46 protein-coding genes, 1 tRNA gene and 2 pseudogenes (1 of these 49 running past the window's edge) are annotated in these 57,671 nt (G+C 61.3%); 29 read left to right on the forward strand and 20 right to left on the reverse strand.

Annotation, left to right across the window (positions count from 1 at the left end; genetic code table 11):
- Positions 1–421: 421 nt before the first annotated feature.
- From imuA to PQQ51_RS29595, 3 genes are read left to right on the forward strand one after another with little or no spacing between them, the layout of a single operon-like run.
- Entirely contained in the window at positions 422–1,261 is an 840-nt protein-coding gene (imuA, locus tag PQQ51_RS29585) for a translesion DNA synthesis-associated protein ImuA (protein ID WP_408500746.1), read from the forward strand.
- Positions 1,161–2,942 (forward strand): Y-family DNA polymerase, encoded by a 1,782-nt coding sequence (locus PQQ51_RS29590; RefSeq protein ID WP_408500747.1) that lies wholly within the window; start codon positions 1,161–1,163, stop codon positions 2,940–2,942. The genes imuA and PQQ51_RS29590 overlap by 101 nt, the downstream gene beginning before the upstream one ends.
- A 5-nt stretch (positions 2,943–2,947) precedes the next feature.
- Entirely contained in the window at positions 2,948–6,400 is a 3,453-nt protein-coding gene (locus PQQ51_RS29595) for an error-prone DNA polymerase (RefSeq protein WP_408500748.1), read from the forward strand.
- Between the two features lie 32 nt (positions 6,401–6,432).
- Here PQQ51_RS29595 and PQQ51_RS29600 read toward each other — a convergent pair whose 3' ends face one another.
- Complete coding sequence (locus PQQ51_RS29600; RefSeq protein WP_408500749.1) at positions 6,433–7,353, reverse strand: dTDP-4-dehydrorhamnose reductase family protein; 921 nt, start codon at positions 7,351–7,353, stop codon at positions 6,433–6,435.
- A gap of 13 nt (positions 7,354–7,366) precedes the next feature.
- Entirely contained in the window at positions 7,367–7,597 is a 231-nt protein-coding gene (locus tag PQQ51_RS29605; protein ID WP_408500750.1) for a heavy-metal-associated domain-containing protein, read from the reverse strand.
- Positions 7,598–7,719: 122 nt separating this feature from the next.
- Between PQQ51_RS29605 and cueR the strand changes: the two genes are divergently transcribed.
- The 4 genes from cueR to PQQ51_RS29625 all read left to right on the forward strand — a co-directional run bounded on the left by cueR (position 7,720) and on the right by PQQ51_RS29625 (position 10,426).
- On the forward strand, positions 7,720–8,142 hold the full coding sequence (gene cueR, locus PQQ51_RS29610; protein WP_408500751.1) for a Cu(I)-responsive transcriptional regulator: 423 nt from the start codon (positions 7,720–7,722) through the stop codon (positions 8,140–8,142).
- A gap of 292 nt (positions 8,143–8,434) precedes the next feature.
- The gene (locus PQQ51_RS29615; protein ID WP_408500752.1) at positions 8,435–8,581 is read left to right on the forward strand and encodes a DUF3563 family protein; all 147 of its coding nucleotides are present in this window, start codon (positions 8,435–8,437) and stop codon (positions 8,579–8,581) included.
- Positions 8,582–8,818: 237 nt separating this feature from the next.
- Positions 8,819–9,166, forward strand: a complete 348-nt coding sequence (locus PQQ51_RS29620) for a hypothetical protein (protein WP_408500753.1) — start codon at positions 8,819–8,821, stop codon at positions 9,164–9,166.
- Between the two features lie 219 nt (positions 9,167–9,385).
- Entirely contained in the window at positions 9,386–10,426 is a 1,041-nt protein-coding gene (locus tag PQQ51_RS29625) for an ABC transporter substrate-binding protein (protein WP_408500754.1), read from the forward strand.
- Between the two features lie 96 nt (positions 10,427–10,522).
- Here the strand turns inward: PQQ51_RS29625 and PQQ51_RS29630 are convergent, their stop codons facing one another.
- Positions 10,523–11,368, reverse strand: a complete 846-nt coding sequence (locus PQQ51_RS29630) for a 23S rRNA (adenine(2030)-N(6))-methyltransferase RlmJ (RefSeq protein WP_408500755.1) — start codon at positions 11,366–11,368, stop codon at positions 10,523–10,525.
- Positions 11,369–11,630: 262 nt separating this feature from the next.
- Entirely contained in the window at positions 11,631–12,602 is a 972-nt protein-coding gene (locus tag PQQ51_RS29635) for a potassium channel beta subunit family protein (RefSeq protein WP_408500756.1), read from the reverse strand.
- A 231-nt stretch (positions 12,603–12,833) separates the two neighbouring features.
- Here PQQ51_RS29635 and PQQ51_RS29640 point away from each other — a divergent pair, with 231 nt between their 5' ends.
- Both PQQ51_RS29640 and PQQ51_RS29645 read left to right on the forward strand, forming a co-directional pair.
- Positions 12,834–13,631, forward strand: coding sequence for a 3-hydroxybutyrate dehydrogenase (locus tag PQQ51_RS29640; RefSeq protein ID WP_408500757.1), 798 nt, complete (start codon positions 12,834–12,836; stop codon positions 13,629–13,631).
- A 10-nt stretch (positions 13,632–13,641) separates the two neighbouring features.
- Positions 13,642–14,874 carry a DUF3734 domain-containing protein gene (locus PQQ51_RS29645; RefSeq protein WP_408500758.1) on the forward strand — a complete coding sequence of 411 codons (1,233 nt, stop codon included), beginning with the start codon at positions 13,642–13,644 and terminating at the stop codon, positions 14,872–14,874.
- Between the two features lie 225 nt (positions 14,875–15,099).
- On the opposite strand, the gene PQQ51_RS29650 is transcribed toward PQQ51_RS29645, so the two are convergent.
- Positions 15,100–16,299, reverse strand: a complete 1,200-nt coding sequence (locus tag PQQ51_RS29650; protein WP_408500759.1) for an amino acid aminotransferase — start codon at positions 16,297–16,299, stop codon at positions 15,100–15,102.
- Positions 16,300–16,702: 403 nt separating this feature from the next.
- On the opposite strand from PQQ51_RS29650, the gene uvrB reads away from it, so the two are divergent.
- The 5 genes from uvrB (at position 16,703) to PQQ51_RS29675 (ending at position 22,380) form a co-directional block, all read left to right on the forward strand.
- The gene (gene uvrB, locus PQQ51_RS29655; RefSeq protein WP_408500760.1) at positions 16,703–18,796 is read left to right on the forward strand and encodes an excinuclease ABC subunit UvrB; all 2,094 of its coding nucleotides are present in this window, start codon (positions 16,703–16,705) and stop codon (positions 18,794–18,796) included.
- 229 nt (positions 18,797–19,025) lie between these two features.
- Positions 19,026–19,574, forward strand: coding sequence for an iron transporter (locus tag PQQ51_RS29660; RefSeq protein ID WP_408500761.1), 549 nt, complete (start codon positions 19,026–19,028; stop codon positions 19,572–19,574).
- A gap of 159 nt (positions 19,575–19,733) precedes the next feature.
- Positions 19,734–20,066: a cupredoxin domain-containing protein gene (locus PQQ51_RS29665; protein WP_408500762.1), complete on the forward strand. Its 333-nt coding sequence runs from the start codon at positions 19,734–19,736 to the stop codon at positions 20,064–20,066.
- Between the two features lie 65 nt (positions 20,067–20,131).
- Positions 20,132–20,977, forward strand: coding sequence for an FTR1 family iron permease (locus PQQ51_RS29670; protein ID WP_408500763.1), 846 nt, complete (start codon positions 20,132–20,134; stop codon positions 20,975–20,977).
- Positions 20,974–22,380 (forward strand): 4Fe-4S binding protein, encoded by a 1,407-nt coding sequence (locus tag PQQ51_RS29675; RefSeq protein ID WP_408500764.1) that lies wholly within the window; start codon positions 20,974–20,976, stop codon positions 22,378–22,380. Before PQQ51_RS29670 ends, PQQ51_RS29675 begins: the two co-directional genes overlap by 4 nt.
- Before the next feature lie 283 nt (positions 22,381–22,663).
- Here PQQ51_RS29675 and hemP read toward each other — a convergent pair whose 3' ends face one another.
- The 4 genes from hemP to PQQ51_RS29695 all read right to left on the reverse strand — a co-directional run bounded on the left by hemP (position 22,664) and on the right by PQQ51_RS29695 (position 25,169).
- The gene (gene hemP / locus PQQ51_RS29680) at positions 22,664–22,927 is read right to left on the reverse strand and encodes a hemin uptake protein HemP (protein WP_408500765.1); all 264 of its coding nucleotides are present in this window, start codon (positions 22,925–22,927) and stop codon (positions 22,664–22,666) included.
- A 202-nt stretch (positions 22,928–23,129) separates the two neighbouring features.
- Positions 23,130–23,612 carry an SRPBCC family protein gene (locus PQQ51_RS29685; RefSeq protein WP_408500766.1) on the reverse strand — a complete coding sequence of 161 codons (483 nt, stop codon included), beginning with the start codon at positions 23,610–23,612 and terminating at the stop codon, positions 23,130–23,132.
- 65 nt (positions 23,613–23,677) lie between these two features.
- Positions 23,678–24,076 carry an OsmC family protein gene (locus PQQ51_RS29690; RefSeq protein ID WP_408500767.1) on the reverse strand — a complete coding sequence of 133 codons (399 nt, stop codon included), beginning with the start codon at positions 24,074–24,076 and terminating at the stop codon, positions 23,678–23,680.
- Positions 24,077–24,290: 214 nt separating this feature from the next.
- Positions 24,291–25,169 (reverse strand): pirin family protein, encoded by an 879-nt coding sequence (locus tag PQQ51_RS29695; protein ID WP_408500768.1) that lies wholly within the window; start codon positions 25,167–25,169, stop codon positions 24,291–24,293.
- A 122-nt stretch (positions 25,170–25,291) separates the two neighbouring features.
- Here PQQ51_RS29695 and PQQ51_RS29700 point away from each other — a divergent pair, with 122 nt between their 5' ends.
- Positions 25,292–26,281 (forward strand): LysR family transcriptional regulator, encoded by a 990-nt coding sequence (locus PQQ51_RS29700; protein ID WP_408500769.1) that lies wholly within the window; start codon positions 25,292–25,294, stop codon positions 26,279–26,281.
- Between the two features lie 371 nt (positions 26,282–26,652).
- Here the strand turns inward: PQQ51_RS29700 and PQQ51_RS29705 are convergent, their stop codons facing one another.
- The 8 genes from PQQ51_RS29705 to PQQ51_RS29740 form a co-directional block, all read right to left on the reverse strand.
- Positions 26,653–27,072: an ExbD/TolR family protein gene (locus PQQ51_RS29705; protein WP_408500770.1), complete on the reverse strand. Its 420-nt coding sequence runs from the start codon at positions 27,070–27,072 to the stop codon at positions 26,653–26,655.
- A 16-nt stretch (positions 27,073–27,088) separates the two neighbouring features.
- Positions 27,089–27,820, reverse strand: coding sequence for a MotA/TolQ/ExbB proton channel family protein (locus tag PQQ51_RS29710; RefSeq protein ID WP_408500771.1), 732 nt, complete (start codon positions 27,818–27,820; stop codon positions 27,089–27,091).
- A 26-nt stretch (positions 27,821–27,846) separates the two neighbouring features.
- Positions 27,847–28,572: an energy transducer TonB gene (locus PQQ51_RS29715; RefSeq protein ID WP_408500772.1), complete on the reverse strand. Its 726-nt coding sequence runs from the start codon at positions 28,570–28,572 to the stop codon at positions 27,847–27,849.
- Positions 28,573–28,837: 265 nt separating this feature from the next.
- Positions 28,838–29,074: a (2Fe-2S)-binding protein gene (locus PQQ51_RS29720; protein ID WP_408500773.1), complete on the reverse strand. Its 237-nt coding sequence runs from the start codon at positions 29,072–29,074 to the stop codon at positions 28,838–28,840.
- A 216-nt stretch (positions 29,075–29,290) separates the two neighbouring features.
- The gene (gene murI / locus PQQ51_RS29725; protein WP_408500774.1) at positions 29,291–30,148 is read right to left on the reverse strand and encodes a glutamate racemase; all 858 of its coding nucleotides are present in this window, start codon (positions 30,146–30,148) and stop codon (positions 29,291–29,293) included.
- A 177-nt stretch (positions 30,149–30,325) separates the two neighbouring features.
- A complete protein-coding gene (bfr, locus tag PQQ51_RS29730; protein WP_408500775.1) occupies positions 30,326–30,805 on the reverse strand; it encodes a bacterioferritin in 480 nt (159 codons plus the stop codon).
- A 214-nt stretch (positions 30,806–31,019) separates the two neighbouring features.
- The gene (locus PQQ51_RS29735; RefSeq protein ID WP_408500776.1) at positions 31,020–32,543 is read right to left on the reverse strand and encodes a fumarate hydratase; all 1,524 of its coding nucleotides are present in this window, start codon (positions 32,541–32,543) and stop codon (positions 31,020–31,022) included.
- Between the two features lie 49 nt (positions 32,544–32,592).
- Positions 32,593–33,207, reverse strand: coding sequence for a TIGR00645 family protein (locus PQQ51_RS29740; protein ID WP_408500777.1), 615 nt, complete (start codon positions 33,205–33,207; stop codon positions 32,593–32,595).
- Between the two features lie 647 nt (positions 33,208–33,854).
- On the opposite strand from PQQ51_RS29740, the gene acs reads away from it, so the two are divergent.
- From acs to PQQ51_RS29780, 8 genes are all read left to right on the forward strand, one after another.
- Positions 33,855–35,837, forward strand: coding sequence for an acetate--CoA ligase (acs, locus tag PQQ51_RS29745; protein ID WP_408500778.1), 1,983 nt, complete (start codon positions 33,855–33,857; stop codon positions 35,835–35,837).
- 111 nt (positions 35,838–35,948) lie between these two features.
- Positions 35,949–36,338 (forward strand): DUF4212 domain-containing protein, encoded by a 390-nt coding sequence (locus tag PQQ51_RS29750; RefSeq protein WP_408500779.1) that lies wholly within the window; start codon positions 35,949–35,951, stop codon positions 36,336–36,338.
- A gap of 4 nt (positions 36,339–36,342) precedes the next feature.
- A complete protein-coding gene (locus tag PQQ51_RS29755; RefSeq protein WP_408500780.1) occupies positions 36,343–38,361 on the forward strand; it encodes a sodium:solute symporter family protein in 2,019 nt (672 codons plus the stop codon).
- Between the two features lie 71 nt (positions 38,362–38,432).
- Positions 38,433–38,523 (forward strand) — tRNA-Ser (locus tag PQQ51_RS29760).
- Between the two features lie 1,135 nt (positions 38,524–39,658).
- Entirely contained in the window at positions 39,659–40,006 is a 348-nt protein-coding gene (locus PQQ51_RS29765; protein WP_408500781.1) for a hypothetical protein, read from the forward strand.
- Between the two features lie 361 nt (positions 40,007–40,367).
- Positions 40,368–42,200 (forward strand): ShlB/FhaC/HecB family hemolysin secretion/activation protein, encoded by a 1,833-nt coding sequence (locus tag PQQ51_RS29770; protein WP_408500782.1) that lies wholly within the window; start codon positions 40,368–40,370, stop codon positions 42,198–42,200.
- Positions 42,197–51,691, forward strand: a complete 9,495-nt coding sequence (locus PQQ51_RS29775) for a hemagglutinin repeat-containing protein (RefSeq protein WP_408500783.1) — start codon at positions 42,197–42,199, stop codon at positions 51,689–51,691. Before PQQ51_RS29770 ends, PQQ51_RS29775 begins: the two co-directional genes overlap by 4 nt.
- The gene (locus tag PQQ51_RS29780) at positions 51,688–51,915 is read left to right on the forward strand and encodes a hypothetical protein (protein WP_408500784.1); all 228 of its coding nucleotides are present in this window, start codon (positions 51,688–51,690) and stop codon (positions 51,913–51,915) included. The genes PQQ51_RS29775 and PQQ51_RS29780 overlap by 4 nt, the downstream gene beginning before the upstream one ends.
- Positions 51,916–51,963: 48 nt before the next feature.
- On the opposite strand, the gene PQQ51_RS29785 is transcribed toward PQQ51_RS29780, so the two are convergent.
- Positions 51,964–52,011 carry a hypothetical protein gene (locus PQQ51_RS29785; protein ID WP_408500795.1) on the reverse strand — a complete coding sequence of 16 codons (48 nt, stop codon included), beginning with the start codon at positions 52,009–52,011 and terminating at the stop codon, positions 51,964–51,966.
- Between the two features lie 380 nt (positions 52,012–52,391).
- Here PQQ51_RS29785 and PQQ51_RS34470 point away from each other — a divergent pair.
- The 5 genes and pseudogenes from PQQ51_RS34470 to PQQ51_RS29805 form a co-directional block, all read left to right on the forward strand.
- Positions 52,392–54,188 (forward strand): annotated as a pseudogene (locus PQQ51_RS34470) (hemagglutinin repeat-containing protein); the annotation flags it as partial.
- A gap of 975 nt (positions 54,189–55,163) precedes the next feature.
- A pseudogene (locus PQQ51_RS34475) lies at positions 55,164–55,427 on the forward strand (colicin E5-related ribonuclease); the annotation flags it as partial.
- Positions 55,427–55,756 carry a colicin immunity protein gene (locus PQQ51_RS29795; protein WP_408500785.1) on the forward strand — a complete coding sequence of 110 codons (330 nt, stop codon included), beginning with the start codon at positions 55,427–55,429 and terminating at the stop codon, positions 55,754–55,756. The pseudogene PQQ51_RS34475 and the gene PQQ51_RS29795, both read left to right, overlap by 1 nt.
- 103 nt (positions 55,757–55,859) lie before the next feature.
- Positions 55,860–56,213 (forward strand): hypothetical protein, encoded by a 354-nt coding sequence (locus PQQ51_RS29800; protein ID WP_408500786.1) that lies wholly within the window; start codon positions 55,860–55,862, stop codon positions 56,211–56,213.
- Between the two features lie 10 nt (positions 56,214–56,223).
- Positions 56,224–56,571 (forward strand): immunity 8 family protein, encoded by a 348-nt coding sequence (locus tag PQQ51_RS29805; RefSeq protein WP_408500787.1) that lies wholly within the window; start codon positions 56,224–56,226, stop codon positions 56,569–56,571.
- Positions 56,572–56,624: 53 nt separating this feature from the next.
- Here PQQ51_RS29805 and PQQ51_RS29810 read toward each other — a convergent pair whose 3' ends face one another.
- Together PQQ51_RS29810 and PQQ51_RS29815 are read right to left on the reverse strand one after the other, a co-directional pair.
- Positions 56,625–56,855 (reverse strand): SymE family type I addiction module toxin, encoded by a 231-nt coding sequence (locus PQQ51_RS29810; RefSeq protein ID WP_408500788.1) that lies wholly within the window; start codon positions 56,853–56,855, stop codon positions 56,625–56,627.
- An 87-nt stretch (positions 56,856–56,942) separates the two neighbouring features.
- The gene (locus tag PQQ51_RS29815) at positions 56,943–57,290 is read right to left on the reverse strand and encodes a helix-turn-helix transcriptional regulator (RefSeq protein WP_408500789.1); all 348 of its coding nucleotides are present in this window, start codon (positions 57,288–57,290) and stop codon (positions 56,943–56,945) included.
- A 127-nt stretch (positions 57,291–57,417) separates the two neighbouring features.
- Here PQQ51_RS29815 and PQQ51_RS29820 point away from each other — a divergent pair, with 127 nt between their 5' ends.
- A protein-coding gene (locus PQQ51_RS29820) for a CHC2 zinc finger domain-containing protein (RefSeq protein WP_408500790.1) crosses the window boundary here: on the forward strand, positions 57,418–57,671 show its beginning. The gene runs 355 nt beyond the window's last position; the window shows 254 of its 609 coding nt (coding positions 1–254); it begins with the start codon at positions 57,418–57,420; its stop codon lies off the right edge, out of view.

Genomic DNA, 57,671 nt, shown 5'->3' on the forward strand with positions numbered 1-57,671 from the left:
TCAAGGCGCCTTCCCCATTCGAAGCACATTCGCATATCCGGGGCCTCGGGCTACGCAACCACCATTTCCGCTTCATCTTTCCTCTCGACGGACACCTTCGCTGTCGTCAACGATAAGCTGCTCCTGCCGTCACATCTCCTTCTGCTCAAATCGGTTCCATAGAACCACCGGACGTTTCATGCGTTCAAAGGTTCTCACTTACCTCGCGTGTCGCGACTATGCGCCACAAACTCATCGCTCCCCGGCATGAACAACCGCCTCGCGATCGGTAGCAATGCCCTCACTCCTCCGCCTTTTTGCCTCCCCATCCCGCCTTAACATTCGCTGCAAAATACTGTATAAATATACAGTGAAAAATCGTCACCTCATGCTTGCCTGATGCCGGGCGGGGCGGAGCATTCTCTATCGAAAGAGCGTGTCTATGGCAGTAGCAATCCAGCTGGCGACGACCGCGCTGTCGTCGCAATTACGGCGTCAGGTGTGGCAGGGCAACGAGCTTGCCGAGCCAGACTCGCGAGTGATTTCCAGTGGCTATGCCGAGTTGGATCAGTCGCTACCGGGACAAGGCTGGTCGGCCGGCAGTCTGACGGAGCTTTTGATCGAACACGAAGGCGTGGGCGAAGTACGCCTGCTGGCCCATGCCCTCCGTCAACTGACGACACAAGCCGAACGGCACGTCATGCTAGTGGCGCCACCTTATCAGCCGTGTGCTTCGGCGTTGCAGGCGTGGGGAGTGGATGCCGGGAGAGTCTTATGGGTGCGTTCGTGTGAAGACCAGGCGTTGTGGGCCGCCACTCAGGCGTTGAAGCAGAGTGGTATCGGCGCCGTGCTGGTATGGCTGCGCAATGCACGCGCCGACAAGGTTCGGCGTCTGCAGGTGGCGGCTCAGGAGTCGGCGTCGCTGGCGTTTTTGATCCGACCGGTCGAGGCGGCTACGCAATCTTCGCCGGCACCCTTGCGGATGATCTGCACGCCGCTTTTGCCGGCCAATGCGCAGACGATCAACCGTCGCCAATGGCTGCAGGAGATCGGTATGTCGATCGACATCTTCAAGCGTCGCGGCCCACCGCTTGCCGAGCCTTTGCGTCTCATCCTGCCGTTGCAAAGCGTCTCGCTGCCGGAAAACGGCACCGGTAGCCATCAAGGACGAGAGATCGAACATGTTGTGGATCGCAGTCACCTTGCCACTGTTGTCGCTGGAAGCGGTGAAGCCTCTCGCGTGGCTTCCAGCTGGTTCTCCCGCGCAGCCGAATCAGCCTGAGCCGCGCGATCAGGCCGACTCGCAGGCAAATCCTGAAGAGGCCGTCAGGAAGCACTGCTATGCGTTGGCCGATCACGCGCACATCCTGATGCCGGATTTCGATGCATTGCGCGCAGGTGTCCACGCCGGCCAATCGCGCTCGTATGCGTTGGCGCTGGCTCCCGAGCTCAAAATGCTCGGCGCCGATGCCGCTCGTGAAACTGAGGCGTTCGAAGCGATGGCGCTTGCGTTGCTGACGTACACGCCAAGAGTATCGCTGGCCGACGCACATACCTTGTTGCTTGAAGTCGGCTCGGGTTTGAGGCTGTTCGGCGGTTTGCGCAAGCTGCTCTCGCGAGTGTCGGCGACGGTGGCGGAATTCGGTTATACGGCGCGCATGGCCTGTGCGCCGACCGCGTGGGGAGCATGGTTACTGGCGCAGGCGCGCGTCGCCGGGCACGGACGTCGCTGGCATCTGGTGAAGGAAACCTCGCTGATGCGTATTCTCGATCGGTTGCCGGTGTCGTTGCTGCCGGTTGCGCAGGCGCATCGCGATGCCTTCATGCATGTCGGCTGCAATATGCTGGCCGATCTGCGACAGTTGCCACGGGCGGGTGTCGTACGGCGTTTCGGCAGTGGCATCCTCGATCTGCTGGCACAGGCGTACGGTGCGCGGCCCGACCCGCGCGAATCGTTTCGCGCGCCGGCGTCGTTTCACGCGCAACTGGAGTTGCCGTCGCGGGTCGACAACGCCGACGCGCTGTTGTTTGCCGCGCGTCGGCTGATCGTGCAACTGGCCGGCTGGCTGAGCGCGCATCATGCGGCACTCAGCGGCTATACGCTGCTGCTCGAACATGAACTGGCATTACGTCATGCACCGAAAACGTCGAGCCTGAAGGTTGCGTGGGCGATACCGTCGCGCGATGCCGAGCATCTGATCTGGCTGTTACGCGAGAAGCTGAATCAGACCGTGCTGGCTGCGCCCGTGATCGAGTTGAAACTGGTCGCGGATCAGATCGGCGAGTTCGCCGGGCAGTCGGATACTTTGTTCCCGATGCCGGAATCGGATGGCGATTCGATCGCGCGTCTGCTCGAACGTCTGAGCGCACGGCTGGGGCCGGAGAACGTGCTGCAAATGTCGGTGCACGACGACCATCGGCCGGAACGGGCGATGCGCGTCGACGCGTATCAGGCGCAAGCGCTCTCGCGCAAGAAGCGATCATCGACGACGAAAGCGCGGGGCAGAACCAGAACCAAAGCCGATAGAACCTGGCTGACGGACGAACTGCAGCATGCCGCGTCAGAAGGCGCGCAAGCAGACGACGGCGATGCGCGAACCCAATCGCCTGAGATGGCGCGATGGCTGGACGAAATGACGGTCGCCGGCCGCGCCCACGCAAAGACTACTCAGCCGGGCAATGCCCAGGCCTCGCTCGATTTGCCCGACAGCACCTTGCCGTTGCAGCCTCGTCCGCTCTGGATGCTCGACAAGCCGTTGCGTCTGTTGATGCGCGACCAGCGGCCGATCTACCGTCGGCCGTTGAAAATGCTCACACGTACCGAGCGGATCGAAGCCGGCTGGTGGGACGGCGAGCTCGTCGAGCGGGATTACTACGTCGCCGCCGACGATCGCGGTCATATGTTCTGGGTGTACCGCGAACGTCTGAACGGCGAGTGGTATTTGCAGGGTCTGTTCGGTTGAATCGCATGGCAAATTCACCGGCTCCATTCTCAGCCGACCCGACGGCTGCCGCGCATCTGCCGCCATATGCGGAATTGCATTGCCTGAGCAATTTTTCATTTTTGCGAGGCGCTTCGCATCCGCATGAACTGGTCGAGCAGGCAATGTCGCGCGGCTATAGCGCGCTTGCGATAACCGACGAGTGCTCGCTGGCGGGCGTCGTGCGAGCGTATACGGCGTTGCGCGAAATCCAGCAAAAGTATCAGGACCAGCCGCCGCCCAATCCCATTCCCCAACTGATCATCGGCAGCGAACTCAACCTGACCGATGACGAAGGCCTGCCGTTCTGCACGCTCGTTGCGCTAGCAACCAACCGCAACGGCTACGGCAATGTGTCCGAGCTGATCACGTTGGCCCGCTCGCGCGCGGACAAAGGCAGCTACCGCGTCGCGCCGGCCGATTTCACCGATGTGCTGCCGCATCTCGAGCACCTCCGGACGTTGCCCGATTGCATCCTGATCCTCGTGCCGCAACGCACGGCAACGCTCGCGCACACGCTGCGCTGCGCGCATTGGCTTGCATCGTTCGCGCCACGCCGCTCATGGATCGCACTGGAACTCTGGCAAACCGGCAGCGACGATCTTCAGATCGACGCGTTGCGAATGATTTCCAACGCAAGCGGTTTGCCGCTGGTCGCGGCAGGCGGCGTATTGATGCACGTGCGATCGCGCAAGCCCTTGCAGGACACGCTGACCGCGATCGGCCTCGTCACGCCGCTTTCGGCATGCGGCCATGCGCTCGAAGCCAATGCCGAACGGCATATGCGCACGCGCGTGAGGCTCGGCAAACTGTACCCGCGCGATACGCTCGAAGAAACATTGCGCATTGCCGCGTTATGCCGCTTCTCGCTCGACGAACTCAAATACGAGTATCCCGAGGAACTGGTGCCGGCCGGTGAATCGCCGTCGAGCTATCTGCGCAAGCTGGTGATGGCCGGCGCGATGGAACGCTGGCCGGACGGCATGGATCTGAAGCGGATTGGTCAGATCGAAAAAGAGTTGATGCTGATCGCCGAACTGAAATACGAAAAGTATTTTCTGACGGTGCACGATATCGTGAGCTTCGCGCGTTCAAGAAACATACTGTGTCAGGGGCGAGGATCGGCGGCGAATTCGATCGTTTGCTACTGCCTGCATGTGACGGAAATCGATCCGGTGAATATGAACATGCTGATCGAACGGTTCATCTCGCGCGCGCGTAACGAGCCGCCCGATATCGACGTCGACTTCGAGCATCAGCGTCGCGAAGAGGTGATTCAGTACATCTACTCGAAGTATGGGCGTCATCGGGCGGCGCTCACTGCGTCGCTGATCGAGCGCATCAGCAAATCGCAGCAGTGGTGGGACGGCACGGAGGCGGTTGCAAAATATCTCGCCGAAGCGGGCTTCGACGCCACTTCGCACATCACGAAAAACCTGATCCGGCTGACGAAAGAACTGCGCCATTTTCCGCGTCATCTGTCGCAGCACGTCGGCGGCTTTGTGATCGCCAAAGACAAACTCTCACGGCTCGTGCCGATCGAAAACGCGACGATGAAAGACCGCAGCGTGATCGAGTGGGACAAAGACGATATCGACGCGCTCAAGCTGCTGAAAGTCGACGTGCTGGCGCTCGGCATGTTGTCCGCGATCCGGCGCGCGCTGGAGTTCGTCGCGTTGCGGCGCGGCTTTCCGAAGTTCAGGGTGCAGGATATTCCGCGCGAAGACCGCGCCGTCTACGAGATGTGCGGCCATGCCGATACGATCGGCGTGTTCCAGATCGAATCGCGCGCGCAGCAGAGCATGTTGCCGCGTCTGAAGCCGAACAAATACTACGACCTCGTGATCGAAGTCGCGATCGTGCGGCCGGGGCCGATTCAGGGCGGCATGGTGCATCCGTATCTGCGCCGCAAGCAGAATCTCGAAGCGATTGATTACGCGAAAGACGAATTGCGTCCGGTGCTCGAACGCACGCTCGGCGTGCCGATCTTCCAGGAACAGGTGATGCACCTCGCGATGGTTGCGGCGGAATACACCGGTGAGCAGGCGGACCAGCTACGTCGCGCAATGGCCGCGTGGCGGCGCAGCGGCAATCTCGCGAAGTATCAGAAAGATTTGAGCGACCGCATGTCCGCGCGCGGCTATGAGCAGGAGTTCATCGAGCGCATCTGCAAGCAGATCGAGGGTTTCGGCGAATACGGTTTTCCCGAGAGCCATGCGGCGAGCTTCGCGTTGCTCGTCTATCTCAGCGCGTGGCTGAAGCGCTACGAGCCGGCCGCGTTTCTTGCGGGTCTGCTGAACAGTCAGCCGCTGGGATTCTATTCGCCATCGCAACTCGTGCAGGATGCGAAGCGGCATGGCGTCAAGGTGTTGCCGCCCGACGTGACGTTGAGCGACTGGGAGTCGACGTTCGAAAGAAAGGGACGCGAGGGGCAACGCATGTCGGCGAGCGACACGAGTCTGCATCGTCAGCAGACCCTATTGTCCGCGCAGCAGTTGCGCGATTTGTCGCTGCGGCGCCTGAGCGTGAGCCGCACCGTGAGACGTGCAGCGAAACGGTTGACCGCACGTGTCTTTCAGGCGCCCGGCACGTACGGTGCGCGAGGTCCTGCGGTGCGCATCGGCATGCATCTGATCAAGGGACTCTCGCAGGCGGCCGCGGAGCGCATCATGGCAGCCCGCGATGACGCGCGCTTCACTGATGTCGACGACCTCGCGCGCCGCGCGGCATTGAGCCGCCGCGATCTCGAAGCGCTGGCTGCGGCGAATGCGCTGGTCAGCATCGCGGGTCATCGGCGCGAGGCGTGGTGGGCGGTGACCGCGCAGCATATCGTGCCCAAATTGCTGCGCGACGCGCCGATTGCCGAAGCGCCGCTCGCGTTGCCGCACGCCACCGAGAGCCGCGAAATCGTCGACGACTACGCGAGCCTCGGCCTTACTCTTAACCGTCATCCGCTCGCGCTGCTACGGGCTCGTCTCGCCAGACAGCGGTTTCGCACGGCGGCCGAACTGGCTGCATGCGGACACGGCACGCTGGTGCGCGCGTGCGGCATCGTTACCGTGCGGCAGCGGCCGGGCACGGCGAACGGCACCGTGTTCGTTTCGATCGAAGACGAGACGGGCTCGATCAATGTGATCGTCTGGCCGAAGCTGGTGGAAGCGCAACGCAAGGTGCTGCTGGGCGCGTCGTTGCTGGCGGTGTACGGCGTTTTGCAACGCGACGATGGCGTGGCGACTGGCGGTGACAACGCGGATGCGGGTGGGGGCGTCAATAAGACCGGTGGCCGAAGTGATAAAGGTGGTCAAGGTGGTCAAGCTGGTCAAGCTGGCAAAAGCCAACAGAAAAATCAGGGTGAAGTGATTCACCTCGTCGCGCATCGGCTCGAAGATCACAGCGAATGGCTGGGCGAACTCGCCACGTCAAGTCGCGATTTTCATTGACGCCTTGCTTGCGCTTCGCTGCGTGCAAGCCGTCAGGCGGGTGCCTCGCCTCGCCACGGAAACGCAGTCAGCACCTCGCGGATCGCGGTGTCAAACGGCGTGCGGCGACCGATGCCGAGCGCTTCGAGCCGGCTTGAAGCGAGATGACAGTTGTGCGGACGCGGCGTCGTGTCGGTCGGCGTGGACTGTGGCGTTAGTTGGGCGTCGAGTCGTAATGCCTCGGCAAGACGCACGGCGATCTCGTACTTGCTCATCGGTTCATCGCCCGACCATTGCACGATGCCGCGAATCGCTTCGCCGCGCGCATGTCGTTCGAGCAACTGCCGGATCACGAATGCGACGTCCGGCGTGAAGGTCGGATAACGGATCGCCCATGCATCCATCGGCGCAGGCTTACCGTCCGGCACGGCGGACGCGGCGATCGCCGGCACGAGACTCGTTACCGCGGATTCGGACCAACTGACGATCGGTCCATACAGAAGCGGCAAACGCAACACGCAGCCGAGCTCGGTGGTGTCGAGCAGCGCGCGTTCGCCTTCGAGTTTGCTGCGCCCGTAGGCGTTGAGCGGCGACGGCTCGGAGTCATGCTGGTAGGGCGGGTGGCCGCCGTCGAATACATAGTCGGTGGAGATCGACAGTGTCCAGGTGCCGCGCCGCTTTGCTGCCGTGGCCAGGGTGCGCACTGCGTCGACATTCAACGCGCGGGCAAGTGCCGGATCGTGCTCGCACACATCCGGCCGACGCTCCGCCGCGGCAATCACGAGCGCATCCGGCGCTTCGCGTTCGACAAACCGCTCGACAGCCTGCGCGTCGCGAATATCCAGCGCGACCGTGTCCGGCCCCGGTCGGGTGAACGCCGTGGCGACGACTTGCCAGTCCGTCTGCTGCGCCAACTCGTCGACGAGCACCCGACCGACCAGCCCCGAACCACCGATGACGGCAACCTTGAACATGATGGAATCCCGTTTAGCGCGGCGCGCCGGGGACTGCGCGGGTGGCTACGCCTGTGACCGTGTAACCGGCTTCGTCGATCGCGGCTTTCAGCGTCTCGGCGGGCTGGGTGGAGTCGACCGCCACGCGGCCGGATGCCAGTTCGACCTGGACTTGTGCGGCGCTGTCGTGTTCGTGGATCGCCTTCGTGACAGCTGCCACGCAATGCTGGCAACTCATGCCTTCTACCTGGAATTCGATCGTCATCGGGATTGGCCTCGAAAATTGAACGGTACAGTGGTTGAATTATGCCCGTGGATGCGCACCTGAGCGGTATACCTTCCCACGATGGTAAGGCGTACGATCGGCATACCTATTGGAGAGACGTGATGAATATCGGTGAAGCGGCCCGCGCGTCGGGCGTGACGGCGAAGATGATCCGCTATTACGAGAGTGTCGGCCTGCTCGCGGCGAAAGCGCGCACGAGTGCCGGATACCGTGTTTACGGGCCGCAGGAAGTGCATTCGCTTCGTTTTATCCGGCAGGCGCGTCGTCTCGGCTTTCTGGTCGAAGACATCCGCCGGTTACTGGCACTGTGGCACGACCGCTCGCGCGCGAGCGCCGAAGTCAAGGCGATCGCGCTGGAGCACGTGGCGGATCTCGAGCGCCGCATTGCCGAGCTGACGGACATGCGCGACACGTTGGCGCACCTGGCCGACCATTGCCATGGCGACGACCGACCGGACTGTCCGATCATCGAGCGGCTCGCGGATACCGATCTGGTGTGCGGGCAAGGTTGCCATCCTATTTAATGGTGTCAGGTGCAACCTGCTGCTAAGCAATTCGGTTAACGTAATAAGCACCAAAAGAGTGCAAAATAATTGGGGGATTGATCGAGCGTTCTTGTAAATTGATTTTTGTGCAAATTAAATCAATAACTTACGTGCACCATCAGCGTGCACCATTCCAAAACGGAATGCACGTCATGCGTGCATTTCACTAGCGCGGTTGCACCGCAGGTCTATAATCCGGGTTAACCCTTTTTTAGGGAAATCCCTGATACGCAACGCACCGGGGATTCACATCTGATCCTTGGAGAACATCATGTTTGCATACGTACTTGAAAAGCTGAGCACCTGGTTTGAAACCGCAGAACGTAGCCGTCGCGAAGCGTATCTGGCATCGTCGTCGGACATCGTCCAGCTCGAACAACGCATTCGTTCGCTCGAAGCCAACGGTTACTCGCTGTAAGCATCACCCGCATCACGTTTGACCCGGCAGCGCAGGCGCGCAGCCACCGCAGTAAGTGTTGAGCCCCGTATAGACGGGGCTTTGTCACATCTGGAGCTCAAAAATTTGCCTCCGCACGGAATTCAGCGCCAATCCAGCGGCTGCCATGGCCGATATCGACTAGCCTCAAACGTGCGCTCGCGGTAAGGTAAGGCGTTTTCGCGCAATCCGGCATTCTCAAACTTAACCGGCCCGCCCATGCGTCCTGTCCGCTCGTTCCAATTCGCGCTGGCTGCGGCCATCGCAGCGTCGTTCGTCGCAACGCTCGCCGTACCGGCGTTCGCTGCGTCCAGCAACACTCGCAAGCCGCTGATCCTCGATACGCAGAGCGGTATCAACGACGGGCAGAGCGGCACGGTGTTGCAAACCGCGCCGCTGTCGCGGCAGCCGATCGTCGGCGCGCAGCCCATTGCGACGCCTGCCGAACTGACGCCGAATTCGTCGATTCCGTTCGTGGTCGCGCCTTATGTTCCCGTGCCAGTCGGCGGAAATGCACCGACGCCGCAACCTCGGCCGCAACCGCGTCCAGTGCCCCGTTCCCAATAAACGTCTTCCGGCGCGATCTCCAGTAGTAGTTCTGTTTTCGATTCGATCGGCTTCGATCGGCATGCGTTGTCGCAGCACACGTCGCGTCATTCGGGTTTCGGCGCATGGCGAGCGCGAAACGGTCCGACGACAATCGTGGCGCGCTCTCTCGCCAATGCCGACGCCTTCGTCATGCGCGCGGCATTGAATCGAACGAAAACAGAACAAGGAGACATTGAAATGGCTATTCACTGGATGCGCCGAGTCGCGGGCACCTGCGTCGCGCTGTCCCTGCTTGTTGCGCAAACTCACGTCGCACTCGCAAAGGACACGCCGGAAAAGCCCACGCTGACGATGGCGGTAGGCGGCTTGCCGGGTCTTTACTATCTGCCGGTGCTCGCCGCGCATCAGTTGGGCTATTTCAAGGACGAAGGCCTGGACGTCACGCTCGAAGATTTCGCCGGTGGCTCGAAAGCGCTGGAAGCCGTGGTAGGCGGCAGCGCGGACGTAGGAGCGGGCGCGTTCGAGCACACGCTGTTCATGCAGGCGAAGGGCCAGCGCTATCGCGCGTTCGTGCTGATGGGGCGCGCGCCGCAGATCGTCGTGGCAGTGTTGAAGTCGAAGGCCGATCAGCTCAAAACGATGGCGGACTTCAAGGGAGCCAAGGTCGGCGTGAGCGCGCCGGGTTCGTCGACCGATCTGGTGCTCACCGTGGCGCTCCGCAAGGCCGGCGTGCAGCGCAACGAGATTTCGGCGATCGGCGTGGGCAGCGGCGCGACGGTGCTGGCCGCCGTGAGCGGCGGTCAACTCGACGCGCTTTCCAACGTCGATCCGATGATGACCAAACTCGCGCGCAGCGGCGCGATCAAGGTGCTGGTGGATACACGCACGGTGAAGGGCACTCAGGACGTGTTCGGCGGGACCATGCCGGCGGCGACGCTCTACGCATCGGAGACCTTCATCCAGAAGTACCCGAAAACGACCCAGGCGCTTGCCAACGCGATCGTACGCGCGGATCGCTGGCTTCAGAGTGCGAGCGATGCGGATCTGCTGAAGATGGTGCCGCCGGCCTATCTGCTCAACGACCCGGCGCTGTATGTGGAAGCGTTCCACAACGTGCGCGACGCTTACTCGCCTGATGGTTTGATGCCCGCGGACGGCCCGGCGACATCGCTGCGTGCGCTGGCCTCGTTTGACAATCGTCTCGACCCGGCCAAAATCGACCTGAACGCGACCTATACGAACGACTTCGCTCGCAAGGCCGCGGCTCAGATCAAGTGAGTGGCGAAGTCTCTAACCGGGCAGGCTGCCGCGCATGAGGCATGCGTGAACCACCGTGCTTCTCCGCCTGCACGCTGCGCGTAGCCGTCACGAAACTCAATCGCCGCGATACTCGACCTTGAACTGCGCGGCCTTGTCTTCGCCCAGTGTTTTGACGAGCCACGGCATCTGATCCTTGAGCGTTTTCGCCAGCGTGTAGGGCGGGTTCAGGATGAACATCCCGCTGCCGAATAGCCCGAAGCCGTCGGTCGGCGGATTGCTGACGGTCAGGCTCACGTGCAGCCAGTTGCGGTCTTGCAGCTTCTTCAACTGATCGGGAAAGCGCTGCGACTCGAGACGCCTCACCTGCGGATACCAGACCGCATACGTGCCGGTCGGGAAGCGCTTCAGGCTCTCCTCGACACAGCGCAGCGTGCGCGTGTAATCGCGCTTGTCTTCATACGACGGGTCGAGCAGGATCAGCGCGCGGCGCGGCGCCGGTGGCAGCAGCGCGAGAATGCCGTCGAAGCCGTCACCGGCATAGAGCATCGCGCGCCGGCCCGCATCGCGGAAGTTGTGGCGCAGCACGTCGATTTCGGTGGTGTGCAGTTCGAACAGACGCAGACGGTCCTGTTCACGCAGTTGCCGCCACGCGATATACGGAGAGCCCGGATAGAAGCGCAACTGGCCGTCCGGATTCAACGCGCCGACTTCTTCGACGTAGTCAGAAAAGATCGGAGGAAGATCGTTGCGCTCCCACAGTTTCGCGATGCCGGTCTGGAACTCGCCGGTTTTGGTCGCGTAGCCTTCCTTCAGCGAATAGACGCCGGCGCCCGCGTGCGTGTCGATATACCAATAGGCTTTGTCCTTCTGGCCGAGGTAGCGCAGGAGCTGCAACACGACGGCGTGTTTCAGAACGTCGGCGTGATTGCCTGCATGAAAGGCGTGGCGGTAGCTGAGCATGATGAGGAAACGCTGAAAGAGGGCGTGCCGCTCCAGGGTGGATCCGGCAACGCGAATGCAATGCGGCGGCACAACAGGCAAGCGCGCAGGCAACTGCGCAGGTAACCGTGCAAGAAACCGCGCGGGTTCCTGCGCGGAATACGGCGCCCGTGTGCAGCGCGGTCGCGTATTGTACGCGACGCCGCGTTGCACCCTGCAGCGCATTGCCGGAAGCACGGCCCGCACGCCGTACTCCCGAGCACGAGCACGAGCGAGTTGCCGCTCAGTTGTACGCGTCGCCGATGATCGCTTCGATCCGCTCCTTGATCTCCGGCGTGATGCGTTCGGCCACCTCCGCCGATTTCATGTTTTCGGCGATCTGTTCGATCCGCGACGCGCCCGTTATCACCGTGCTGACATTCGGGTTCTTCAGAATCCAGCCGATCGCCAACTGGCCGATCGTGCAATCCAGTTCGTCCGCTACTTCGCCCAGTTTGCCGACCACGTTATTCTTGCCGGCATCCGTGACCTGCTTGCGCAGCCATTCGTAACCCTGCAATTGCGCGCGGCTGTCCGCGGGCACGCCGTCGCGATACTTGCCGGTGAGAAGCCCCGACGCAAGCGGGCTCCACGTGGTGAGGCCGAGGCCGATGTCCTCGTAAAGCCGCTTGTATTCCTGCTCGACGCGCTTGCGATGAAACAGGTTGTACTGCGGCTGCTCCATCACGGGCTTATGCAGATGATGGCGTTCCGCAATGTCGTGAGCCGCGCGGATTTCGTCCGCGCTCCACTCGGAGGTGCCCCAGTACAACGCCTTGCCGCGCGTGATCATGTCGCTCATCGCCCAGACGGTTTCCTCGACCGGCGTGTTCGGATCAGGACGATGGCAGAACACCAGATCGACATAATCGAGTTGCAGGCGCTTGAGCGACCCGTCGATTGCGTTCAACAGGTATTTGCGATTCAGCGTGTGGTACTGGTTCGGCGCTTCGTCGAGGCCCCAGAAGAATTTGGTGGATACCACGTAGCTCACGCGCGGCCAGGCGAGTTCCTTGAGCGCCTGGCCCATGATCTCTTCGGACTGGCCAGCGGCATAGACTTCGGCGTTGTCGAAGAAATTGACCCCGGCATCGCGCGCGGCCGCAAGCGATTCACGCGCCGCGCGATGATCCACCTGATTGCCGTAGGTGACCCACGAGCCGATGGACAATTCGCTGACCTGCAGGCCCGAACGGCCCAGACGTCGATAATTCATGCGTTCCTCCTTGAATGGGGTGTTGCCCGAATTCCACTGAAACCGCTGAAACGCCCAGTTTAAAGAGATTAGGCCCGATGTGCGTTTTACGGTTGCGGTTCACACGCTTCATGCACAATAGCAGCGTTGGCCGCAGTGCAACATTCGGCCAGACGGCCTATGCCATCTGGCTAACTTCACACCGACTGCGGCCCGTGGTCTCATTGCTCATCAACTGCATGGAGGTTCTGGATGTCTTCACTGAACACGAATCTGAATGGCAAGGTCGCGGTGGTCACCGGTGCTGCAAGCGGCATCGGCAAGCAGATTGCGCTGACGCTGTCCGCCGCGGGCGCGACGATCGCGATCGCCGATCTGAATCAGGACGGCGCGAACGCCGTCGCTGAAGAGATCAAACAGGGCGGCGGCAAGGCGATTGGCGTGGCGATGGACGTTACGAATGAAGACGCCGTCAACCAGGGCATCGACAAGGTCGCGGCAGAATTCGGCTCGATCGACATCCTCATTTCCAACGCCGGCATCCAGATCGTCAACCCGATCGAAAACTACGCGTTTTCGGATTGGAAGAAGATGCAGGCAATCCACGTGGACGGCGCTTTCCTCACCACCAAGGCCGCGCTCAAGCACATGTACAAGGACGATCGCGGCGGCATCGTGATCTACATGGGTTCGGTGCATTCGCATGAAGCGTCGCCGCTGAAGTCCGCGTACGTCACGGCCAAGCATGCGTTGCTGGGTCTGTCGCGCGTGCTGGCCAAGGAAGGCGCGAAGCACAACGTGCGTTCGCACGTGGTATGTCCGGGCTTCGTGCGCACGCCGCTCGTCGACAAGCAGATTCCCGAGCAGGCCAAAGAGCTCGGCATTCCCGAAGAAGAAGTGGTCAAGCGCGTGATGCTCGGCGGCACGGTGGACGGCATCTTCACCACCGTTGAAGACGTCGCGCAGACCGTGCTGTTCCTGTCCACGTTCCCGACTGCGGCGCTGACCGGCCAGTCCTTTATTGTGAGCCACGGCTGGTATATGCAATAAGGGGGCGCGCATGGCGCAACGCAATCTCAAGCGGGCGCGCGTGGGTGCGCCCGGCGACGGGGAAGGCGCGGGTCCCGGGCCCGCCGCGCATTCCGACCGGCACCTTCGCGTGCCCAACTACGAAACCGTCGCGCTGATGCTGCAAGGCGGCGGTGCATTGGGCGCCTATCAGGCGGGCGTCTTTCAGGGGCTTCATGAAGCCGGCATCGCGCCGAACTGGCTCGCCGGCATTTCGATCGGCGCGTTGAATACGGCGATCATCGCCGGCAATCCGCCGGAGAAGCGCGTCGAGCGGCTGCTGCAATTCTGGGAGACGATCTGCCAGCCGGCGTTCGGGCCGCCGCTGCCGGCATTCATCGAGCATGCGCTGTTCAATTCCAGCGACGCGATACGCAAGGCTTTTACCGCGACGCAGGCGATGGGCGCGATCGTCGAAGGGCAGAAGGGCTTTTTCGTGCCGCGCTTTCCGCCGCCGTTGCCCACGGTGTCCGGGCCGCCGCAAATGGCCAGTTATTACGACACCACGCCGCTCAAGGCCACGCTCGAAGCATTGTGCGATTTCGACCGGATCAACTCGCGCGAAATGCGGGTGTCGGTGGGCGCGGTCAACTGTGGCACCGGGAATTTTGCGTACTTCGACAATACGCACATCACGTTGAGGCCCGAGCATTTCATGGCGTCGGGCGCGTTGCCGCCGGGTTTTGCAGCGGTCGAAATCGACGGTCAGTATTACTGGGACGGCGGCCTGATGTCGAATACGCCGCTCTACGAAGTGATTCAGTCCACGCCGCGTCGCGATACGCTCGCGTTTCAGGTCGATCTGTGGAGCGCGATCGGGCCGGTGCCGGACAACATCACCGATGTTCAGGGGCGCATGAAAGACATCCAGTACTCGAGCCGCACGCGTCTCGTCACCGACATGCTGCAGCGCTCGCAACGTTTCCGAAACGTGCTGCGCGAGGTGCTCGATCGTGTGCCGGCCGAGCAGCGTAACGATCCATGGTGCAAGCTGGCTGAGGATCTATCGTGCTCGAAACGCTACAACGTGATCCACCTGATCTATCGTGAAAAGGAATACGAAGGGCACTACAAGGACTTTCAGTTCGGCCTCTCGACAATGCGTGAGCACTGGCAAAGCGGCCTCGACGATATTCGTCATTCGCTGTCCCAACCCGGCTGGCTGGAAATGCCCGACAACGACGCAGGCTTCGTCACGCACGATATCCATCGGGATTCGCGCTGAGTAGTGTGTCGTGGCGCAGCGGTCGGGCAGGGCGCGAGCCTTCGTTTCGGCTGCCTGGAGACACGCCTTCGGAGCACGTCGCGGCAACCGAAAAAGCGAGCCAATAAAAAACGGCGCCCTTCATCAAAGGGCGCCGTTTTTACACGAAACTTGAACAACGCTTCACTTCAAACAAATAACGGACAGACAACGCACGCGCAACGAACGCATGCGCGCATGAACGCGTTACTTCAACACGTGAGCGATCGCGTTAGCCACCACGTCGAGGTTGCGCGTATTCAGCGCAGCCACGCAGATACGGCCAGTACCTACCGCATAGATCCCGAACTCTTCACGCAGACGGTCCACTTGCGGTGCCGTCAGGCCGGAGTACGAGAACATGCCGCGTTGCGCGTTCACGAAACTGAAATCTCGATCCACGCCGCTCGCCTTCAGGCGCTCGACGAGACCATTGCGCATCGCACGAATACGGTCGCGCATTTCGGCGAGTTCCGTTTCCCACGTTGCGCGCAGTTCCGGCGAAGCCAGCACTGCTGCAACCACCGAGCCGCCGTGTGTCGGCGGGTTCGAGTAGTTCGTGCGGATCACGCGCTTCAGTTGCGACAGCACGCGAGCCGATTCTTCCTTGCTCGCCGTGATGATCGACAGCGCGCCGATACGTTCGCCATACAGCGAGAACGACTTCGAGAACGACGACGATACGAACACGTTCAGTTCCGATGCCGCGAACAGGCGCACGGCCGCCGCGTCGGATTCGATGTTGTCGCCGAAACCCTGATAGGCGATGTCGAGGAACGGCACCAGATTGCGCGCCTTGACCACTTCGACAATCTGCTTCCATTGATCGACGCTCAGGTCGACGCCGGTCGGGTTGTGGCAGCACGCATGCAGCACGACGACCGTGCCGGCGGCGTAGCTGTTCAGCGCGCTCAGCAGCCCGTCGAAATTCACGCCGTGCGTTTTTGCGTCGTAGTACGGATACGACACGACTTCGAAGCCGGCGCCTTCGAACAGCGCACGGTGGTTTTCCCAGCTCGGATCGCTGATCGCGACCTTGGCCGACGGGTTCAGACGCTTCAGGAAGTCGGCGCCGATCTTCAGCGCGCCCGTGCCGCCCAGTGCCTGCGCCGTCACCACGCGGCCGGCTGCGATCAGGGGCGAGTCGTTACCGAGCAGCAGTTTCTGCACAGCGGCGTCGTAGGCGGCGATGCCTTCGATCGGCAGATAGCCGCGCGGCAGCGCAGCTTCGACACGCGCCTTTTCCGCGTCGCGCACGGCGCGCAACAGCGGGATCTTGCCTTCTTCATTGAAGTAGACACCCACGCCAAGGTTGACCTTGGTGGCGCGCGCATCGGCGTTGAAAGCTTCGTTCAGGCCCAGAATCGGGTCGCGGGGAGCAAGTTCGACGGCGGAGAACAGAGACATGATGGGTCGGCAGTAGTGAAAAGAAGGGCGGCATCGCACGCGGGTGGCCCGGCCCAGAGGGGTCTGGCGAAAAAACAACCAGATGGCGGGTGGCCGCGAATGAGCGCAGCTTGCCATTGTAGCGAATCCGGGCGCGTTTTTAGGTCTGGGAATTCGGCTATCCCAAATTATTTGCTTGAAAAACAGGCACTCCGGCGCCACGCGGCCGTATAGGTTCGCCCGGTGTCTGCCTGGAGCGGCGTTCTGCGACACATGCAGAAAGGCGGCAAAAAGTCAGTAAAAGGACCGCCAGACACCTCCAGCCGGCCGCCCCGCATCCTACGCGGACCCGCTCATTCGGCGTTGGCCGCAACCCGTTAGAATGGTTCTTTGCCCAGGCCTCGTTGCCGCCCTACGCCCCCACATGTCCGAACAACATCTGACCGAAGTCGAAGAAACGCTGGACGAATCCAGATTCGTCACGTTCGAAGGCTCGCCGTTCCAGCTCTATCAGCCGTATGCGCCCGCCGGCGACCAGCCGACGGCGATCGACACGCTCGTCGAAGGCGTCGAGGACGGCCTGTCGTTCCAGACGCTGCTCGGCGTGACGGGCTCCGGCAAGACCTTCACGATGGCCAACACGATCGCGCGGCTCGGCCGCCCAGCCATTGTGTTCGCGCCGAACAAGACGCTCGCCGCGCAGCTCTACTCGGAGTTCCGCGAGTTCTTCCCGCGCAATGCAGTCGAGTACTTCGTGTCGTACTACGACTACTACCAGCCGGAAGCGTACGTGCCGCAGCGCGACCTGTTCATCGAGAAAGATTCGTCGATCAACGAACACATCGAGCAGATGCGTCTGTCGGCGACCAAAAGCCTGATGGAGCGGCGCGACGTGATTATCGTGGGCACGGTGTCGGCCATTTACGGTATCGGCAACCCGTCCGAATATCACAAGATGATTCTGACATTGCGCACCGGCGACAAGCTCGGTCAGCGCGACATCATCGCGCGGCTGATTGCGATGCAGTACAACCGCAACGAGGCCGATTTCCAGCGCGGCTCGTTTCGCGTGCGCGGCGACACGATCGACATCTTCCCGGCGGAGCACGCCGAGATGGCGGTGCGCGTCGAACTGTTCGACGACGAAGTCGAAACCCTGCAACTGTTCGATCCGCTCACCGGCCGCGTGCGGCAGAAGATCGCACGTTTTACCGTGTACCCGTCGTCGCACTATGTGACGCCGCGCGATACGGTGGTGCGTGCGGTCGAAACGATCAAGGCCGAGTTGCGCGACCGGCTCGAATTCTTCTATAGCGACGGAAAACTCGTCGAAGCGCAGCGGCTCGAGCAGCGCACCCGCTTCGATCTGGAAATGCTGCAGGAACTGGGCTTCTGCAAGGGCATCGAGAATTACTCGCGGCACTTTTCGGGCGCGGCGCCCGGCGAGCCGCCGCCCACGCTGGTCGACTACCTGCCGCCCGACGCGCTGATGCTGCTCGACGAGTCGCACGTGCTGATCGGTCAGTTGAACGGCATGTACAACGGCGACCGCGCGCGCAAGGAGAACCTCGTCGACTACGGTTTCCGTCTGCCGTCGGCGCTGGATAACCGGCCGCTCAAGTTCAACGAGTTCGAGCGCAAGATGCGGCAGGTGATTTTCGTCTCGGCCACGCCGGCCGATTACGAAAAGAAGACGGCCGGCCAGGTGGCCGAGCAACTGGTGCGTCCTACCGGCCTCGTCGATCCGGAGATCGAGGTGCGGCCGGCGCGCAGCCAGGTCGACGACGTGCTCGGCGAGATCAACGAGCGGGTCAAGGTCGGCGACCGTGTGCTGGTCACCGTGCTGACCAAACGGATGGCCGAACAGCTCACCGAGTTCCTCGCGGATCACGGCGTGAAGGTTCGCTATCTGCATAGCGACATCGACACGGTCGAGCGGGTCGAAATCATCCGCGATCTGCGGCTCGGCACGTTCGACGTGCTGGTCGGCATCAACCTGCTGCGCGAGGGTCTCGACATTCCGGAGGTGTCGCTGGTCGCGATTCTCGACGCGGACAAGGAAGGTTTCCTGCGCGCCGAGCGCTCGCTGATCCAGACCATCGGCCGGGCGGCGCGTAACGTGAACGGCAAGGCGATTCTGTACGCGGACAAGGTTACCGACTCGATGCGCCGCGCAATCGACGAAACCGAGCGGCGCCGCGCGAAGCAGGTCGCCTTCAACCTCGAGAACGGCATTACGCCGCGCGGCGTGGTCAAGCGGATCCGCGACATCATCGACGGCGTCTATAACGTCGACGACGCCCGCGCCGAGTTGAAGGAACAGCAGACCCGCGCGAAATTCGAAGACATGTCCGAGAAGCAACTCTCGAAAGAACTCAAGCGTCTCGAGAAGCAGATGATGGAGCACGCGAAGAATCTCGAGTTCGAAAAGGCCGCGCAGACTCGCGATCAGCTCGCGTTGCTGCGTCAGCGGGTGTTCGGCGCCAATGTGGGCGACCACGTGGAGGGGGCGCAATAAGCGCTCGCTCAGCCCAGGCCGGGTGTCGCAACCGGCTTTCTTAACATTTCTCTAAGACCCTGCTGCCGTAAGGCTTGCCGCGCGTTCGCATTTGTTCTCGCTGTGGATCGATGATAAACTCGACCAATATTGAGAATGGTTCGCATTAACGTTCGTAATGGAGCTTACGTTACCGCTTTTGCCGTTCCAATCGGTTCAAATTCCAGTCAGAGAAAAACAAGGAGCTTCGATGCGTGTTTCTTCATTTGTGCGCGGCGGCGCAGCGGCGATCGCAGCAGTAGCGGCGCTTTCGGCAACGGCAGCGGAATACCCGATCGGCAAGCAGCAGATTCAGGGCGGCATGGAAATCAATGCGGTCTATCTGCAGCCGATCACGATGGAACCGGAAGGCATGATGCGCAAGGCCTCGGATTCGGACATTCACCTCGAAGCCGACATCCACGCGGTCAAGAACAATCCGACCGGCTTTGCCGAAGGCGACTGGATGCCCTATCTGCAAGTGCGCTATGAGCTGACCAAAGCCGGTTCGACTCAGACCCAGAAGGGCGATCTGATGCCGATGGTCGCGAACGACGGTCCGCACTATGGTGACAACGTCAAGCTGCAAGGCCCGGGCAAGTACCATCTGAAGATGATCGTCGAAGCGCCGATGCAAAGCGGCCACATGGCTTTCGGCCGTCACGTCGACAAGGAAACCGGCGTGGGCTCGTGGTTCAAGCCGATCACGCTCGAGTACGACTTCGCGTTCGCGGGCATCGGCAAGAAGGGCGGGTATTAATCCGCGCGAATTCCCGGGAATTCCCGCGCGAATCTCGCGTCCTCGCGGCTCGTCGGGTTTCACCGCGTCTGAACGCGCGGCGCAGCCCTTGGGCGAATGGATGAATGCAGCAGGCGGCGCCAGGCATGAAGCCTGGCGCCGCGTTTTCCGGACAGGCTAATGAGAATCAACCGAAAGATCGCGATCCTCGCCATGACCACATTGCTGGTGGGCGCCGCGCATGCAGCGGATCTGCCCACCTTCAAGCTGGAAATGAACGACGGCAAGCTGAACCCGGCCCGCATCGAAGTGCCGGCAGGGCAGCGCATCAAGATCGAGGTGCGCAACGTCGGCAAGGGCGCGGCCGAATTCGAAAGCGTGCAGTTGCGCAAGGAAAAGGTCTTGGCGCCGGGCGCGGAATCGTTCGTCGTGATCGCGCCGCTCGAACCGGGCGAGTACAAGTTCTTCGACGATTTTCACCAGCAGGCGCAGGGCTTGATCGTCGCCAAGTAGATCGTCGCCGAATGTAGGTGCGCGTGTCGAGCGGGCGTTCGCAAAAGCAGTAGAAGGAGAATCAGATGGGTCAGATTGTGTTCATCGTATGGCGGGAGAGCGTCGAGGCGTTGCTGGTCGTCGGCATCCTGTATGCGTGGCTGAAGAATGGCGACGACGACGCGCGCCGCGGTTTGCCGTATTTGTGGGGCGGCGTCGCGGCGGGCCTGATCGCGGCGGTGGCGCTCGGCGCGGCGCTGGTCGGTTTCACCGAGGTGCTGTCCGGCGACGCGCAGGATTACTTCCAGACGGCGATGGTGCTGGTCGCGTGCGTGCTGATCGTGCAGATGGTGCTGTGGATGAAGCAGCACGGCCGCACGCTGAAGCGCGACATGGAACAGTCGCTGCAAAAAAGTCAGCGCGACTCGAACTGGTGGGGCGTCGCGGTGCTGGTCGCGCTGGCGATCGCGCGTGAAGGCAGCGAAACGGTGATCTTCCTGTACGGGCTCGGCTTCGGCCAGTCCGGTCACGTGGCCGCGAGCCAGATGCTTGCCGTGGTGATCGGCCTGGGTCTCGCGTTCCTGACGTTCTACATCTTGCAGTTGGGCGGCAAGATCTTCTCGTGGCGGCTGTTTTTCCGCATCACCGAAATCATGCTGCTGTTCCTTGGCGCGGGGCTGTTCCAGACCGGCGTCGACAAACTGATCGACAAGGAAATCCTGCCGACGCTGATCGACCAGGTGTGGAACTCGTCGGCGCTCCTCGACGACTCGAGCACGTTCGGTTCGCTGGTGTCGACGCTCACCGGTTATCGCGCTCATCCGGCGCTGATGAATCTGCTCGCCTACGCGGCGTACTGGGGCGTGGTCTACCTGCTGGTGCGGCGCGCGAATCGCAAACCGGCGCAGCAGGCCGCAGGGCGCGCGGCATGAGCACGGTCATGACCCGTCCGGGCCGCCTCGCGGCGGCCGGACAGTGGATGCAACGCCACGGCGCGGTCATTCGCGGCATTCAGTGGGTTGTCGTTGCGGTGTACGCGTTTCTGATTCTGGTGCCCGCCGTGATGCCGTTGCCGGATGACACCGCGCATCTGTGGAACAATCTGACGCTCGCCGCGCAGTTCGTTTTCTGGGGCATCTGGTGGCCGTTCGTGCTGCTGTCGATGGTGATGCTGGGCCGTGTGTGGTGCGGTGTGCTGTGTCCGGAAGGGGCGCTCGCCGAATTCGCCAGCAAGTACGGCCGCGGCTGGGCGATTCCGCGCTGGATGCGCTGGGGCGGCTGGCCTTTCGTCGCGTTCGGCATCACCACGATCTACGGTCAGATGGTGAGCGTTTATCAGTATCCGAAAGCAGTGCTGCTGGTGCTCGGCGGCTCGACTTTCGCGGCGATGATCATCGGCTTGCTGTACGGACGCGAGAAGCGCGTCTGGTGCAAGTATCTGTGCCCCGTCAACGGGGTTTTTTCGCTTCTGGCGCGCCTCGCGCCGTTCCACTACAAGGTCGACGAAGACGCTTGGCGGCGCTCGTATAAAGACGGCGAGCATGGGCACCGCGTGATCCCGATTAACTGTGCGCCGCTGGTGCCGTTGCGCAATATGAAGGGCGCGTCGGATTGCCATATGTGCGGGCGGTGCAGCGGACATCGCGACGCGGTTGCGCTGACGTGGCGCACGCCGTCGTCGGAAGTCGTGCAGCTCGGCGACAAGCAGGCGAACCCGTGGGATACCGCGCTGATCCTGTATGGCCTGCTCGGCATCGCGATCGGCGCATTCCACTGGACCGCGTCGCGCTGGTTCATCGACCTGAAGATTTTCTTCGTCAACTGGCTGGTCGATCGCAACATCACGTGGCCGCTCGACACCAACGCGCCGTGGTTCCTGTTCACGCATTACCCCGAACAGAACGACGTGTTTTCATGGCTCGACGGCACGATGGTGATCGGCTACATCCTCGCCACGGCGCTCGTGTACGGCACGGCGTTGCTGCTGTTGCTGATGGTGGCGACACGCACGCTCGGCAAGTTCAGCACTGTGCGTTTGCATCATCTGACGCAAGGGCTGATTCCGATCGCCGGTGCCGGCGTATTTCTCGGCCTTTCCGCGACGACGCTTTCGCTGCTGCGCGCGGAACACGTGTCGCTGTGGTGGGCGTCGGACATGCGCATCGCGATTCTGGCGATCGCCAATCTATGGAGCGCATGGCTCGCGTGGCTCGTCACGCGCCGCTATAGCGAACGGCTCGTTCAGCGCGGTTTGGCGATGCTGTGGTTCGTGGCTGCCCTGGCGGTGGTGGATAGCGCCTGGTGGCTGATGTTCTGGGGTTGGGCGTCGAAGTAAACGCCGCGTTAAACCCGTCGATGCTGCAAAAAAGCCGTGGAGGTGAAGTTCATCCCACGGCTTTTTAGTACGTTCAATTCACAGATTGCGATGCATGCCGGTTCGGTATGTGCATCCGCATTGGATGGGAACCAAAAAAAGTGGCCTGGCTTGCTGCGACGGCTGGCTTGGTATCTGCACGAAGGGGTCTAGTTCTCACGTGCAAGCCGTCGTGGCTGGCTAATGCCCAACACCTCTCGAGGAGGTGGTCCCCACAATACCCGGTACTGACTGCTATTCGGTCCTACTTCGTCAGGATCAGCTTGCCCAGACGCGTGGCCCGGAGCTGATAGGTCTCGCCGTTGTGCGAGATGCTGACGTGGCTATGTCCTTGCAGCAATGCGTCGCTGCGCACGACTCGATCTGTTTGCTCTCCCGAACCTTCGGTGCGAGCGGCAACGGGTTTCGTCGCGGTTGCCGTCGTTGCCGCCGATGCTTTCGGCCGGCTGGTCAGCGCGGCCGCCGGGCGGCGCAGGCTGAGAGTGGAAGAGCGCGTGAGATCGGTCATTTCGTTGTAGCTGTTCGTCGATTCGATGGACTAATTCTAAATGATAACTATTCCTATTTACAAGAAAAGAAATTGATCGGATTCGAGTTCTGATAGCTGAGCGTTGGGGCGGATATGACGAGGAAGTGGCGGCCGTCTTTTTAGACGGCGGCGAGCTGCGTGAGCGTGCGGCGGCGGTGCGGGCAGAACGCCCGCACGCTATTTAATGCAACGAGCCGGGTTGCTGCTTCGTCTGCACGAACTGACGAATCAGCCGCACGGTATCGATGTCGTTCTCGCGATACGCGGACTTCACGATCTCCTGGGTCTGCACGGCATCCTGATCGTCGGAGACGGGCAGGGTGGTCGCGTATTCGAAGCGCAGGAACAGTTGCAGTTCGTCCGGTTGCTCGATGGTCATGGTCAGCGAGCCGCCGACGTGATCCGCGGTCGGCAGGATGTCGTAGCGCACGCTCTGGCTTTCCTGCAGCGTGACGCGATCGCGCACGGTGGCCTGGCCGTAATGCAGTTCGCGCTCGAGCACGTTGCCGTCGCGCGAGAGGATGGTGCAGCTGTCCAGTCCCATCACGAACAGTTGCGGCTGCTCGGCGCGCAGCACGAGACCTTCCCACAACTGCTCGCGGGTCATCGAGTCGACGAATGGATTCAACGGGTCGTTGATCTGGATAAGGTGTTCGAAATTCAAAACGACGGCTTCCTATGAGAGCGTTGCACTACGTGCAACATGTGCGAGCTGCCTGTCGGCACGCATCAGGCGACGGCAAGACCCGAACGGATCGTGATCGAATGCGTAAGGATCTTGTGAACTGGGCACGCATTGGCAATTTGCAAGAGCCGTTCCCGTTGCTCGTCGGACAGATCGCCTTCCAGCACGATCTTGCGGTCGATGGTGGAGCCCGCGTCGCCGGTTTCGATCGACAACGCGACGCGCACGTCGGCGAGCGGCCAGCCCTTGCGTTGCGCGTACATCTTCAGCGTGATCGACGTGCATGCACCGAGGCTCGACAGCAGGAGTGCAATGGGCGTCGGGCCGCGATCGCCACCGCCCAGCGACTCGGGTTCGTCGGCGAGCCACGTGTGCTTGCCGTCGTCGAAAAGAACCTGGAAATTCGTCGAACCGATATGGGCGGTGACGGTGGTCTCGGCCATGCGCGCTCCTGAAGGGGACGGAAATTTTGCCGCGAGGCGCGCTTCGTTTTGCTATACGAAGGCGGCACGCGGTGGAGTCGCTATTGTGAACGAAATTGTCGGGTTCGCGGTTTGAGCGGTCCAGACTGCGCGGCACGCGCCCACGCCCACGCCGCCAGCGCAAAACCGCCGCGCTCCAATGCAGGAAGCGCGGCGGCGTGCGATGAAGGCGAGGTCAGTGCGCGATCGAGCCCATCCGTCCCGCCTGGTAGTCGATCACGGCCTGACGGATCTCGTCTTCCGTGTTCATCACGAACGGGCCGTAGCGCACCACCGGTTCCTTCAGCGGCACGCCGCCGAGCAGCAGTACTTCGAGCGGCTCGGTGCCGGCGGCGAACGTGACGGACTCGCCGTCGTTCTCGAACACGACCATTTTCTGCGCATCGATTTCCTGGCGTGCGTCGCCTTCGCCATAAAATCCCTTGCCCGACAGGCTGTACGCGAATACACGGAAATCGGCGGGTACCGGCTGCGTCACCGACGCGCCCGGTTGCAGTGAGAAATGCTGATACAGGATCGGCGTGCGCGTTTCGATCGCGGCCTTCACACCGAGCGCCTCGCCGGCGATCACCTTGACGCGCACACGCCCGTCCGCGGAAGTCGCGACCGGAATACTCGCCGACGCTATTTCCTGATAACGCGGCTCGATCATCTTGTCGCGGCGCGGCAGATTCACCCACAACTGCAAACCATGCACACGGCCGCCGCTTCTCACAAACGACGGGTCCGGCATTTCGCTGTGCACGACGCCCGCGCCCGCGGTCATCCACTGCACGTCGCCTGCGCGTAGCGTGCCCTCGTGGCCTGCCGAATCCTTGTGGCCGAACTGGCCTTCGAGCACATAGGTAACCGTCTCGAAGCCGCGATGCGGATGATCCGGCGCGCCTTTTGCCTCGCCCGGCGCGTAGTCGATCGGGCCCATCTCGTCGAGTAACAGGAACGGGTCGAAATCCATCAGCAGACGAGTCGGAAACGGACGATGGACGATGAAACCGCCGCCCTCGGTCGTGCGAACGGCGGGAAACGTGCGTTCGATCGTGCGTGGAGTGGTCATCAAAGTCACCTCGGGAAATGGGGAATAGCATTATTTTTGAAACATGGAGCTATTATAGGGACCGTTTTCCGAGGTGCCAGCCGCCGTCACGCAATGGATTGTTCTATTACTGGAACGATGAGATGAAGATCGATTCACACAATCTGAATGACCTGATGTATTTTTCGCAGGTCGTCGAACACGGCGGTTTTTCGGCAGCCGAACGGGTGCTGGGCATCTCGAAATCGCGTCTGTCGCGCCGGCTGACCGAGCTGGAGGCGTCGCTCGGCGTGCGTTTGTTGCAGCGCTCCACGCGCAAGCTGGCGCTTACCGAAGCCGGCCAACTGTTCTACCAGCACTGTCAGGCGATGCTTGCCGAGGCGCAGGCGGCCGTCAACGTGGTGCAGCAACTGCGGTCGTCGCCGCGCGGCAACGTGCGCGTGAGCGTGCCGGTCACGGTGTCGCAGACCATCCTGTCGCAGATCCTGCCGGAATTCATGCATCGCTATCCGGAAGTGCGCGTGGTGATGCGCGTGACGAACCGCGTGGTCGATCTGTTCGAGGATTCGATCGACGTCGCGTTGCGCATACGCTCTGCGCCGCCGGAAAACGCCAACATCGTCGTGCGGCCGTTGTGGCGCACTCAGCAGATGCTGGTCGGCGCGCCGAGCCTGTTGCAGCAGAATGCGCCGCCGCTTACGCCGAGCGAGCTGACGCGTTTCGAAACGCTGGACGTGCCGACCGGCGACGGCCGCCACGTGTACAACCTGATCGCGCCCGACGGCACGCGTCACGTGCACGAACACGAGCCGCGTCTCGTCACCCCCGATCTGATGACGATTCGCGAAGCCGTGCTGGCCGGCGTCGGGATTGCCGCGTTGCCGGAGATGATGTACGGGGCCGCGTTGCGCGCGGGGAAGTTGTCGCCGGTGATGCCAGGCTGGAGCTTTCCGGCGCCGCAGTTATATGCCGTTTTCGTGTCGCGTCAGGGGATGGTGCCGGCGGTGCGGGCATTCGTCGATTATCTGGTCGAAATGCTCGATCCGGACGAAGGAAAACACATTACGGGCGAGTGTCCGGTGGCTGCGGAAAAAGAGGCGGCTGAGTGGCGCGCGCTTGCTGTCGCGTCATAGCACTTCGTACGCGGCACAACATCGTTTTTAGCATTTAAGCGCCGCCTGTCATGAGTACTTTCAATGAGCGTTTTCTTGCTTGCGCGCGCTCGCGGGCCTATATTGAAATCCCTTCGCTAAGGAGTCTCTTATGCGAAAACTCATGGCCGCTATGATAGCCGGCCTGATAGGGCTGACCGCGCTGTCCGTGTCGATCACGGCTGTCGCATGCGGTGATTCGAGTTATCAGTCTTCGACCGATGGCAAATGATCCCGCCGCCCGAAAGCGCCGAGTGCGCACAAAAAAAGGCCTTCATCGTCAGATGAAGGCCTTTTACTTTTAGCCGTTGAAACAAGGGCTTTTCTGTATTTCCGCTGCTGCGGCCGAGTGCTTATTTAGCCTTCGGCTGCGTGACGAAACCGATCTTCGTCAGGCCGCCGGCTTGCGCGGCCGACATCACCTCGGCCACTTTCTCGTACGGGACCTTGCGGTCCGCATCGAGATGCAGTTCCGGCTGCGGATTCGCCTGCGCGGCTTGCTCGATCTTCGCGCGCAGCGTGGCGTCGTCGACCTTCTGTTCGTCCCACATCACGTTGCCGTCCGCGTCGACCGACACCGTCACCTGCGCGGGCTTGGTGTCTTCCTTCTGACTGCTTGCATGCGGCAGATCGATCTTGACCGCGTGACGGATCACCGGAATCGTCACCATGAAAACGATCAGGAGAACCAACATCACGTCGACGAGCGGCGTCATGTTGATTTCGTTCATCAGGCCGTCGTCATCGTCGCCGGCGAAAGGGCTCATTGCCATCGAAGTGCCTCGTCGATCAGTTGGCGCGCGTGGCGAGGCGCAGGCCGTCGCCGCGCTTGGACGACGACAGACGGGCGCCCGTCACGAAGAATGCGTGCAGACCGTGTGCGAAGCGGCTCAGCTTGGAGACGATCGCCTTGTTGGCGCGCGTCAATGCGTTGTAGCCGAGCACCGCGGGAATCGCGACGAACAGGCCGAACGCGGTCATGATCAGCGCTTCGCCGACCGGACCCGCGACCTGGTCGATCGACGACTGGCCGCTCGCGCCGATCGCCAGCAGCGCGTGATAAATGCCCCACACCGTGCCGAACAGGCCGACGAACGGCGCCGTGCTGCCGATGGAAGCTAGAATCGCGAGGCCGCTTTGCATGCGCGACACGCTTTCGTCCATCGTGTCTTTCAGGCAGCGCGTGACCCAGTCGGACACGTCCATCCGGTCATGCAGATGCGGCTGCGTCTGATGATGATGGTCCGCCGCTTCCTGGCCCGACAGCGCGAGCGCGAGGAACGGGTTGTCCTGCGGCGTCGACGAACCGGCGCCGAGCTTCTTCACGCCGTCGGCCAGATCGTCCGAATGCCAGAACGCCTGCTCGGCATTCTTCGTGAGACGGTTCAGGCGCATCACGTTCCAGCCCTTGATGGCGATCACGCTCCACGACATCACCGACATGATCAACAGTGCGAGCGCGATACCGCGCGTCACGAAATCCCCTTGCGCCCACACGTGCGCCAATCCGTAGTTTTGCATTGCAATTCCTTTATTTGAAATCTGCTTCAATCGTTCAGATTGAAGTTGTATGGCTGAGTCGCGGTGGCCCGAATGGCCTGGCCGTTCTCGATATAAGGCTTGCACGTGCTCGCGTGCGCGGCGGCGATCGCGGCGTCGTCAAGACGGCTGAAGCCGCTGCTCTTCTTGAGCGAGATGCTTTCGACCCTGCCCGTCGGTCCGATGACGAACGTCACCGATGCCGTACCGGTTTCGCCGCGCCGTTTGGAGAGCGTCGGGTACTCCGGTGTGACCATGCTGCAGTCGATGTGCGCGACGTTTTTCGGCGCCTGAATTTCCAGCGTCGGACGGCCGACTGCCGGCGCGGCCTGAGCAGCAGGCGCAGCCGGTGCGGCAGGCGCCGGCGTCGGGTCGGGCGCGGCGACAGGCGTCGGCGAAGGCGCAGCGGCGACGGGCAACGGCGTCGGCTTCGGAGTAGGTGTCGGCTTGGGCGTGATCTTCGGCTTGTTGTGAACCGGCGTCGGCTTCGGCGGCGGCGGCGCGATCGATTGCACCGCGACCGGTGCGGCGACCGGCGCCGGCGCGAGCAACTGCGCGGTCATTACTTTCGACTCGATCACCGGTTGTACCGGCTCGTGCCGCATCGTCAAAATCACAGCGAGCAATGCGACGTGAATCGCCGCGACCGCAGCAGTCGCGGTCAGAGTACGGGAATTCATTCGGGCGGATGGAGCCGGCGCGAAGCCGGCTGAAACTGTGTGCGGGGCCTGCATATTAGCGTAGCGGCGAGCCGGCGGTGCGGCACGTCAGACAAGGCAGCGTCATGTTCGAAAGATCAGCAGGGAAATACATAAAGTAGTCACGAAACCAATCAGCAATTCCATCTCAAACTCCTTTTAACGGGTGAGCGGTTTAGCTGGCTGGTACGGACAGTGGCTTGCTGACGGCAGTGGTATGGCAATAAAACGTGGCGACAAAAACGGCGCGTGATGCAGATCGACGCACTGCGCGGCGTGGGCCGCGCCGCAGAACCTGCGCTCAGGCCGCCTTGCGTTCGTAAAACGTCAGCGGTACGGCTTGCGCGTGATGCTCGACGCCGCAACGGCTTGCGCACACGCCGCTTTGCATCATGACGTCGCGCACGGAGTCCGCGCACTTGCCACAGCAGGACGCGACGCCCAGCTCGAACTGAAGCTCGTCGAACGAATCGACGCCATCCGCGATCGAGGCACGGATCTTTCGGTCAGAAACAGACTTGCAGACACAGACAATCATGGCGTGGCGTCATAGCTAACGTTAATGCGAATTATTATCATTTTCTTTGGCTCGTTTGGCAAGCACCCCGCATCATTTTTTGTAACAAAACCAGACTGTTAGAAGGGTTTCGCCTAAAGCGCGGCACACCGTGGAGTGGCCCAAATCTGTGACAAATGTGCGGGATTTGGGCCAAAAACGCCGCTTGACGGCGTCAAAATGCGCCGGAGATGGGTTTTATGCTGCTTGGGAATTCGGCGCGGCGGTGCGGCGCGACGGGATCGACACACGCTCGACGGACGCGTCGATATGCAGCAGGGACGCCGCGAGTTGCTGCTGATGGGCGCCGTCGGAGGTCGAATAAAAGCGGGGCAGAACAGGAGCGCCGTTTTCCGGGGCGGCGCGCAAGCCGTGCTGGTCGAGCACCCGTTCCAGTTGGCGCGCGATGGCCACGCTGGTATCGATCAGCGTCAAGCGATCGCCGACGATGTCGCGGATCGCTGCGTCGAGGAACGGATAGTGAGTGCAGCCGAGCACCAGCGTGTCGGCGCCCGCGTCGAGCATCGGCTCCAGATAGCTGCGCAACAGCTCGCGCAGCTCCGCCGAACCCACGTCGCAGCGCTCGACCGCCTGCACGAGCCCATGGCCTGGCTGGCAGAGGAAGCGGCAGTCCGCCGCATAGCGTTCGAGGAGGGCCTGAAAACGCGCGCTGCGCAACGTCACCTGGGTGGCGAGCACGCCGGCGACGCGCGTTTTCGATTGCAACGCGGCCGGTTTGATGCCGGGCTCGACGCCGACTAGCGGGATCGACAACTTTTCGCGAACCAGCGTGATCGACTGCGCGGTCGCCGTGTTGCAGGCGACCACCAGCGCCTTCGCCCCTTGCCCGACCAGCCATTCGCAGATGGCGAGCGTGCGGTCGGCGATGAAGTCGTCGTCGCGTTCGCCGTACGGCGCGTACAGCGAGTCGGCCACGTACAGGATCGCCTCGTGCGGCAGTTGCGCGCGGACCGCGCGCAGCACCGACAAACCGCCCAGACCCGAATCGAAAATCCCGACCGGCGCGCGCGAGCCGGCACCCGAGGCGGCAGCCACGGCACCTGAAGACGAGATATCTGTAGGCATAAGCGGAGAGGGCAGGCGCGGCACGACGCTCAGCGACGAGTCGCAAAAACGGGGAAGTGCGCAAGTATATCGCCCGCGCGGTTCGAATTCGTGTGCATGAGCCTGTTGCTCATGCGGCGATGCGCGGGCGTATTCAACCTGGTTCGATCAGCCTTCGATCGGACCCATTGCCGTTTGCTGATAGTTCTGAATACCGATCTTGTCGATCAGGTCGATCTGGGTTTCGAGCCAGTCGATGTGTTCTTCGGTGTCGTCGAGAATCTTCGTGAAGATTTCACGCGAGATGAAATCGCGCACCGACTCGCAATAAGCGATCGCTTCCTTGCAGGTGGTTTGTGAAATCTGTTCGAGCTTCAGATCGCAGTTGAGGATTTCTTTGGTTTCCTCGCCGATCAGCAACTTGTGAAGGTCTTGCAGATTGGGCAGACCGTCGAGCATGAAAATGCGTTCGATCAGCCAGTCGGCGTGCTTCATTTCGCCGATCGATTCGTCGTATTCGTGCTTGCCGAGTTTTTCCAGACCCCAGTGACGGTACATCCGTGCGTGCAGGAAGTACTGGTTGATCGCAGTCAGTTCGTTTTTCAACTGCGCGTTCAGATATTCGATGACTTTCTTATCGCCTTGCATAGCTGTCCTTGGTGGGGAATTGAATTTTCCAGAACAATAAACGGCGAAACAGAAAAAGCCAAGGCAAAAACACAGTTTTTTGCGTTGATTTGCAAGGTTTTTTGCGTCATGAGTACCGTTCTCATTTCGTCATAAAAAAGCCGGGGTTTTAAGGCCCCGGCTTGCATTTCTTGCTTATTTTTTCAACAAAAGTCAAATAGTAATCAGACAGTCATCAGACCGTCGCGACCGGAATCTTGCCGATCTTTGCTTGCCATTCTTTCGGGCCGGTCTGGTGAACGGAGGTGCCGTTCGAGTCGACCGCGACGGTGACCGGCATGTCCTGCACATCGAACTCGTAGATCGCTTCCATGCCGAGGTCTTCGAACGCGAGAACCTTCGCGCTGCGAATCGCCTTCGACACGAGATAGGCTGCGCCGCCCACGGCCATCAGATAGGCCGCCTTGTGCTGCTTGATCGCCTCGATCGCGACCGGGCCGCGTTCCGCCTTGCCGATCATCGAGATCAGGCCGGTTTGCGACAACATCGTTTCGGTGAACTTGTCCATGCGCGTCGCGGTGGTCGGGCCTGCCGGGCCGACCGCTTCGTCGCGCACCGGATCGACCGGGCCCACGTAATAGATCACGCGATTGGTGAAGTCGACCGGCAGCTTCTCGCCTTTCGCGAGCATGTCGGCAATGCGCTTGTGGGCCGCGTCGCGGCCCGTCAACATCTTGCCCGACAGCAGCAGCGTCTGGCCCGGCGTCCACGCGGCGACTTCTTCCGGCGTCAGCGTGTTCAGATCGACGCGCTTGCTCTTTTCCGTGTCCGGTTCCCACTGCACTTTCGGCCATGCGTCGAGCGACGGCGCTTCGAGCTTCGCGACGCCCGAGCCGTCCAGCGTGAAATGCGCGTGACGGGTTGCCGCGCAGTTCGGGATGATCGCGATCGGCTTGGACGCGGCATGCGTGGGCGCGGCCATGATCTTCACGTCGAGCACGGTGGCGAGACCGCCGAGACCTTGCGCGCCGATGCCGAGCGCGTTGACCTTTTCATGCAATTCCACGCGCAGTTCTTCGATCCAGTCTTGCGGGCCGCGCGCGATCACGTCCTGAATGTCGATCGGGTCCATCAGCGATTCCTTCGCCATCAGCATCGCTTTTTCGGCCGTGCCGCCGATGCCGATCCCGAGCATGCCCGGCGGGCACCAGCCCGCGCCCATGGTCGGCACGGTCTTGAGAATCCAGTCGACGATCGAATCCGACGGATTCAACATCGCGAACTTCGATTTGTTTTCCGAGCCGCCGCCCTTCGCCGCGACCTGCACGTCGACCTTGTCGCCCGGCACGATTTCGTAGTGGATCACAGCCGGCGTGTTGTCTTTCGTGTTCTTGCGCGCGCCTTCGGGCGGGCTCACGATCGACGCGCGCAGCACGTTCTCCGGATTCAGATAACCGCGGCGCACGCCTTCGTTGATCATGTCGGTGACGCCCATCGTCGCGCCTTCCCAGCGCACGTCCATGCCGACCTTCACGAACACCGTGACGATGCCGGTGTCCTGGCAGATCGGGCGCTTGCCTTCGGCGCACATGCGGCTGTTGGTGAGGATCTGCGCGATCGCGTCTTTCGCGGCCGGGCTCTGTTCGAGTTCGTACGCGCGGCCCAGGGCCTGGATGTAATCGAGCGGATGGTAATAGCTGATGTATTGCAGCGAATCAGCAATACTCTGAATCAGATCTTCCTGTTTGATGACGGTCATGGCTAGCTCAGTGGGGACAATGGACGCTTGCGTTCCGATCGCGATGCGATCAATCGTGCGTCTTCAGGGGAGTGGAATCGTTTGAAGAACCCAGCGGATACGCTGCTGCGGGTTCCTGAAAATGTTTGGGATGCGTATGCGTGGTCATCCGGTCGACCAGCGCCATCACCAGTGCGGAGATCAGGAACGCGACGTGGATGATCACCTGCCACATGATCGTATGGGTCGAATTCTGATCGGGGCTGATGAAGGTTTTCAGCAGATGGATCGACGAGATGCTGATCAGCGCCATCGACAGTTTGACTTTCAGCACGCCGGCGTTCACGTGATCGAGCCATTCCGGTTCGTCCGGATGACCCTCGACACCGAGCCGCGACACAAAAGTTTCATACCCGCCGATGATCACCATGATCAGCAGGTTCGAGATCATCACGACGTCGATCAGGCCGAGCACGACCAGCATGATGCTGGTTTCGTCGAGCTTCATGGAAGCCGTGACCAGATGCCAGACTTCTTTCAGGAACAATACGACGTACACGCCCTGGGCGACGATCAGGCCCAGATAGAGCGGCACCTGCAGCCAGCGGCTCATGAAGATGATGGCGGGCAGCGGGCGCATCGGGCGACGCGGATTACCGGCGGAGGTAGGGCGCGGTGCGGACATGGGCAGAGTCAGGGCGATGTATTCGGGGAACGGCGCGTATTGTGACCAGACACGGCGGATAAGCTCGCGACGGGCGCGCTATTGTACAGCGATGCCTGAATCCGCCGCATTGAGGCGGGCAATGTGGTTGGCGGGGTAGGCCGCAGAGACGCACTTACGTGCAGATCATGGCTGCGTTACACAACTTGGTTAATTCGGATCGCTATGTATTTTGATGCGCTTCGATCTGCTCGCCGAGGTCGTGCGTTGACGTTCAATTCCTGCAAGCGCACCTTTGAGTGAGCGACCTCAATGGTCAGTGCAAAGCCCACACCTGGGGAAACTACCAAGGTAGAGACCCGAGCCTCGGCCGGGGATGTGCATGACATTGCGCAAGCGCTTCAGCTAACATTGACGACTCAAGGGTCGCATCGGGGTCATCGGGGTAACGGCCCATTCATCCATGTAAGTGACAGGTAAGTTGCTGCGCTTATCGTGGCGATAACGGCCACGGGTCGAGCGCATGACCCGGTGCGGCATGCGCGATCGGGTTTCTTCCTCGATCAGCGGTAATACCCGGTACCATTTCCGCGCGGCACGCCACAGGCGGGTTGCCACAGGCGAGTTTTGCCACAGGTTTACGTTTCATCTTCACCAAGGGGTTGTCGATGTCTGCGATTGAATCGGTTCTTCAGGAACGCCGTGTTTTCCCGCCCTCCGCCGAAGCTGCGGCCGGTGCGGCGATCTCCGGCATGGACGCGTACCGGGCGTTGACCGCCGAGGCGGAACGCGATTACGAAGGTTTCTGGGGGCGCCTCGCCCGCGAAACGCTAAGCTGGCACAAGCCTTTCACCAAGGTGCTCGACGAGTCGAACGCGCCGTTCTACACGTGGTTCGAAGACGGCCTGATCAACGCCTCGTATAACAGCATCGATCGTCACGTCGAAGCCGGTAACGGCGAGCGTGTCGCGATCGTGTTCGAAGCCGACGACGGCACCGTCACCAACGTCACCTATAACGATCTGCTGCAACGCGTGTCGCGCTTCGCGAACGCGCTGAAAAAGCGCGGTGTGAAGAAGGGCGATCGCGTCGTCATCTATATGCCGATGTCGATCGAAGGCATCGTCGCGATGCAGGCTTGCGCGCGTATCGGCGCGACGCACTCGGTGGTGTTCGGCGGCTTCTCGTCGAAGTCGTTGAACGAACGTCTGGTCGACGTCGGCGCGGTCGCGCTCGTCACGTCCGACGAACAGATGCGCGGCGGCAAGGCACTGCCGCTGAAGAACATCGCCGACGAAGCGATCGCGATGGGCGGCTGCGACGCGGTGAAGAGCGTGATCGTCTACAAGCGCACCGGCGGCAAGATCGCGTGGAACGACAGCCGCGATCTGTGGATGCACGAGCTCACGCAGAACGAGTCGGATCAATGCGCGCCCGAGTGGGTCGGCGCCGAGCATCCTTTGTTCATTCTGTATACGTCGGGTTCGACCGGCAAGCCGAAGGGCGTGCAGCACAGCACCGGCGGCTATCTGCTGTGGGCCGCGCAAACCATGAAGTGGACCTTCGACTGGAAGCCCACCGATGTGTTCTGGTGTACCGCCGACATCGGCTGGATCACGGGCCATAGTTACATCACGTATGGTCCGCTTGCGCTCGGCGGCACCCAGGTCGTGTTCGAAGGAGTGCCCACGTATCCGAACGCCGGCCGCTTCTGGGACATGATTGCGAAGCACGAGGTCTCGCTGTTCTATACGGCGCCCACGGCGATCCGCTCGCTGATCAAGGCCGCCGAGGCCGACGCGAAAGTGCATCCGAAGAGTTATGACCTGTCGTCGTTGCGCGTGATCGGCACGGTCGGCGAGCCGATCAATCCGGAAGCGTGGATCTGGTATCACGAGAACGTCGGCGGCGGCCGTTGCCCGATCGTCGATACGTGGTGGCAGACGGAAACCGGCGGCCACATGATCACGCCGCTGCCGGGCGCGACGCCGCTCGTGCCGGGTTCGTGCACGCTGCCGCTGCCGGGCATCATGGCGGCGGTGGTCGACGAAACCGGTCAGGACGTGCCGAACGGGCAGGGCGGCATTCTGGTGGTGAAGCGCCCGTGGCCGTCGATGCTGCGCAACGTGTGGGGCGATCCGGAGCGCTACAGGAAGAGCTACTTCCCCGAAGAACTCGGCGGCAGGTTGTATCTCGCCGGCGACGGCGCGGTGCGCGACAAGGAAACTGCCTACTTCACGATCATGGGCCGGATCGACGACGTGCTGAACGTGTCGGGCCACCGTCTCGGCACGATGGAGATCGAGTCGGCGCTGGTGTCCAATCCGCTCGTCGCGGAAGCGGCCGTGGTGGGCCGTCCCGACGACACGACCGGTGAAGCCGTGTGCGCGTTCGTCGTGCTCAAGGGTGCGCGTCCGGAAGGCGAGGCCGCGGTGAAGCTTGCCAATGAATTGCGTGCGTGGGTGGGCAAGGAGATCGGGCCGATCGCGAAACCGAAAGACATCCGCTTCGGCGAGAACCTGCCGAAAACACGTTCCGGCAAGATCATGCGCCGCCTGCTGCGTTCGCTCGCGAAGGGCGAGGCGATCACGCAGGACGTGTCCACGCTGGAGAACCCGGCGATTCTCGATCAGCTCGGCGAATCGCTGTGAGCTTTGGCCGACCTTGATTCACCTCAAGGCCGGCCACATCGGCAACGCACCTGAAGCCGCCGGGCGGTCAATCCCGATTGCCTGCCAGGTGGCTTTTTGATACATAGGCGCATGGCCGCGCCGCATCCCGATTCTCACGCTACGCTCAATCCGACGCCCGAACCGCCTCCGGTTTCGGCGTCGATGGCGCGCGCGCATCGGACATACTGGCGTTTCAACCTCGCACTGATCGCCACGTTGATGACGCTGGGCTTCATCGTTTCGTTCGTGTTGCCGCTGGTGGCGCCCGCGTTGGCGGACGTGCGCATCGGTGGCTTCCGGATGCCGTTCTACTTCGGCGCGCAAGGGGCGATTCTGCTGTATGTCGCGCTGATCGTCGTCTATATCGTGTTGATGCAGCGCGCCGACCGCCGGTTGCAACGCGCATTCGACGCCGATGCCGCCGACCCTCTCCGCGTCGACACTAGCACCGGCGCTGAAGCAAGCGTCCCCGGAAACTGAGCCGATGAAGCTCACCAACCGGCTGATCCGTTCCTACGCGCTTTATACGCTCGGCTTCCTGTTGTTCATCTACGTGATGTGGCGTATCGAACGCACGACCGGTCCCGGCGTGTGGATCGGCTATGTGTTCCTGTTCGTGCCGATCGCGGTGTATGCGGTGATCGGCCTGTTGTCGCGCACGTCGGACCTCGTCGAGTATTACGTGGCGGGGCGGCGCGTGCCGTCGGCGTTCAACGGGATGGCCACCGCGGCCGACTGGCTTTCCGCGGCGTCGTTCATCGGGCTCGCCGGGTCGATCTATGCGACCGGATACGACGGTCTCGCGTATCTGATGGGCTGGACCGGCGGCTACTGTCTCGTGGCGTTTCTGCTCGCGCCTTATGTGCGCAAGCTCGCGCGCTATACGATTCCCGATTTTCTCGGCACGCGCTTTTCGAGCAACGCGGTGCGCGGGCTGGCCGCGTTGGCCGCGATCCTGTGTTCGTTCGTTTATCTGGTCGCGCAGATTCAGGGCGTGGGTCTGATCGCGACGCGCTTTATCGGCGTCGACTTCGCGGTGGGGATTTTCTGCGGACTCGCGGGCATTCTGGTGTGCTCGTTTCTCGGCGGCATGCGCGCGGTGACGTGGACGCAGGTCGCGCAATACATCATCCTGATTGCTGCGATTCTGATTCCGGTGTCGATGATCGCGCACAAGGACGGTCTCGGCTGGGTGCCGCAATTCAACTATGGCCGCTTGATGGAGCGTGTCGAAGTGCTGGAAAAGCAGGTGCGCGACGCGCCGCTCGAACAGACCGTGCGCGACGACTACCGGCAACGCGCGGCGCACATGCAGACGCGGCTCGATACGCTGCCGCAATCGTTCGTCGAAGAAAAACTGCGCTTGCAGCAGGAGGTCGCGGATCTGCGCCGCCGCAACGGACCGCTGCGCGACATCAAGGAGCGCGAGAAGGCGCTCGACCAGTTTCCGCGCGACGCCGCCGCCGCGCAGATCGTGTGGACCCAGCGACGCGACGAGATGCTGATGCGTGCCGCCGCGCCAGTGCCGATGCACGAACCGTTTCCCGCCGCGAACGACGAAGACCGGCGCACCCACGAGCGCAATTTTCTATCGCTGCTGCTGTGTCTGTCGCTCGGCACCGCGAGCCTGCCGCATATCCTGACGCGCTATAACACGACGACGTCGGTGGCGTCCGCGCGACGCTCGGTCGGCTGGACGCTGTTTTTCGTCGCGTTGTTTTATCTGACGGTGCCGGTGCTGGCCGTGCTGATCAAGTACGAGATATTGACCAACCTCGTCGGGCATCACTTCGCCGATTTGCCGTCATGGCTCACGCAATGGCGCAAGGTCGAGCCGAGTCTGATCAGTCTCGCCGATACGAACGGCGACGGCATCGTGCGCTGGAGCGAGATTCAGATGCAGCCGGACATGGTGGTGCTGGCCGCGCCCGAGATCGCCGGGTTGCCGTATGTGATGTCCGGACTGATCGCGGCGGGCGCGCTGGCCGCGGCGCTCTCGACGGCCGATGGCCTGCTGCTGACGATCGCCAACGCGTTGTCGCATGACGTCTACTACCACATGGTCGATCCGTCGGCATCGAGCCAGCGGCGCGTGACGATCTCGAAGATTCTGTTGCTGGGGGTCGCGTTGTTTGCGTCGTATGTGGCGTCGCTGAATACGGGAAATATTCTGTTTCTGGTGGGGGCGGCGTTTTCGCTGGCGGCGTCGAGTCTGTTTCCGGTGCTGGTGCTGGGCGTGTTCTGGAAGCGCACGACGCGGCTCGGCGCCGTGGCGGGGATGGTGGCGGGGCTCGTGGTGTGCATCTACTACATCGTGTCGACGTATCCGTTCTTCACGCAGATGACGGGTTTTGCCGGCGCGCGCTGGTTCGGCATCGAGCCGATCAGTTCGGGCGTGTTCGGTGTGCCGGCGGGGTTTCTGGTGGCGATCTGCGTGAGTTTGTTCGACCGCAAACCGGATGCTTATACGATGGCGCTGGTGGACTATATTCGCCATCCGTAGGCGTCGGATCGGCGGGTTTGCGCAAGGGTCTGGCGCAGGGCGCGAAGTTTGCTATAATTCGGCTCCCCGCCGGAGAGATGGATGAGCGGTTTAAGTCGCACGCCTGGAAAGCGTGTATAGGTTAATAACCTATCCGGGGTTCGAATCCCCGTCTCTCCGCCAGGACCACATATATACCGTAATACCCTCTATTTAAAGGGTTTTGCGCGTCGCATCAAATCGCCGTACTACACATTTTTACCACGCAAGCTCGTTGCACGTGAATGCTTCGCGATGTTGACTTTGGGCGTGTCACTGGCTTCCTTGTCCCAAGCGTGAGCATATGACGGTAACCACGGAGAGCAGTGCGTCTCTCATTTGTTCTTACACCGGGCGCAGAAGTAAATACGCTTCCCGCTTGCATCGTGACGAAACCAGACCTGCTTTCGGCCTGAACTATGCCAGCCACGCAATTCAACATTGCATCTCGAACAGACTTTTGGGCCGAACGCTGACCCCGGCTTGTTTCTAAAAAGGAACGATAGCAGCAGCACAGGGGCTAGCGTGACGATGACAATACCCGTTGTGATGTCCATAAGCGTGCGGCAGTTAAAGTTGTTGTCGTCATGCCCCGGGGGCGCGACGACTGTGAGTCCGTTGTCTATGCCACGTGTCCACCCGCTTACCGATGGAGACGTGGCGGGATCCTTTTGTTGAATTCTGCGAGGGATGCCTGCGGTTCGTGAGCTTCGCTTAGTAAGCAGGCTTGGTTCCCCATTGGCCGGTATAGGGATTCTGATTCCCTTGCGTTGACCAGTTATCGGCTTTGGTGCCGTTCGGATTAGTCTGGTAGTGCCCTTGGAGTTCACAGCGAAAATCTCAGAACGGGTCCGATAAAGCCCGCAGCAGGATGCCCCCGCTACTCCTCTCCGTCGCTGCGTCGAAATGGCTATCTGCAATAGCAAAGGCACCTTCCGTGCCTCGCCCGATTTTCGGACGATTCCGATAGTCACGCGCGGCGCTAATAAGGAAAGTACGCGGCTGGACTGCGGGGCTAACGGAACTGTCACGGCCTCATTCGATACCCAAAAGAATCTCGACCGATAGCATGGCTAAGTTCAACTACATCGCACTCGTGATCGCCGCCGCTTTCGTGACGGCGACTCCATACTCCGCTTACAGCAAATTGAGCTATGTCGACTCATCGCTGGTTCCCAAACTATTGAGCCTTCCGCAGATAACGCTTCCAGGATTCACGTTAAGAACGCGGAAGATCGGTGCCACTTGAGCCACGGCAGGCTTTCCCAGCGATGGCATCGTGTACGTAATTCAGGCATGTCACGGATTCGATCTAACGGCGCAGCAACTTGAAGGCGCAGTGATTTACTTCGATGGTGGCGTGGGTTGGCTTCGCAGCTACAGCGAATCGATCGTGTTTGCTGGCATAAAAAAGGAACTGCAGGAAATGGGAATAACGATTCCGAAGCTTATGGGCCTGGCGACCAACAGCGCGCCTGCTGTGATTGTGATGGAAGGGCAGAATCCAAAAATATTTCAGAAAATTTCTAAAGAACTGCCGCTCAAGGTCGTTATTCGTCTTACAAATGTTGCGACCATGAAGTCGCACGTATTGACCGAAGCCACCGAGAGAAGCCGCAACGAATAGTTGCGCAATAGCAGGAATGTCCAGCAGCGCACGGGGAAAAAGCGCGGGCTATGGAAGCCCACGTCTGTCATTTTCAAATCCGGCTCATTCTCGCCCCGAGTCAAAAGAATGCGATTGGCATATCGATCGAAGGCCGAACGATATCCGCGATTCAATTGCCACGGTTGCAGTCGCCCAGCCAATTCCACCGTGACTGCCGTCGCTCCACCCGATCACGCCGGCATTCATGCGCATGCATCGCCAATCGTCGACCCGACGACAAAGACCGATTCCCTGTTATCAGCGGCGTTATCGATTTAGCCGGTCAGTTTGAAATCCAGAATAGCTGCGTCGATTCCGACGCCAAAACAGTACTGAAGTAATGAAGAAGAACAAATCCGGCCGGATCGTGCAATGGCCTGAAGCGACGCGCCAATGTGCGGGTACAGGTCTCATGAGCTGGCACACGCTGGGTCAACTCACGCGGGCCTGTGCGGTGTTGCTTGCAGCCTCGCAGGTCCACCTCGCACACGCTCAGGCAACCGACTCTCTCGGTGAACAGGAGCAGCGTCGCCGCGCCCAGGAGCAGGCGATCGAGCGCGAACGTGCGATCAACGCGCCCAATGTCGCGCTGCAACCCACACAAAGTCCCGCCGAAGACGACGGCAAGCTCCCGGTCGAAACGCCTTGCTTCAAGATCGACGAAATCGCGCTGGAAGTGCCGCGCGGTTTGAGCGATCCGGTTGAGTCGGCGGGGGCTCGCGCGCTGTCGCCGAATCCTCTTTTCCCCGGCGAATTGATGTTCGCCAGCTATTATCTGCAGCGCTATCGAGGGCAGTGTATCGGCAGGGAAGGGCTCAACCTGATCGTGCATCGCGTGATGGCGCGCATCATCGGCAACGGTTATTCGACGACGCGCGTCGTCATCGCGCCGCAAGACCTGTCCAAGGGCAAGCTGACGCTCCAGCTGATTCCCGGCGTGATCAGCGCGATTCGCTTCGCGGATCCGTCGACGTACGGCACGTGGCGCAACGCATTTCCAACAAAGGCCGGCGAGCTGCTGAATCTGCACGATCTCGAACAAGGCCTCGAGCAGATGAAGCGCGTGCCGAATCAGGACGTCGACATGCAGATCGTGCCGGGGCCGTCGACCGGTGAAAGCGATGTCGTCATTTCGGTCAAGCGCGCGAAGCCGTGGTCGCTGGCCGTAAGCGCCGACGACAGCGGGCTCAAGTCGACCGGCCAGTTCCAGGGCAACGTGAGTCTGACGCTCGACAACCCGCTCGGCCTGTCCGATCTCTTGAACATCAGCTACAACCACGACATCGACGGCCATACGAGCCAGTACGGCACGCACGGCAGCAGCGCGTATTACTCGATTCCCTGGGATAACTGGACGTTCACGGCCTCGGCCAGCCAATACGACTATCACCAGCAGATTGCCGGCGCGTTCACGACGCTGGTGTCGAGCGGCAAATCCAGCACCTTCGACGTGAAGGCGGAGTACCAGTTCTACCGCAACCAGGTGCAGAAGAACATGGTCGAGTTTCGCGTCGGCAAGCGCTTTAGCGAGGCGTTCATCGACAGTACGGAAATCGACGTTCAACACCGCGACAACAGCTACGCGGAAGTCGGCTGGGAGCACAAGCATTACTTCGGCGCCGCTCAACTCGACAGCACGCTCGCGTACCGCTGGGGTGTGCCGTGGTTCGGCGCGCAGCAGGACTTGCCGGGTGTGTCGACGGGCGCGCCGACGTACTACTACCGGATGCAAACGCTGGACGCGACATTGAGCGTGCCGTTCGCGATTGCGGGTTTTCCGCTGCGCTATACGGCGACGGTGCGTGCACAGAACACGCCCAACGTGCTGTATCCCACCGAGTACTTTTCGATCGGCAGCCGCTACACGGTGCGCGGCTTCGACGGCAACACGATGCTGGCCGCGGAGAAGGGTGTGTTCATGCGCAACGACCTGGAGATTCCGTTGGCGAGCTTCGGCCAGGCGTTGTACGTCGGCATCGACGGCGGCGAGGTCTTCGGTCCCGAGGCGAACAACCTGCTGGGCCGGCGTCTCGCGGGTGCGGTGGTCGGCCTGCGCGGCAGCGTATTCAAGCACGTCAGCTACGACGTTTTCATCGGCGGTCCGTTGTATCAACCCGATCGTTTTCCGAACCGCTGGCCGGTTGCGGGCTTCAGTGTGAGTTTCCTGCTATGAACAAGAATATCTATCGCGTCATTTTCAATGCGGCTCGCGGGCTGTGGACGGCCGTGCAGGAAACGGCAACGGGTATCGGCAAGGGGCGTTCGGTCGGCACGACGCGTCGCGCGCCTTTCACGCGCGCACGCACGGGTTTCGTCGACATGCTGTCGATGCGGCACGTCGCGTTCGCGGCACTATGCGCGCTCGGCATGCAGCCGCTGTGGGCCGACGCGCAGGTGGTCGTGGCGCCCACCGCCGGCAGCAGGCCTGCGGTGGGTGTGACGGCAAATGGGCTGCCGATCGTGCAGATCGCCACGCCGAACGGGGCCGGCGTTTCGAACAATACCTACACGCATTTCGGCGTCGGGCCTTCAGGTCTGATCCTGAACAATTCGGGAAGCAACGTCCAGACCCAACTCGGCGGTTACGTGACGGGTAACCCGAATCTTGCCGCCGGCAGCGCGCGGGTCATCGTGAACCAGGTGGTAGGCGGCAATCCGAGCCAGTTGCTGGGCTACACCGAGGTCGCGGGGCAGAGGGCCGAAGTGGTCATCGCGAATCCGGCGGGCATCTACTGTAACGGTTGCGGCTTCATCAACACGAGCCGCGGCATTCTGACGACCGGCACGCCGGTGTTCGGCGGAACAGGCAGCCTGGATGCGTTTCACGTGACGGGCGGCCAGATTCAGATCGGTGCGGCCGGGCTCAACGGCAGCAATGTCGATCAGGTCGACCTGATCGCGCGCAGCGTGGCGGTCAACGGCAAGCTCTGGGCAGGACAGTCCCTCAACGTCGTAACGGGCAACAACGAGGTGCGCCATGCCGATCTGAATACGCAGTCGCTTGGTGCGGACGGCAACAGTCCAGGCGTGGCAATCGACGTCGCCCAACTCGGCGGCATGTACGCGAACAAGATCATGCTGGTGGGCACGGAGAAGGGTGTTGGCGTCAACAGTGCGGGCACGATAGCGTCGCAAGCCGGCGACGTGCAAATCAGCAGCCAGGGCAAGGTCACCTTGTCGGGTTCGACGGGAGCGAACGGCAATCTCCTGATCTCCGCAGCGGGCGATGTGGCGAACAGCGGTGCGGTCTACGCGACGCAGAGCGCCGCGCTGAACAGCCAGGGACAGGTGACCAATAGCGGCACGGTTGCCGCGCTCGGCAACACGACTGTCGCGGGCGCGAGCGTGAATTCGACAGGTGCGCTCGGTGCGGGGCTCGACGCGAACGGCAATGTCACGGGAACCGGAAGTCTTGCGGTGACGGGCACGGCGGGTGTGACGGCTACCGGCCAGCAAATGGCGGGCGGCAATCTCACGCTCTCGGGCAGCAGTTTGAACATGGCGGGCGGGCAAACGCTCGCGAAGGGCAACGCATCGTTGACGGCGACTGGCGCCGGTGGCGACACGGGCAATATCGATCATACGGGCGCGTCGCTACAGGCGGCCGATAATTTGACTGTCGATGCCGCGGGTGGTCTCACGAACGACCACGGTCAGATAGGCGCGGCGCAACTGAGCGTGACGGCCGGCGGCATTTCGAATCGCGGGGGCACGCTGTCGCAAACGGGCGCAGGCGACACGACGCTAGCGGCTGCGGGTGCGTTCGACAATACCGGCGGTACGGTCACGACGAACGCGCAAAACGCAGCGCTCCGCTCGGGCAGCCTGACCAATGTGAACGGTACGATCAGTCAGGTCGGCACAGGCGCGCTGAATGTCCAGACCGGCGCGCTCGACAATCGCCACGGCAACATTGTCGCGAATAGTGTGGCGACGATCGCTGCGACGAGCCTGCAAAACGGTGCTGGCTCGATTACGTCGGTGCAGGCGCTGAACGTGGCGTCGAGCGGCGACATCGACAATACATCGGGCCAGCTCGAAGCCGCTGGCGCGATGAATGTGTCCGGTGCGAACGTGCAAAACACGGCTGGGCGCATCGTATCGCGCAACGGCGATGGCCTCACGCTCACGGCGAGCGGCGAGGTCACGAACGCGGCGGGCACGACCGCGCAGGGCGCGACGGGTGGTGTGATCGGCGGCAACGGCAATACCGCGATCCAGGCGGCCTCGCTAACCAACAGCGGGACGATCACCGCCGCGCAGAACCTGGCGGTGACGGCTTCCGCATCGCTCGACAACAGCGGCGGATCGATGAGCGGCGCGACGCTGCAAGCGAAAGCGGCGTCGCTCAGGAACGCGAATGGGACGATCAGCGCCGATACGGTGTCGGTAACGGCGCCGCAGTTCGACAACAGCAGCGGAACGATCACGGCAAACCAGATCGATGTAAGCGCGACGAATCTGACTAACCAGCGCGGGTCGATCACGCAGATCGGGACCGGCCCGATGAGTCTCGGCGTAAGCAGCACGCTCGATAACTCGAACGGCGGTTTGATTCAAACCAACAGCACGGACCTGACGCTCGCCCCGGCGACATTGAACAACAACGGCGGGACCGTTACGCATGCCGGGACCGGGACGCTGTCGATCGATGCAGCCAACGGGACAGGTGCTCTCACTAACGTCAACGGTTCGATTGTCAGCAACGGCCAGGTCGTATTGAACGCAGGCGGCGTGGACGACACGGGCGGGACTATCGGAGGACAGTCCGGGCTCAACGCGACCATTGCCGGCGCGCTGAACAACACCGGTGGCCAACTCAAATCGAACGGCAGCCTGAGCGTCACGAGTGGCTCAGCGATCACGAACACCAACGGTACGATCGCAGCGTCGGGCGACAACACGGTCCGGTCGGATTCGTTGACGAACGGCGGCAGCATCACAGCGGGCCGGAATCTCAACGCTACGGTCAGCGGCACGCTGGACAACAGCAGCGGCACATTGAGCGGCCAGACGGTCACGGCAAACGCGGCGTCGCTGAAGAACGCGAATGGGGTGGTGAGCGCCAACGCGGTGTCGATGTCGATTGCGCAGCTCGATAACAGCGGTGGCCGGATCATCGCGAACCAGCTCGGCGTCACCGCGACGAACCTGACGAACCAGCAGGGGTCGATTACTCAGCTCGGGACTGGCCCGATGAGTCTCGGCGTGAGCAGCACGCTCGATAACTCGAATGGCGGCCTGATTCAGACCAACAGCACAGACCTGAAGCTCGCCCCATCGACGTTGAACAACAACGGTGGCACGATCACTCATGCCGGCACCGGTACGCTGACGATCGATGCGGGCAACCAGTCCGCAGGCGCGCTGACGAATGTCGGCGGCAAGATCGTGACCCATGGCGACGCGTCGTTGTCGGTCGGCAGTCTCGACAATACCGGTGGTTCGCTGGCATCGCAGGGCGTCATGTCCGCGACTGTCCAGGGGACGCTGAACAACACGAATGGACAGCTGTCGTCCGGCACCGGACTCACCGCGACCAGTGGCGGCGAGTTGATCAACACCCGCGGGGTGATCGGCGCGGGCGGCGCAGTGTCGGGCAGCACGTTGAGCCTGAGTGCCGCGTCGATCGACAACTCGAATGGCGCGATCACCAACGTCGGCACGGGCGCGACGACGCTCAACGGCGGCAGCCAGATCAGCAACAACAATGCCGGAGGCGTGTCCGGCATGGGTTCGATCAGCGGCAACGGCGACGTGACGGTGAACGCGACGTCCCTGTCCAATACGCAGGGAGGCCAGTTGAGCGGCGCGAACCTGCAGATCAACGCCGGCAATCTGGACAACACCGGCGGGGCCATCGGCAATGTCGCGAATACGACGGGCGACATCGGAATCGCGACGAGCACCCTGACCGGCACGAGCGGCCAGATCGGCGCGTCGAGGAATCTGTCGATTGCCGCGAATACGCTGGTGGGCGGCGGCGCGTACAGCGCGGTCAACGATCTTTCGTTGAACCTGCAAGGGGACTTCGCCACTTCGCCGAATTACCGCTTCAATGCCGGCCACAATCTGAATTTCACGCTGCCCGGCACGTTCAGTAATAGCGGTGCGATGTCTGCTTCGAATGGACTCAACATCAACGCGGGCGACATCCAGAACTCCGGCGCGCTTGCGGCCGGCGGCCTGCTGACCACGCATTCGAACACGCTGACCAATACGGGGACGATCGTGGGCGGCAGCGTGTCGCTGAACGCGACGCAAACGCTGTCGAATCTCGGCCCGAGCGCGCTGATCGGCGCGACCGACAGCGCGGGCACGCTCGAGCTGCTCGCGCCGGACATCGAGAACCGGGACGACACCACCGCGACCGACACGCAGGCGACAACCGCAATCTACGGTCTCGGCAAAGTGGTGCTGGCCGGCGGTAAGGACGCGAACGGCAATTACGTGAAGGCGAATCTGATCCGCAATCAGTCCGCGCTGATCCAGTCGAGCGGCGACATGGAAGTCGACGCGACTCTGTTGACCAACACCCGGCGCGTGATGACGACGACGGGTCTGACATCGTCAGTCGATCCCACGGTGCTGACGAACCTTGGCATCAGTCTGTCCGGTTGCACGGCGATTTACATGGCTGCGTGCAGCGGGCAATCCGTCGGCTGGGTCTCCAAGGGAGATCCGACGCTGATCGGCGGCGCGTTCATCGAGCCGCCGCACGGCGGCCAGTGGAACAGCGGCTATCAGTACACGACCTATACGGGCGTGGCGGTGGCCAGCACGATTTCGTCGATCAGTCCGCAATCGCAGATCGTTGCAGGCGGCAATCTGAACGCGTCGTCGGTTGGAATGCTGCAGAACTACTGGAGCCAGGTGGCCGCCACCGGCAACATCGTGTCGCCGTTCAAGCTCGACCAGGAGAGCTGGCAAGGCCAGAACGCGCCGCAGGTGCAGGTTACCTACTCGGGTCAATATCACTACAACAACTACGACAACAGCGAGCACAACTGGCAACTGCCGTTCGGCGATGCCCCGTTCGTAACGTCCAATCCGGGCGGCTTCAGCCAGGCGGCGCCGGCCGACGTTCGCACTTATGCGCTGCCCGGCTATGAGTCCACGTACACGGCCCACGGCACGATTAGCGGTACCGGCGTGACGATCAACAACACAGCGGGGAATGCCGGAGTGACGCCGCTCGGCTTGCTGCCGGGGCAGACGGTGTCGGACATTGGAGCCGGGTCCGTGAGCGGCACGATCGGCACCGCCGGCGGCGCGCATGCGGGCCCCGTGGCGTTCCAGGGCGGCCACATCGTCAACAGCGGTCTGCCGAATTCCAGCAATCCGACGATCGCCGCAGCGACGGCGGTCAAGGTGCTGAACAACATCACGGTGCCGACAGGTGGGCTCTTCAGCCCGAATACGGCGCCGAACGCGCCGTACCTGGTGGAGACGAACCCGGCTTTCACCAATCAGAAGCAGTGGCTGTCGAGCGATTACTACTTCCAGCAGATGGGCATGAACCCCGGCCAGATCCAGATGCGTCTCGGCGACGGGTTCTACGAGCAGAAGCTCGTGCAGGACCAGATTCTGTCGATGACCGGAAAGTCGGTGCTGACGAACTATGCGAGCAACCAGGACGAGTTCCAGGCGCTGATGACCTCGGGCGCGAGCCTCGCGAAGTCGCTCGATCTGGCGCCCGGCACCGGTCTGTCGCCCGCGCAGGTGGCGCAACTGACGAGCAACGTCGTCATCATGCAGGCGCAGGTGGTCGACGGACAGTCGGTGCTCGTGCCGGTGGTGTATCTGGCGCAGACGAGCCAGCAGAACATGGGTAACGGTCCGGTGATCGCCGCGACGAACATCGATTTGCAGAACGCGCAGGGCGTGACCAACAGCGGGACGATCGCGGCGACGAACAGCTTCGCGATCAGCGGGCAGAGTATCGATAGTTCGTTCGGTGTACTGCAAAGCGGCGGCCAGATGTCGCTCGTGACGACCGGGGATGTGAACCTCACGTCGGCGACGGTGAATGCAGGGAGCCTCGCGTTGCAGACGGGCGGCAACCTGGTGCTGAATACGGCGGTGAATACGTTCAGTCAGGTGAGCGACAGCGGCGCGACGCGCGTTACCACGGTGCTTGGGCCGGCGGCGAGCGTCAATGTGACGGGCAACGCGGCGATCGTGACCGGGGGGAATTTCGAGCAGAATGCGGGCGCGTTGAATGTGGGTGGCGCACTGGGGATGAGTATCGGTGGGAACTGGGATCTCGGTGCGCAGGTGACAGGGGAAACGAAGGTGGTGGCCCGCGCGAACGGGATCTCCGATACGCAACTCGTGAGCGCCACGGGCAGCAGCGTGAAGGTGGGCGGCGTGTCCACGATCGCGGTGAGCGGCGACCTGACGGCGACCGGCGCGACTCTCAACCTGAACGGCGGCGGCACGCTTGCGGCGAAGGGTAGTATGACATTGCAGGCGGCGACTGCGACGTCGACGGTGGATAGCAACAGCTCGGGCAGCGATCATCACGGCAGCTATTCGGAATCGCTGCACACGTCCGATGATGTCGTAACGGGCACGGTGCTGAAGAGCGGCGATAGTTTGAATATTGTTTCCGGCAAGGACATCAATATTGCGGGAAGCGACGTCTACCTCTCGAAAGGCAACGCGACGCTCGCCGCCGTGGGCGACGTGAACATCGGCGCGGCGACGCAGACGAACCTGTCGAACAGTCAGCAGTCCGGCAGCCATAGCGGTGTGATGAGCAGCACGAGTATCGCGAGCACGCGTAACGACACGTCTACCCAGTCGATCGGCAGCAGCGTGTCGGCGGACGGCGTGACGATCAGCAGCGGTCATGATCTGAACGTGAAGGGAAGCACGATTGCCGGGACGAACGACGTCTCATTGAGCGCGACGCACGACGTCAATATCACGACGACGCAGGACACGATGGAGTCGTCGGGGACATACGAGGAGCATCACTCGGGGCTGATGGCGGGCGGCGGGATCGCTGTGTCGGTTGGCAGCAGCAAAATGGCGAGCACGGATCAGGAGTCGAGCGTCACGAACAATGCGAGCACGATCGGGACGCTCAACGGCAATCTGACCGTGCAGGCGGGCAACACGCTTCACGTGAGCGGCAGCGACCTGATTGCGGGGAAGAACCTGACGGGTACGGCCGCCGACGTGATCATCGATTCGGTTACCGATACGTCTCATCAGGCGCAAACGCAGCAGACCAGCAAGAGCGGACTGACGCTGGGCCTGTCGGGTTCGGTTGGCGATGCGATCAATAACGCGATCAGCGAGACGCAGGCGACGCGGCACTCCGCGCAGGGAGGGGATGACCGTGCTTCGGCGCTTCACGCGATTGCGGCGGCGGGCGATGTGGGGATGGTGGCGGCAGCGGGGAAGGATCTCATGAAGGGCGGCCAGGCGCCGAGCATCGGCATCCAGATCAGCCTCGGCTCCAGCCATAGTTCGAGCCAGTCGTCGGAGGATCAGACGACGCAGCGCGGTTCGTCCGTCCAGGCGGGAGGAACCGCGACGTTTGTCGCGACGGGCGGGGGCTCGGCGGGTAGCGGCAACGTGACGATTGCCGGTTCGGACGTCAACGCTACCGACGTTGCGCTGATCGCGAAGAACCAGGTCAATCTGCTGAACACGACCAATACCGATTCGACGCGTAGCTCGAATTCGTCGTCGAGCGCGAGTGTGGGCGTGTCGATAGGGACGAGCGGCGTTGGCATTTCGGCGTCGATGCAGAATGCGCACGGTGACGGCAACTCGGATGCGTCGATGCAGAACAACACGCACATCAACGCGAGCGGTTCGGCGACGATCATCAGCGGTGGAGATACCCATATCGTCGGCGCGAACGTGAACGCGAATCAGGTGGCGGCGACGATCGGCGGGAATCTGAATATCGCGAGCGTGCAGGATACGACCAACAGTGCGGCGCATCAGTCGAGCGCGGGCGGTGGGTTCAGTATCAGCCAGGGCGGCGGTAACGTGAGCTTCAGTGCGCAGAGCGGCCACGCGGATGGCAGCTATGCGGGGGTCGCCGAGCAGGCGGGTATCCGGGCCGGCTCGGGCGGATTCGATGTCAACGTGAAGGGCAATACGGATCTGAAGGGCGCGGTGATCGCGAGCGAGGCGGATGCGTCGAAGAACACGCTCACGACGGGTACGCTCACATACAGCGATATCGAAAACCACTCGCACTACAGTGCGGCGAGCAACGGGATCGGCGCCGGGCTTGGAGTGGGTGTTACCCAGAAGGCGGTCGGGCCGAGTTCGGTGAGTGGCTCGGGCGGCGTGACGCCGATGATTTCGCAGGATGAAAACGGCGATGAGAATGCGACCACGCGCAGCGCGATTGGGGCGGGCACGATCAACGTCACTAATGGTGCGAGTCAGACGCAGGATGTGGCAGGTCTGAGCCGGGATACGACCGGGACGAACGGCTCGGTCTCGAAGACGCCGGATGTGCAGAATATTTTGTCGCAACAGTCCGATCTGATGAATGCGGCGCAGGCCGCGGGGCAGACTGTGGCGCAGGGGATTGGTGCGTATGCGGACAAGAAGCGCGGCGATGCTGCCACTGCTGTAGAAGCCGCTTACGAGCGCGGCGACATGCAGGCGATGGCGACTGCGCTCGCTGACTACAACAACTGGAGTGAGGGGGGCGATTCGCGCGCGGTACTGCAGGCAGCCGGCGGTATGTTGATAGGTGGCCTCGGCGGTGGAGCATTCGGAGCAGTCGGCGGTGCGGCGGGCGCTGCGATTTCGTCCAAGATGGCGGGGCTGTCAAAGGCTTTAGGTGAAAGCGTCGGCGATGCGACTGGCTCGACGCTGATCGGCAATATCAGCGGCAACATTCTGTCGGGGCTGGCTGGCGGTCTGATCGGTGGCAGTGCGGGCGCCGCGATGGCGTCAAATGTCAACTTGTACAACCAGAACGGCGACGCGACTGAAGGCAGTGACAACGCGAGGGTGAAGAAAATACTAGATCAGGCGTTGGGTAAGCCTGACCTGTCAGCGATGAACAACGTGTCGCTTTCCACGATGATCAATCAGTTTATCGGGTTGATTAAAGCAGGCGCGAAAGCGAAAATGTCTGAATCCCCGACGGACCTCGCAGCGCAGGGAGTCGCAAACGGATGGGTAGCCGTCTCAGGTGTGGGCAGTGGCAAGCCCCCGCTTGCGGGGCCGAAAGTGGCAACGGCGGGGTCTGGGGCCGCTGCGGATGCGTCGCTGAACCCGACGGTTGGAACGCCGGGGTATGTGCCGGGTAACGCGACGATCAATAGTGGGAACAGCGATCAATCGTTAGGCGGAAAGAGCGTTAGCGACTTATCGGATGCTGCGAAATCACCCGACCCATCTGATAAATCCGGCGAACTGAGTGCGGCGGGACGAGGGTTGCAGAAGCACGGTAGTCGTGACGACAGCGCCTTTCCTGCGGCAAAGGGAAATCCTGCTGCTATCAATGAGCAAGGCCAAAAGATCGTGGATGAAATCCTGAATGATCCTGCTCGCACTGTTGAGCAATTGAATCGCGGGCGCTATGGAGATGTCATTGAAGTCCGAGCTTCTGACGGGCGAGGAATACGATACGGGGCAGATGGAAAGTTTATTGGTTTCTTGGAGCCAGACAAATGAAATCGCTAAGAGCGCAGGTTGCCAGCGTAACTGACAGGGAGAATCTCATTTACGAAATCTGGCATGAGAACAGACAGGTTGCTGAAATATCGAAGGAGCCTGGTCGTGGTTACGAGATTGAGATATATCCTGCTGCCGACAACGACGCGTGGCGCTTCGATCTGAAGGAATTTAAAGCGATGCTGGATGACGGAATTGAAGAGTTGGCGAGCAATCCACAGTGATACGAAAGCAAACCCGGCACTGGCCGGGTTTGCTGTTTGTGGAGTGTTTCAATCCGGCGTGATGACGAGTCTGCCGTGCTCGACCTGGATTCTCACGCGCTGTCCGGGCGGAAAGCCGGCCTGTTAAAGCCAGATGCCGGCGATGCGCAACCACGGAAAAAACCGTGGTGTTCGCCAGGGTCTTCCCTCTTTGGGGCTGGGTCGCCAGCGCATGAGTTCCTGGACGGTAGCGTGACGCTCGGGATGAGCGTGCAATGCATTAAGATTGTGGTCAGCCATATCAACTCCTTGTGTGAGTTGGTTGTGTTCAGCGGGCCGTGAGTGTTAGCGCACTCACGGCCCGCGCTTCGTTTACAGCTTTCTCTTTCTTAGCCAGCGCTACTTGCGCGTGTTTCGCGCGGGCTTCTCGTTGATGGCTACGCGGGCAATGGCCCCGGCTACCTGGTTCTTGACGATCAACGCATCGAGCAGTTCGCGCACACAGTGGCGTGCTGAGCGGTTCGAAGGTTGCGAGCGCAATCGATCAGACGGCGACCTATAACCAGACCAGTACGATCTCCGCTGATGGCGTAACGATCGCGAGCGGTCGCGACATCAACGTGACCGGCAGTACGATTGTCGGCACGAACGATGTGGCATTGAATGCGGTGGGTAACGTCAACATCACGACGTCGCAGGACAGCCTCGAGTCGTCCAACTACTATGAAAAAAAGGAGACCGGTCTGCTGTCGAACGGTGGCCTCTCGGTATCGATTGGTTCACGGTCGATGACGGACAGGCAGCAATCGGCCAGCGTGACGAACAACGGCAGTGCGATCGGTTCGCTGAACGGCAACCTGACGGTCAGTGCGGGTAACGACGTCCATGCGACGGACAGCGTGCTGCACGCAGGCAACGATGTGAGCATCGCTGGCAAAGCGGTCACGATCGATTCCGCGTACGACACGATGAGTCAGTCGGAGCAGCAGCAATTCCGTCAGGCGGGCGTAACGGTGGGCTTGTCGAGCCCGGTGCTTGCTCTGGCTCAGACCGGCAAGCAGATGGTCGACGCGGCCGGGAAGACCGGCGGCGATGCACGGCTGATCGCGCTGGCCGCCGCGACGACCGGGCTGGCGGCGAAAAATGCCTACGATGCAACGGGGGGAGGCAATCCGGCGAGCGTTGAGAAGACCATCGGCATCAATATTTCGCTAGGTGCGAGCAAGAGCGATAGCCAGTCGCAGGCACAGGCGAGTACGGCGGTCGGCGGCACGGTATCGGCTGGCCGGAATGTCACGATCACCGCGACGGGCGCAGGTGCGGATAGCAACATCGACGTGATTGGCAGCACGATTTCGGCCGGGGGCAATGCAAAGCTTGCCGCCGACGGAACGGTCAATCTGCAAGCGGCCGAAAGCACCAGTAGCCAGCATTCGACCAGCAGCGGCGGTAACTTCGGTATTGGCGTATCGATTGGTGGTGGTTCGCATACCGGCATTGCGTTCACTGCGGGCGTGGCGGGTAATCGCGGCAATGCCAGTGGTGATTCGACCTCATGGACCAATATGCACGTAAGCGCCGGCGATGCGCTGACCATAGAATCCGGTGGCGATACGAACCTCAAAGGCGCGGTTGTGTCTGGCAAGCAGGTCGTTGCCAATGTGGGCGGAAATCTCAACGTCGAGAGCTTGCAGGACACTGAACACTACGACTCGAAACAGCAGGCCGCGGGCGTGTCGGTTAGCGTGTGCGTGCCGCCGATTTGCGCGGGCTCATCGAGCGTATCGGGCAACATCAGTCAGCAGAAGATGAGCAGCGACTACGCAGCGGTCGTTGAGCAGTCGGGTATCAAGGCAGGCGATGGCGGCTATCAGGTCGACGTCAAGGGCAATACCGACCTCAAGGGCGGCGTGATCGCGAGCAGCGACAAGGCAGTGAACGATGGTGTTAACAGCCTGACAACCGCGACGCTCACGCAAAGCGACATCGAAAACCATGCATCGTATGACGCCTCTTCAATCGGACTGTCGGGTGGATATGGTGGCTCGATCGGCAAGAACCAGAAAGGCACCGCGGACAACGTGAATCCGGTGGCGGGGACCACGCTGCCGAAGGGTGACGGTGGACTCGCGGTTGCGCCCCCTGTGGCGCTTAGTGCATCGGGGAATGCCAGCTCGACCACGCGAAGCGGAATCAGCGGCGGCACGATCAAGATTACTGATGAAGCCGCGCAGCAGCAGCTCACCGGCAAGACGGCGGATGAGACGGTTGCAAGCGTTAATCGTGATACGTCGAACACAGGCGGCGCGCTTGCGCCGATCTTCGACAAGGACAAGATTCAGGCCGGGTTCGACATCACGAGCCAGTTCATCAACGAAACCGGGACGTTTGTCGCAAACCGTGCGGCGGAGGCTGACGCCGCGACGAAGGCAGCAAAAGATCCAGCGTTGACACCGGACCAGCGGGCCGCTGCGCAGCAGCAGGCGGATGAGCTGAACGCACAGTGGGGGCCGAGTGGCACGTATCGTCAGGTGCTGACTGCGCTGTCAGTTGCTGCTGGTGGCAACGTGACGGGCGGTGTGGGTCAGTTCGCGCAGAGTGCGACGGTGGCGTATCTGCAGGAACTGGGTGCAAGCAAGGTGAAGCAGATTGCCGATAGTCTTCAAAGCGAAGACGCGCGCGCTGCATTGCATGCGATCGTCGGCTGTGCGGGGGCGGCGGCCAGCGGCCAGAGCTGCGGCGCGGGCGCGATGGGGGCGGCGACTAGCTCTGTGCTTGGTAGCCTGCTCAAGCCGAGCGATGGAATGACGGCGTCTGAACGCGAAGCGCGCGATAACCTGGTAAGTAGCCTGGTTGCGGGTATCGCCGGCGCGTCGGGGATGGATGCTGCCACGGCGGCGGGTGCTGGCAGGATTGAGGCGGAGAATAACCAGGTCTCGCTGTCAACAAGCACGGGATTCCGGCCGCCGCCGATTCCAGGATTCAAGGGGGAGGCGGCGAGCAAGGGTGATGGGGTCATTGCTGACCCGGCAACAGAGCTTGATCCGACGATCAAGCCGGGTTCGTTGATCTCACCGTTGCCGGACGCGAAGGCTATCGGTGACATGATCACAGCTATTATTCCGGATCATGTTAAGGGGCTGGTGGACTATGTTCTGACGGCGGTTAAGGGCGGCGATGGATCGGGGTATGGGCCGGGCACGGTGACGCTCAACAGCGGCAATCAAAACAACGATGGCAACACCCAAACTCCTATCATTGACGACAAAATCGGCAAGCAATTGCCGGAGCGGGGATGGACCACACAGGACATTCAAAATGCAATGAACAACGGTGCCACAGGTACAGCATTCGACAAGCGCTCCGCGTCTAAGACATCAGATGGATTACCAAGGAATGACACGGCGACGGTGTACGGATCGAAAGATGGCTATGTTGTTGTGAACGATAGAACAGGGGAAATCGTTCAGATTAGTGACAAGACTGATCCAGGGTGGATTGTGGATAGCAGAATTCAATGGAAAGGTAAGTAATGGATATCGATCGCACGAAGCGTTACACGGATGGTAATGATTATTTTTCGCTTGGGGGAAGTATTGTCATGAAGCTTTCAACTGAAGCGGCAATCTCTGTTTGCATAGTGGCTGCGGAACGGGGATTCGTTGTATCGCGAATCGAAGGAGGTATATGGCATGACCCGGGATTCGAGGCGCGCATTGACTGCATATGGGATGGTGCAGAGCCACCGATTGATTCGGATTTGGCTTACAAAAATAACCTTCTCGCGATTGAATTCATTAACTCGGAGTCGCCTGAACACGACACATTCATAATCACGGCGCCGTCAATCACGGGATGGTAAGAAAACATCGGGGTATGGGCCTAGTAATGCGACCTTCAATAGCGGAAACAATGATGGACAGGCCGAAAATGGCGGTGCTTCAAATGCGGCAACTTATCCGTCTTTGAAGGGGCAGCTTTCGGACGAAAATCTCGCGAAGATTGCTGCTTCAGATTCGAGGCTCGCTGCGGCGATTGACGGAAGCGGGAACGGTAAGCCCAACTTCACAATTGGCAGTGGTACTGCGGCTGAAGCAGATCAATTAGGGAAGCTTTGGGTCGGAGATGGTGCAAAAATGACCAGCGATGGTTCTGGGTGGATCAGCGCGGATGGAACGCGTGTTTATCGAATGCCGAGCGAGAAAAATTCGTCGTTCTCACCAACTGGTACGCAAGCGAACTTCGAAACATATACGGTTAACTCGATAACCGGACAGCATGTGAAGATAGGTAATGGCCACTTGAATTTGACCAAATGAGGAACCGCTAATGCGTGCAATCGTAAAAGCAATTTCGTGTGACGAGTTCAATCTGAATGTGTATGAGCCAGAGAACTCGTCCTGTTTTTGTCTAAATCTCCGCATCCGTATTGGACTGGCAGAGAGTCCAGGTGCAGACGACTTTGAACTTTGTATTTGTACACCAGAATGGCTGGGGCAGGCCGTTTGGGAGCCCCGTTGGGGACGTCATTTACTCATTGTTCGGGAATACAGTTTGCCGTCCATTGAGGGATACATAAGCAACTATGTCGCTCAATGCGATGGACAAGACTGGAACGGGATTGCAGTCAAACTTGCGAGGATGTTTGCATGGGAGTTTGAAGACTATCAGCCTTGATCTAATCGATGCACAAACCCGGCCGCGGCCGGGTTTGCTGTTTGTGGAGTGTTTCAATCTGGCGTGATGACGAGTCTGCCGTGCTCGACCTGGATCCTCACGCGCTGTCCGGGCGGGAAGCCAGCCTGTTCAAGCCAGATGCCGGCGATGCGCAGCCACGGAAAAAACCGTGGTGTTCGCCAGGGCTTGCCGGGTTTCGGTGCGGGTCGCCAGCGCATGAGCTCCTGGACGGTGGCGTGGCGCTCGGGATGAGCGTGCAATGCATTAAGATTGGCGTCAGCCATATCAACTCCCTGTCTGAGTTGGTTGTGGTCAGCGGGCCGTGAGTGTTAGAGCACTCACGGCCCGCGCTTCTTCAACGGTTCTCCCCTTCAGCTCGTCATGAGCCGGGTCATCTGCGAACGCTTGACCAGGCTGTCCATCAGGACGATCAGCGCCTGCTGGTCCTCATCGGATAACGAATCCATCTGTTCATACAGCGCGTGCAACCGCGGATTGTGAATGCGCGGCTCCGTCGGCGGTTCAAGTCCGACCAGCGCATCGACACTGGTTTGTAGCACCTGGGCGATCCGGACAACCGCATCAAGCTGGGGTAAGGATGCGGCTCGTTCCCAGCGGTTATAGACACGCCGGTTGACGCCTAGCAACTCAGCCAGGCGACTCTGCGTCATTTGCCTGGCTTCCCGGGCCTGGCGCAAGCGGGCGGCGAACTGCTCCATATCGTTCTCACATAACCATAGATGAAGTAATGCGGTCATTGTATCGGCCCGTCTGATTGCCATATTGTAGACTCATTTAAGTGCCACTACAATGTCTCTTGACAGGTTTTAGCCCAAAGGACGATTCATGCCGCGTATCCCCGAAACCGAGCTTGAGAGACTGAAGCGCGATGTATCGCTGGTGCGGCTGATCGGATCGCAGGGGCACGAGCTGAAGAAGCGCGGCCGTGACTGGGTGATGCGCTGCGTGTTCCACGAAGAGGACACGCCGAGGCTGTCGGTGTCGGAGGCGAAGAACGTGTATCACTGCTTTGGCTGCAACGCGTCGGGCACGGTGCTGGACTGGGTCATGAAAACCCAGGGCGTGAGCCTGCCGCATGC

Origin of the sequence: Paraburkholderia xenovorans (genome assembly GCF_046030735.1) — a bacterium.
Classification (GTDB): Bacteria; Pseudomonadota; Gammaproteobacteria; order Burkholderiales; family Burkholderiaceae; genus Paraburkholderia; species Paraburkholderia xenovorans_A.

Bases quoted from the DNA above. Each gene is read 5' to 3' on its own strand.
- PQQ51_RS29605 (WP_408500750.1), bottom strand. From the start codon at position 7,597: ATGACGATCGAATTCCAGGTAGAAGGCATGAGTTGCCAGCATTGCGTG.
- PQQ51_RS29630 (WP_408500755.1), bottom strand. From the start codon at position 11,368: ATGCTCAGCTACCGCCACGCCTTTCATGCAGGCAATCACGCCGACGTT.
- PQQ51_RS29710 (WP_408500771.1), bottom strand. From the start codon at position 27,820: ATGCAAAACTACGGATTGGCGCACGTGTGGGCGCAAGGGGATTTCGTG.
- PQQ51_RS29650 (WP_408500759.1), bottom strand. From the start codon at position 16,299: ATGTCTCTGTTCTCCGCCGTCGAACTTGCTCCCCGCGACCCGATTCTG.
- PQQ51_RS29775 (WP_408500783.1), top strand. From the start codon at position 42,197: ATGAACAAGAATATCTATCGCGTCATTTTCAATGCGGCTCGCGGGCTG.
- PQQ51_RS29690 (WP_408500767.1), bottom strand. From the start codon at position 24,076: ATGGCCGAGACCACCGTCACCGCCCATATCGGTTCGACGAATTTCCAG.
- PQQ51_RS29810 (WP_408500788.1), bottom strand. From the start codon at position 56,855: ATGGCTGACGCCAATCTTAATGCATTGCACGCTCATCCCGAGCGCCAC.
- PQQ51_RS29660 (WP_408500761.1), top strand. From the start codon at position 19,026: ATGCGTGTTTCTTCATTTGTGCGCGGCGGCGCAGCGGCGATCGCAGCA.
- PQQ51_RS29595 (WP_408500748.1), top strand. From the start codon at position 2,948: ATGGCAAATTCACCGGCTCCATTCTCAGCCGACCCGACGGCTGCCGCG.
- PQQ51_RS29590 (WP_408500747.1), top strand. From the start codon at position 1,161: ATGTTGTGGATCGCAGTCACCTTGCCACTGTTGTCGCTGGAAGCGGTG.
- PQQ51_RS29600 (WP_408500749.1), bottom strand. From the start codon at position 7,353: ATGTTCAAGGTTGCCGTCATCGGTGGTTCGGGGCTGGTCGGTCGGGTG.
- PQQ51_RS29740 (WP_408500777.1), bottom strand. From the start codon at position 33,207: ATGTCCGCACCGCGCCCTACCTCCGCCGGTAATCCGCGTCGCCCGATG.
- PQQ51_RS29720 (WP_408500773.1), bottom strand. From the start codon at position 29,074: ATGATTGTCTGTGTCTGCAAGTCTGTTTCTGACCGAAAGATCCGTGCC.
- PQQ51_RS29750 (WP_408500779.1), top strand. From the start codon at position 35,949: ATGGCCGCGCCGCATCCCGATTCTCACGCTACGCTCAATCCGACGCCC.
- PQQ51_RS29640 (WP_408500757.1), top strand. From the start codon at position 12,834: ATGTCTTCACTGAACACGAATCTGAATGGCAAGGTCGCGGTGGTCACC.
- acs (WP_408500778.1), top strand. From the start codon at position 33,855: ATGTCTGCGATTGAATCGGTTCTTCAGGAACGCCGTGTTTTCCCGCCC.
- PQQ51_RS29780 (WP_408500784.1), top strand. From the start codon at position 51,688: ATGAAATCGCTAAGAGCGCAGGTTGCCAGCGTAACTGACAGGGAGAAT.
- PQQ51_RS29805 (WP_408500787.1), top strand. From the start codon at position 56,224: ATGCGTGCAATCGTAAAAGCAATTTCGTGTGACGAGTTCAATCTGAAT.
- PQQ51_RS29635 (WP_408500756.1), bottom strand. From the start codon at position 12,602: ATGAATTATCGACGTCTGGGCCGTTCGGGCCTGCAGGTCAGCGAATTG.
- PQQ51_RS29755 (WP_408500780.1), top strand. From the start codon at position 36,343: ATGAAGCTCACCAACCGGCTGATCCGTTCCTACGCGCTTTATACGCTC.
- bfr (WP_408500775.1), bottom strand. From the start codon at position 30,805: ATGCAAGGCGATAAGAAAGTCATCGAATATCTGAACGCGCAGTTGAAA.
- PQQ51_RS29625 (WP_408500754.1), top strand. From the start codon at position 9,386: ATGGCTATTCACTGGATGCGCCGAGTCGCGGGCACCTGCGTCGCGCTG.
- PQQ51_RS29700 (WP_408500769.1), top strand. From the start codon at position 25,292: ATGAAGATCGATTCACACAATCTGAATGACCTGATGTATTTTTCGCAG.
- PQQ51_RS29620 (WP_408500753.1), top strand. From the start codon at position 8,819: ATGCGTCCTGTCCGCTCGTTCCAATTCGCGCTGGCTGCGGCCATCGCA.
- hemP (WP_408500765.1), bottom strand. From the start codon at position 22,927: ATGACCGATCTCACGCGCTCTTCCACTCTCAGCCTGCGCCGCCCGGCG.
- PQQ51_RS29705 (WP_408500770.1), bottom strand. From the start codon at position 27,072: ATGGCAATGAGCCCTTTCGCCGGCGACGATGACGACGGCCTGATGAAC.
- uvrB (WP_408500760.1), top strand. From the start codon at position 16,703: ATGTCCGAACAACATCTGACCGAAGTCGAAGAAACGCTGGACGAATCC.
- PQQ51_RS29695 (WP_408500768.1), bottom strand. From the start codon at position 25,169: ATGACCACTCCACGCACGATCGAACGCACGTTTCCCGCCGTTCGCACG.
- PQQ51_RS29815 (WP_408500789.1), bottom strand. From the start codon at position 57,290: ATGGAGCAGTTCGCCGCCCGCTTGCGCCAGGCCCGGGAAGCCAGGCAA.
- PQQ51_RS29670 (WP_408500763.1), top strand. From the start codon at position 20,132: ATGGGTCAGATTGTGTTCATCGTATGGCGGGAGAGCGTCGAGGCGTTG.
- cueR (WP_408500751.1), top strand. From the start codon at position 7,720: ATGAATATCGGTGAAGCGGCCCGCGCGTCGGGCGTGACGGCGAAGATG.
- PQQ51_RS29735 (WP_408500776.1), bottom strand. From the start codon at position 32,543: ATGACCGTCATCAAACAGGAAGATCTGATTCAGAGTATTGCTGATTCG.
- imuA (WP_408500746.1), top strand. From the start codon at position 422: ATGGCAGTAGCAATCCAGCTGGCGACGACCGCGCTGTCGTCGCAATTA.
- PQQ51_RS29645 (WP_408500758.1), top strand. From the start codon at position 13,642: ATGGCGCAACGCAATCTCAAGCGGGCGCGCGTGGGTGCGCCCGGCGAC.
- PQQ51_RS29615 (WP_408500752.1), top strand. From the start codon at position 8,435: ATGTTTGCATACGTACTTGAAAAGCTGAGCACCTGGTTTGAAACCGCA.
- PQQ51_RS29665 (WP_408500762.1), top strand. From the start codon at position 19,734: ATGAGAATCAACCGAAAGATCGCGATCCTCGCCATGACCACATTGCTG.
- PQQ51_RS29770 (WP_408500782.1), top strand. From the start codon at position 40,368: ATGAAGAAGAACAAATCCGGCCGGATCGTGCAATGGCCTGAAGCGACG.
- PQQ51_RS29675 (WP_408500764.1), top strand. From the start codon at position 20,974: ATGAGCACGGTCATGACCCGTCCGGGCCGCCTCGCGGCGGCCGGACAG.
- PQQ51_RS29795 (WP_408500785.1), top strand. From the start codon at position 55,427: ATGGATATCGATCGCACGAAGCGTTACACGGATGGTAATGATTATTTT.
- PQQ51_RS29715 (WP_408500772.1), bottom strand. From the start codon at position 28,572: ATGCAGGCCCCGCACACAGTTTCAGCCGGCTTCGCGCCGGCTCCATCC.